This window comes from Halomonas sp. McD50-4 (assembly GCF_022348135.1).
Classification (GTDB): domain Bacteria; phylum Pseudomonadota; class Gammaproteobacteria; order Pseudomonadales; family Halomonadaceae; genus Vreelandella; species Vreelandella piezotolerans.
Genome location: NZ_JAKRFG010000002.1, coordinates 343,855 through 401,525, shown reverse-complemented (window position 1 = coordinate 401,525; position 57,671 = coordinate 343,855). Strand labels below are relative to the sequence as shown.

Sequence of the window (57,671 nt, the reverse complement as noted above, 5' to 3'; positions counted from 1 at the left end):
GCTTCGGTTCGCTCGTCGATAACCAGGCTCTTGTCGTAATCCTTACGGTTGTAGATGCGATCATCCACCAGTTGACCGCTCTTGTCGGTTTTGCCTGCCTCCGGACGCCAACCTTCCAGATCGACATTCAGACCGACCCGAAGCACCTTGTAGGGGGCAAGAAAACCGTCCTGTATACCCTGTTTGAGCGAGTAGGTATAAATAGGATCACCAAAGTATTCGGTGCTGGAAACCGTTTCGGTTTCCTTGGGCGTGGCGGTAAGGCCAATGTGGGTGGCAGTTTTAAAATATTCCAGAATCTCACGCCAGGCACTGTCTTCCGAGGCGCTACCACGGTGGCACTCATCGATAACGATCAGATCGAAGAAATCAGGACTGAATTCACGGTAGGCGTCCTTGTCTTCATCGTAGTTGGTCAGCCCTTGATACAGCGCCAGATAGATTTCGTAGGATTTGTCGATCTTCTTCTGTTTGATGACCGTCATTTTGTCTTTGAAATGACGAAAATCGCCGCGCCGGGTCTGGTCAATCAAGGCATTACGGTCAGCCAGAAACAGAATGCGTTTCTTGGCCCCAGCTTTCCAGAGGCGGTGGATGATCTGAAAAGCGGTATAGGTTTTACCGGTGCCCGTGGCCATAGTCAGCAGGATGCGCTGCTGGCCTTTGGCAATGGCCTCTACGGTGCGGTTGATGGCGATCTGCTGGTAGTAACGCGGGCTGCGGCTGGTGCCGTCGAAGAAGTAATCCTGGGCACTGATGCGCTCGGCTTCTGGCGTAGTGATGCCTTTGTACCGTTTGTACCGCTCCCAGAGCTGTTCTGGCGTTGGAAAGTCGTGCAGCGGAAGTTCGCGCTCGACACTGCCGCTTGCGGCAGTACGGTCATGCTCATAGAAGCCATCGCCGTTACTGCTGAACACGGTGGGTATGTCCAGGATGGTGGCGTAATCCAGCCCCTGCTGGATGCCTGCCATGACCGAATGCTTGTTGTCCTTGGCCTCAATGATGGCGACAGGGATATTGGGCTTGTAGTAAAGGATGTAATCCGCCCGCTTGCGCTTGCCACGGGTAGTGAGATTGCCCTTCACATAGATACGGCCATCGGTAAAACCGACTTCCTCGCGGACTTGTTTCTGCATGTCCCAACCTGCCTGTTCCAGCGCAGGCGTGATGAACTTGGTGCAGATGTCACGTTCTGATAGGTCTTTTTTATTCGTCATCCGATGGTCGGGTTCCCTGTGTCAATTCGAACTAGAATGAGCTTTTACAAAATATGATACACCTTATATCGTCTTAGGTTTTGATGCAGCACTCGGTCCGGTGTGTTTTCATCATGAATTGTGACCTCACCCCGTTATCGCAAATAGCAATCAATCACGATTATTAAGAAAACAGTACCCTACCAGAAAGGGGCATTATCTATCGTTAGCGCGCATCGACAAGGAGCGGTGAAATGCAACTTAATTTATAAAAAGCCAGATGCCTTGGAAAAGAGGATGTGTCTGAGGACGTACAGCATTATCTAGTGAAAGCCAAAACTGTAGTATGGGCTGAGGTATGGGCTGACTAAACCGCAGATACAAAAAAGCCGCTGAAATCAGCGGCTTAATTTATATTCTTGGCGGAGAGGGAGGGATTCGAACCCTCGAAGCCTTTCGACTTACACACTTTCCAGGCGTGCTCCTTCGACCACTCGGACACCTCTCCACATTGTTGCTCTGCCGTCGGGCGCTGCCTTTCTCAACAGAACGGCGCGTATTCTATGGCCTAAGCCGTGAAATAGCAAGCCTTTTCCTGATTAGGCATTGGGCAGCACGGCGTAGCGTCCGTGGGCTTCTAAACAGAGTGCATCACCGCAGTAGAGCTGATGGGTCAATTCGATACTGCCTTTGCCTCGCTCGTTGAGTTTGTCGGCAAGCTGGACAGGGCCCTCCGGATGGCTGGGCGTGCAGATGAGGCGATAGTCCCTTGTGACCGGAGCAAGAAACCGTTGGTCGGCCTCGGCGACCACCACGTCTTGCGCTCTGCCCTGCTGACGAAGCCACAGAGTGACCCAACACCAGCCTTGCAGCGTGGTTTGCGCGGTCAGTGCTCCGCCGAAGCCAGTGCCTTTGTCATTGAGATTAGGCGTAAGCGCCAGTTGCCACGTGAGCGCGCCATTGGCTTGACTCATATGGGTAATACCCAGCGCCTCTACCATAGGGATGGCGGCTTCTAGCCAACGTTGAAAAGCCCGCAGATCCTCCTCCCCGTCTGGTAACGGCAAACGAGGGTATGGCATACCCGGCTGACGCGTATGGCGCATGTTGCTCTCCTTCATCGCTAGGCGGCGTGCATTAGCGCCAGTGCTCGACGAAACTTGCCGCGTCGTGCTTTGGCACGGGTTTGTGACGTCCGCCCAGGCTGCCGAGGTAGATGAACGCCACGACCTCGTCCTCCTCATCGAGACCAAGACCTTTACGCACCACCGGATCAAAAGCGTACTTACCGCTGCGCCACATGGCTCCCAGGCCCAACGCGTGGGCGGCCAGCAGAATGCCGTGAGCCGCACAGCCAGCAGAGATCACCTGCTCCATTTTGGGTACTTTGGGAATATCCGGAGTGACCTTGGCAATCACGGCAATGATCATCGGCGCGCGTAACGGCTTTTTACGCGCGGCATCGAGCGTATCATCGCTGACGCTGGGGTCTTCCTGAAACTCCGCTTCGGCAAACAGCTCGCCTAGGCGCTCCCGGCCTTCGCCAGTAAACTCGATGAAGCGCCACGGGCGCAGTTCTTTGTGGTCAGGGGCACGCAGGGCCGCCTGATAAATGGCGCTGAGCTGATCGGCGTTAGGGGCAGGCTCGGCGAGCTTGCCCATGGAACTACGTTCGTGAAGCAGCGTGAGTGCGTCCATGGAAACTCCTATCCATTGAGGTGAGCGTTACTGGCGCGCCAAGCGCAGAGGGCTGGGAGGGGCAAGGCCCGGTGTGGCACGCCACGGACTGATGTCCAAGCCGCCGCGTCGCACGTAGCGCGCCAACACCAGCAACTCTTCCGGCTTCGCCTGCTGCATTAAATCAGTGAAGATATGCTCGACACAGTGCTCGTGAAAATCCTGGTGCTGCCGGTAGCCAATCAGGTAGCGCAGTAGCCCTTCTCGGTCGAGTTTGGGACCTTTATAGCGAATCAAGACGCTTCCCCAATCCGGCTGACCGGTCACCGGGCAATTGGATTTTAGCAGATGCGAATGCAGCGTCTCCTCGACGATCTCATCACTGATAGCAAGGTGCATGGCACTCGGGGTGTAATCGCTCACCTCGATATCCAGGTCGTCCAGGCACTCACCCGGCAGTCGCTTGGGCGCCAGCTCACTATCATCAACGCCCAACAGCTCGACGCTAACGCTGGCACCGGCAGCGCGGCTCAGGTCGTGTACCAACGTCTCCTCTACCTCGGTCTGGCTAGCAAAGCGCGTTTGGTTGAGACTGTTGAGATAGAGCTTCCAAGATTTGGACTCGATGAGATGCGGCGAGCTGGCGGGTAAGCGAAAACGCGCCACCGCGACGATGGGTTTACCGCGCGCGTTGAGCCAAGAGACCTCGAAAGCATGCCACTCGTCTTCACCGACGAACGGCAGCGTACGCTCGTCGATGCCCAGCGGCGCACGGTTGGCTGCGCGAGGAATGGGGTATAGAAGCCCCGCGTCGTACTGCTCCGGGTAAGTGGAGTCGCGCCCCAAGGGCGCGTGTTCTAAGGTATCGGGGCGATGTGCCATGGACACTCTCTCAGTCGTGCGATGTCAATGAAGGCATGTCGGTGGGCGGCCGTTACCACCCATTAGCTGCGAATGCCTTTGCCGCGCTCTAGCATGGTCAGCGCGACCATGAATAGCACGATGATAAAGGCAAAAATAGCGGCCAGTGCCCAGCCTACCGGAATATCGGAAACGCCCAAAAAGCCGTAGCGAAAGACGTTCACCATATACAAGATCGGGTTGAGCATCGATACGCCCTGCCAGAAATCCGGCAGCATCGAAATCGAGTAGAACACGCCACCCAAATAGGTCAATGGGGTCAGAATGAACGTCGGCACGATAGAGATATCGTCGAATTTATTCGCCAGCAGCGCGTTGATAAATCCGCCAATGGAGAACAGCGCCGAGGTCAGCACCACGACCAGTATCGTCAATAACGGATGTTCGACCGTCAAACGGGTGAAGAACAGCGATACCAGAGTAACGATCAACCCCACGCCCAACCCCCGCGCCATGCCGCCGAGTATGAACCCGGAGAGAATCACGCCGTTGGGCATGGGTGACACCATCATCTCTTCGATGGAGCGTTGAAACTTGTTGGAGAAGAAGCTGGACGCCACGTTGGAGTAACTGTTGGTGATCACCGACATCATGATCAGTCCTGGCACAATGAAGTCCATATAGCTGAAGCCGTCCATATCACCAATGCGCGACCCGATCAGGTTACCAAAAATGATGAAATACATGGCCATGGTAATCGACGGCGGCAGCAGGGTTTGCGGCCAGATACGGGTAAAACGCTTGATCTCTTTGAGCACCAACGTCCAAAGGGCCACCAGAGTTTGCATGATATTCATGCGCTGGCCTCCTGTTGCTCACGCTGATCAATGGCCTGCTGGCTGCTCTCTACCATGGAAACGAACATCTCCTCTAGGCGGTTGGCACGGTTACGCATGGAGACCACCTGAATCCCCTGCGCACTCAGCGCACTGAACACATCGTTCAGCTGCTGGCCACGGTGAATGACCAGCGCCAACTGGGACGGCTCGATCTGCTGTAGCTCGAATCCTTCGATGGCAGGCACGCGTGTCAACGGTTCGGCCAGGTCCAAGAGAAAAGTCTCGGTGTCCAGCTCCGCCAACAGCTCGCGCACGCTGGTATTCCGTACGATCTCACCGTGGTTGATGATGGCGATATTGCGACACAGGCTCTCGGCCTCTTCGAGATAGTGCGTCGTCAGGATGATCGTCGTGCCCTCATCGCGGTTGATGCGGCGCATGTACTCCCACATGCTGCGGCGGAGTTCGATATCGACGCCCGCCGTGGGCTCGTCGAGAATCAGCAGTTTGGGACGATGCATCAACGCGCGGGCAATCATTAGGCGGCGCTTCATGCCCCCCGAGAGCATCCGCGCGCTACCGTTGCGTTTTTCCCACAGCCCTAGATCGGTCAAGAGCTGCTTGGCGCGGGGCAGCGCTTCGCTGCGCTTCATACCGTAATAGCCTGCCTGAGCCAGCACGATATCCAGCACCTTCTCGAACTGGTTGAAGTTGAACTCTTGAGGCACCACGCCGAGCTGATACTTCGCCTTGGCGAAGTCCTTATCGATGTCGATCCCAAAAATCGACACCTTGCCCGCCGTTTTCTGCACCAGCGAACACACGACGCCTAGGGTGGTGGACTTTCCTGCGCCGTTGGGGCCCAACAGCGCAAAAAAATCGCCCTGCTGGACGTCTAGATCGATACCTTTTAACGCTTGAAAGCCGTTGCCATACGCTTTGGTAAGGCCACGGATCGACAATGCCGGTTCGGCCATGAACATGTCCTGTCAGCAAGTGGGGAAGCATAAAGCGATAAGAGTAAGATATCGGGGCACGCGTATATTTTTTCAAGTTAGCAGCATAAAGCGCGTCAAAGCCTTTTCCATGCTGCTGGTTGCCCTCTATTAAGCACTACATTAAGTGACACTTTGCCACTCGATTACTGCGGCAGCGCTCAAGTTAATACTTTAGTATTAGGCCAGTGCCTGCCTAGCTAGGCAGCAGCACCTCAAGGGAACATACTGATCATACAAGAGAGCCTATCGATAATGAGCACCGCCATTACCTCGCCCTCCGGCGCTAATACCCATCTCTCGCCATCAGAGTCGTCTGCCTCCACACAAAAAAAGCTATCCACACTGCCGCTGCGCCGCCAACGATGGCTGGGCGTCGTTGTTCTTTGGTTGATTCTGGCGATGATGATCACGATCAACGCTTGGCAAAGCCGCGCGTTGCTGTATGCCGAGCGCGAACAGCGCATGGTCACCGCCGTGGATATCGCCGTGTCTACGCTGGAGCATTACCATCAGCTTGCCGAACAGGGCCAGCTCTCCATGCCAGAAGCGCAGCGACAAGCCTTCAACACCCTACGCGACGTGCGCTTCGGCGAAGAGGACAACTACCTGTTCGCGTTCAACGGCAGCCTGCGCATGCTTGCTCACCCAAGCCGTGACGTAGGAGAGGACATTTCGCAAGTCAAAGACCCCGAGGGGACGCTGATCTTCCAAACCATTCTGGATAATACGCAGCAAGCCGGCAGTGGCTTTACCGAGTACTTCTCCAACTTTGCTCGTGGGGGCGACGCCAAGCCCAAAGTGCGCGCTTACTCAGCCGCCTTTACGCCGTGGGATGTCTACGTGGCTAGCGGCGTGTTCGTCGGTGACGTCAGTAGTACCATCATGCGCCAGCTCGTCAAAAGCATCTTGGTAGGCATCGTGGCAGGCGCGCTGGTCACGCTGGCCTTTTGGGGCATGATCTCTCTCATTCTACGCCGACTAGGCGGGGAACCGCGCTATGCCGCAGGCGTGGTATCACGCATCGCGCAAGGCGATTTGACGGCCCCTGTGGCGCTTCATCCCAACGACACGAGCAGCCTGCTGCATGACATTTGTCAGATGCGCGACAAACTACACGATGCCATGCAGGAGATTCATGCCACCAGCACGTCCGTAGACCATAACGCAGGCGATATCGCCGCAGGCAATCAAGAGCTTTCATCGCGCACCGAGCAGCAGGCCGCCGCGCTTCAACAGACGTCCTCCAGCATGGAAGAAGTGACCGCCACGGTTCGCCAAACCGCTGACAGCGTCGAGCAGGCGAAAGCACTGGTCAACAGTGCGAATGAAACGTCTCAGGCGGGCCAGAAAGCCATCGGTGATACAGTGGCGTCCATGAAGGAGATAACAGCCGAAGCGGATAAAATCACCGAGATCGTCACGCTGATCGACAGCATTGCTTTCCAGACCAATATTTTGGCGCTCAACGCTTCGGTCGAGGCCGCCCGCGCGGGTGAGCATGGCCGGGGGTTCGCAGTAGTGGCTGGTGAAGTTCGCCAGCTAGCCAACCGCTCGGCCAACGCGGCGCATGAGATCAAAGGCTTGATCAATACCTCCAACGCCCAGGTCAGCAACGGCGCCAACTTAGTGGATGCCGCCAAACAGCGCATGCAGGAGATCGATCAGCGCATCCAGCGCGTCAACGAGCTGTTTACCGACATCACTACCGCGACCCATGAACAGACGCGCGGCATCGAGCAGATCAACGTCGCCATTGCTCAGCTCGATCAAGCCACCCAGGACAACGCCGCCATGGTTCAGCAAACTGCTCTGTCTGCTCACGACTTGAAGCAGCGCTCCCAGTCGCTCAATAGCGTCGTCGGCCACTTCACCCTAGTGGATTGACCCACCCACTGCCCAGGCCCTGCGCCTGGGCACGCCCACCCTACGTATCGGTCAACGCAACACACGCGCACACGAAAGCGCCGCAACGAGGCGGTAGCAACATTTTTCGAAAGGGGATTAAAAAAAGGGAGTATGTAACGAAACAAGAAGGGGTTTGCATGGAGCGGGAAAAGAGATTCGAACTCTCGACCCTCGCCTTGGCAAGGCGATGCTCTACCACTGAGCTATTCCCGCAACGCAAACATGCAACGATGCTTTAGAGTGAGTGGCGTCCCATAGGGGGTTCGAACCCCTGTTCCCGCCGTGAAAGGGCGGTGTCCTAGACCACTAGACGAATGGGACGTGCTGGAGCGGGAAAAGAGATTCGAACTCTCGACCCTCGCCTTGGCAAGGCGATGCTCTACCACTGAGCTATTCCCGCTAAACAGGCTGTCTCACTATTAGCATTTCTGCTATCGGATTGGCGTCCCATAGGGGGTTCGAACCCCTGTTCCCGCCGTGAAAGGGCGGTGTCCTGGACCACTAGACGAATGGGACGTACTGGAGCGGGAAAAGAGATTCGAACTCTCGACCCTCGCCTTGGCAAGGCGATGCTCTACCACTGAGCTATTCCCGCAACTCCGATACCTGAACGACTTAATTGGCGTCCCATAGGGGGTTCGAACCCCTGTTCCCGCCGTGAAAGGGCGGTGTCCTAGACCACTAGACGAATGGGACGTTTCATTGCCTCGTCGAGGTGGCGCGTATATTACTCAGGACGAGGGTCGAGTGTCAAGCACTCTGATATCAAAACATTAATTGATGGTTCATGAGGCAGTAAGGTGGCTCAAAACAAACGCTGCGCAATTGTAGTGCCTAACAGAGTGTTTACAGCGCGCATACGCATCACATCGGTGCACTTGCCGCTACTGAGTTCATCGACCGTGTAGCCCTCCTGTTCTCTGACAGTAACGACAAACCGCTAAAAATCTTTCATTTACAATAAAATCGATTTTTTGGCACACCCCTTGCAGTCTCATTAACGATCCAACGACGTAACTGCTCCACGACTCTTCGCTTCCCGACTGCTTGAGGTGCCTTATGTCTTTTACTCGTCGCAAGTTTCTTACCACCGCTGCACTGACCTCCACGGCTGGCTTAGTGCTTGGCGCACCTAGTGTGGCAAGCGCTCAATCCTCCGAGCGCTTCAACTGGCGCATGACCAACGCTTACAGCCCCGGCTCGCCCTTCTATGTCGAAGGCCCCGGCAGCCCTACCGATGTGATTGCCAAGATCAACGCGATGTCCGGCGGGCGTTTGAACATCCAGCACTTCGCAGCGGGTGAATTGATTCCTGCACTGGAAGGGTTCGAAGCCGTGCAGAGCGGCACCATCCAAATGAACGCAGCCAACAGCTACTTCTGGTCGGGCACCACCTTTGCCGCTCAATACTTCACCACCGTGCCCTTCGGCATGAGCTTCATGGGGCATATGGCATGGCTCTACCACGGCGGCGGCTTAGAACTGTGGGAAGAGGTCTATGCTCCTTACGGCATGGTCGCCCTACCGCTCAACAACACTGGCGTGCAGATGACTGGCTGGTTCCGCGAGCCCATCGAGGATATCGGACAACTCAACGGTTTACGCATGCGCGTGCCCGGCCTTGCAGGCAAAGTCTACTCGGCACTGGGCGTCGATGCCCGTGTACTGCCCGGCGGTGAAATTTTCCCGGCGCTAGAGCGTGGCGTGATCGACGCCGCTGAGTTCGTTGGCCCGTATCAAGACCGCCGCATGGGGCTGCAAAACGCGGCCAAGTTCTATCACACCACGGGCTGGCATGAACCCTCTACTACCGGCGAGCTGCTCATTTCCAAGCAGCACTGGGACGAACTGCCGGAAGACCTGAAGATGATCGTGAAGAGCGCCTGCATGGCCGCATGTCTTGAGAGTGTCACCTGGTCCGAAGCGGTGAACGGCGAAGCGATGACCGACCTGGTCGATAACCACGGCGTCACCGCCAGCATGCTGCCCGACCCCGTAGTGAATGCCCTGCGCGAAGCCACCATGGATACGCTGGCCACCGAAGCCAACGCCGACCCAATGGTGCGCAAAGTCCACGACAGCTACATGGCCTTCAAGGCCAACCATGACCGCTGGGCAGGCGCCAGCGAACGCGCTTGGTTAAACGACATCATTGGGGTGTGATATGCAAACCGTGGAACGCGTTGTCCACGGGATCGAGGCGGTGGTCCGGCTATTTGGCTGGATCGCCGCTTGGATCTGCGTGGTACTGGTGGCCCTAGTCGCAGGCGATGTGGTGATGCGCTACCTGTTCAGCATTGGCGCCGTGTGGCTACAAGAGTTGCAGTGGCACTTGATCTCCCCCATTGCGCTATTCGGTATGTCGTACCTTTTGTTCATGGGCGAACAGGTGCGGGTCGATGTGTTTTACGAGCGCTTTCCGGAAGCCTTACAGCGGGTGATCGAAGTGATTGGCGGCTTGCTGCTGCTGGCCATGGGGCTCTATATCGCCTGGTTAACGCTGCCCTGGGTCGAGCAGTCCTATCTTCGGAACGAGGCCTCTCCCAACCCAGGCGGCCTGCCGCTGCGCTGGGTGCTCAAAGCTCTTATCCCCTTCGGGTTTCTTTTATTGGCGCTTCAGGGCTTGGCCCATGCGCTGCGCCAAGGGTTTGCTCTACCAAACCGAGGTGAATAACGCATGTCTCCTAATGAGTGGCTCGCGATCGGCATGATCGTCGCCTTTTTTGTACTGCTGTTAATCGGCATTCCGGTAGCGATCAGTATTGCCGTCACGGCTTTTGTATTTGGCTATCTCGGCTTTGGCCCTGTGCTATTTAACCTGCTGCCCTCGCGCATTTACGGCGTGGTGACCAACTACACCTTCATGGCGATACCCCTGTTCGTGTTCATGGGCGTCATGCTGGAGAAATCGAAGCTAGCCGAAGAGCTGATCGATGTGATTGGCCACTTGTTCGGCGGGCTTTCCGGCGGGATGGGCGTGGCGATTATTTTCGTTGGCGTGCTGTTAGGAGCCGCTACCGGTATCGTGGGCGCGACTATCGTCACCCTGGGCCTGCTGACACTGCCCACCCTGCTTCGCAGAGGCTACCCCAAAACCTTGGCCACCGGCATGATTTGCGCCTCAGGCACATTGGGCCAAATCATTCCGCCTAGCTTGGTACTCATTCTATTGGCCGAAATCCTGGGTGAATCGGTGGGCACGATGTTCGCCGCTGCCATGGTCCCCGGGTTAGCGCTAGCGGGTATCTACATCGTGGCGATTTTAGTGGTGGCACAGCTTTATCCCGGCATGATGCCCCCCATCCCGGCAGAAGAGCGCGCTGAGCTTAGCAAAAGGCAGTTACTGTACAAGGTGATGACGGTAGTGGGTCCACCCGTGGGTCTGGTGTTTGCAGTACTCGGCTCCATTATTGGCGGCATTGCGGCTCCCACGGAAGCCGCCGCCATGGGCGCGCTGGGGGCGTTGGTGTTCGTTGCCTGCTCGGGACGGTTGACCATATCGCTATTAAGCGACGTGGCCAAAGCCACGCTAGTGATCTCCGCCATGGTCTTTTTTATTTTAATCAGCGCGCAGGTCTTTGGCCTTGCCTTCCGCGGGCTGGGGGGCGAACACTTGGTAGAACGCATGTTTGACTGGGTGCCCGGTGGCGAGTTTGGCGCACTGCTGTTCATGCTACTACTGATGTTCGTGCTGGGTTTCTTCTTGGAATGGATCGAAATTAGCTATATTGCTCTACCGCTCTTTTTGCCCTTCTTTATACAGATGGGCGTGGATATGGTGTGGCTGGGTATTTTAGTGGGACTGGTGCTGCAAACATCGTTTCTTACCCCGCCCTTTGGCTGGTCGCTATTTTTCTTGAAAGGCGTCGCGCCCAAAGAGGTGACCACACTGGATATCTACAAAGGGGCGCTACCCTTTATCGGGCTGCAATTTTTAGCCGTGGCGCTAGTGTTTATGTTCCCAAGCATAGCCACGTGGCTACCCGATGCCATTGGCTGGTAACCACAACTAATAACAAAGGACTCTTCAATGCTCCACACCCAACGTAGTTACGGCGGCAGCTGTGTCGCGTCACACCACTTGGCCGCCAGCGCCGGTCGCGATGTTTTGAAACAGGGTGGCAACGCTGTCGAAGCCATGGTCGCAGCAGCAGCGGCCATCGCCGTGGTCTACCCACACATGAACGCCCTGGGGGGCGACGGTTTTTGGTTGATTCACGAGCCCGGCAAATCGCCAGTGGCCATCGACGCTTGCGGCCCCGCTGCACAACTCGCCAACGGCGATTTTTACGCCGGGGAATCGCACATCCCTGAACGCGGCCCAAAAGCCGCGCTTACCATGGCAGGCACGATTAGTGGCTGGCAGGAAGCGCTCAATGTGGCGGCGGGTTGGGGTAACGCGCTGCCGCTGACCACGCTGCTGGCCGACGCCATTCGTCACGCCGATGAAGGGGTGGCCGTTTCGCAAAGCCAGGAAACGCTCACCGCCAAACACCTGGAGCGCTTGCGCCAAAGCCCCGGCTTCAGCGATGCCCTGCTGCTTGACGGTCAAGTCCCCCGCGAAGGCGAGCGCCTGCGCCAGCCCCGCCTGGCGAAGACGTTGAAACGCCTCGCCAGCGCCGGGCTGGAAGACTTCTACCGGGGTGAACTCGCCGCCAGCATGGCGAAGGATCTGGAGGCACTCGGCAGCCCACTACGCTTAGCCGATTTTCACGCTTACCGCGCTCAGCAAGTCACACCGCTGCACGTGCGCCTCAACGACGCAACACTGTATAACCTGCCCGCGCCTACTCAAGGCATGGCATCGCTGATGATTTTGGGCATTTACGAGCGCGTTAAAGCCGCCGAGCCCAATGGCTTTGACCACCTGCACGGGTTAATTGAAGCCACCAAACGCGCCTTTATGCTGCGCGACCGCTACGTTACAGACCCACACCGAGTTCCCACGCCGCTACAGGAGCTTCTCAGCGAAGAGCGCATTGGTGCAGAAGCTGCCGAGATTAATCCTAACCAGGCGCTACCTTGGCCTCACGAACCTGCGCCCGGCGATACTATTTGGATGGGCACCGTCGACAGCGAAGGCCGCTCGGTGAGCTTTATTCAGAGCATCTACTGGGAGTTTGGCAGCGGCGTGGTACTGCCTGAGAGCGGCGTGCTGTGGCAAAACCGCGGCATTAGCTTCTCGCTCGACCCTGACGATTTACGCGGTTTAGCCCCTGGCCGCAAACCCTTCCACACGCTCAACCCCGCGCTGGCACTGTTCAACGATGGGCGCACGATGGTGTACGGCACCATGGGCGGCGAAGGCCAGCCGCAAACTCAAGCCGCCGTGTTCTCCCGCTACGCGCTGCACGGCATGCCACTGCAGCAAGCCGTCACCGCACCGCGCTGGCTATTGGGGCGCACCTGGGGAGAGTCCAGCACTAACCTGAAATTAGAAGAGCGCTTTGATGACCGCTTAGTGGCCGAACTTGCCACCGCAGGCCACGACGTAGAGGTACTGCCAGAGGCGTTCAGCGACACCATGGGCCACGCAGGCGGCATCGTGCGCCACCCGAATGGCCTGATCGAGAGCGCCCACGACCCGCGCAGCAACGGGGGAGCGGCTAGCGTGTAAGGAGCCTTCAGCGGGTGTTTAAGGAGCCTTCAGCGGTTTAGTGTGGAAAGCGACTGGCGGATTTTATCACTTTCGCACATGCTGAACTTGGACAGGCGGCCCATTGTCGTTAGCCTTGCCGCACTCGCTACGATGCGTGCTAACGCTAATAGGCTAGCCGCCTTAGACAGCCTCTGATAAACGGCAACCAGAGGGAGAGGAGATTCCCATGGCGAAAATTGAAAAATCCCCCGACGAGTGGCGCAAGCAGCTCACGCCCGAGCAGTACCGGGTTGCCCGGGAGAAAGGCACCGAACGACCGTTTACCGGAGATCACCAGGTAAGCGATGCTCAAGGTATTTACCACTGCGTTTGCTGCCACGCGCCACTGTTCGAGAATGAGCATAAGTTCGATGCGGGCTGCGGCTGGCCCAGCTTTGATCGCCCACTGGGGGCTCGTTGTGTCGAGGAGCACCGCGATACGTCCCACGGCATGACTCGCACCGAAGTGGTCTGCTCGCACTGCGACGCTCATCTGGGCCACGTCTTTCCGGATGGACCTCCTGACACCACCGGTTTGCGCTACTGTATCAACTCCGTCTCGTTGGAGTTCCACCCCGACGAGTAACCTTTGAAAGGAAGCACGGCAAGGCGGGCACCATCTGCTAGAATGGTCGCCCGCTTTTTTTGTGCTTGTAGGAGACCCCCATGCTCGGCTGGTTCCCCGGACATATGAATAAGGCCCGCCGCCAGATCAAGGACGCGCTGCCAGAAATCGATGTGGTCATCGAGGTGCTCGACGCGCGCCTGCCCTACTCCAGCGCCAACCCGATGCTGGCCGAGCTGACTCGCCATAAGCCGGTGCTGAAAATTCTTTCCCGCGCCGACTTGGCCGACCCCGTTCGTACCGACGAGTGGGTGGCCTTTTTTGATGCCCAGGCAGACACCCGCGCTCTGGCGATTACCACCACACAGACCCGCGAGCTCAAGAAGATTCCCAAACTGTGCCACGAGCTGGCCGGTGCGGTGCGTGCCGACCGCGATGTACGCGTGATGGTGATGGGCATCCCTAACGTCGGTAAATCGACGCTGATCAACGGCTTGGCCGGTCGCAAAATTGCCAAAACCGGTAACGAGCCGGCGGTCACCAAGCGCCAGCAAAAAGTGCGCATCGACGGGCGTGTCGCGCTGATCGACACCCCCGGAGTGCTGTGGCCGAAAATCGAAGACCAAGCGAGCGCCTACCGTTTGGCGGCTAGCGGTGCGATTCGCGATACTGCCATCGAGTATACCGACGTGGCCATCGTTGCCTGCGCAGAGCTCGCCAAACGCTACCCCGCCGAGCTCACCGCCCGTTACAAGCTCAAAGCGCTGCCCACCTACGCAGCCCCCGAGTCAGATGACGTAGATGCCGACGGGCCGAAAAGGCCCGACTTCCTGGCGCTGGCCGGGTTCGATGGTCACGCCATTCTCAAAGAGATTGCCGGTAAACGCGGTGGCCTGCGCCCCGGCGGCGAAGTGGATCTTCACCGTGGCGCCGAGGTGCTGCTGCATGAGCTACGCGATGGAAAGCTTGGCCGGGTAACGCTTGAAACCCCCGCAGACATTCCGCCGCCGCCCGAGCAAAACGACCAAGACAGCCCGGCCCTATCCGACGCATAATAAGCCAACAACAGACACTTCCACGGCACTGGACACTTTTGGATAACGCACCCCATGGACACGCCCCAGCCTAGAGAATCACACACGCTAAAAAAATCACACAAACTGCACAACGTTTGCTACGACATCCGCGGCCCGGTCCTCGACCACGCCAAGCGCCTGGAAGAGGAAGGCCAGCGGATTTTGAAGCTCAACATTGGCAACCCGGCACCGTTTGGCTTCGAGGCGCCGGAAGAGATTTTGCAGGACGTGATGCGCAACCTGCCCACCGCCCAGGGCTACTGTGATTCCAAAGGCCTCTACTCCGCCCGCAAGGCGATCATGCAGGAGTGTCAGCGTAAGCAGATTCCTGGGGTGGGTATCGAAGATATCTACATTGGTAACGGCGTGTCCGAGCTAATCGTCATGGCCATGCAGGCGCTATTGAATGATGGCGACGAGGTGCTGATTCCCGCGCCCGACTACCCGCTATGGACGGCAGCCGCTCATCTCTCCGGCGGCCATGGCGTGCATTATCTGTGCGACGAGCAGGCCGACTGGGCACCGGATATCGCCGATATTCGCGCCAAAGTCACCAGCCGCACCCGTGCTATCGTGGTCATCAACCCCAATAACCCCACCGGGGCGGTCTACCCCCCGGAAGTGGTCAGGGAAGTGCTCGATATCGCCCAAGAACACAACTTGGTGGTGTTCTCCGATGAGATCTACGACAAGATCCTCTACGACGGGGTCGAGCACACCGCCACTGGCGCACTAGCCGACGATGACCAGCTCGTGATCACCATGAATGGCCTGTCGAAAAGTTACCGCTGCGCCGGCTTTCGCTCTGGCTGGATGACGATCTCTGGAACCCTAGCGAAGCAGCGGGCGAAGGACTTCATTCAGGGCCTGACCATGCTGGCCTCGATGCGGCTATGCGCCAATGTACCGGCCCAACACGCTATTCAAACGGCGCTTGGCGGGTATCAGTCGATCAACGACCTGATTCTGCCGGGCGGGCGATTGCTGGCCCAACGCGACATTACCGTCGAGAAGCTCAACGCGATTCCCGGGGTCTCCTGCGTGACGCCCAAAGGCGCGCTCTACGCTTTTCCGCGCTTGGACCCCAAGGTGTTCAATATCAAAGATGACCAGCAGCTGGTGCTGGATTTGCTTCTGCAAGAGAAAATACTGCTGGTGCAAGGTACCGCCTTCAACTGGCCAGCCCCCGACCACGTGCGTATCGTGACGCTGCCCTGGGCCGACCAGCTCGGCGACGCGCTCGACCGCTTTGCCAATTTCTTGTCCCGCTATCGCCAAACGTGATCGACACGCTACCAGCGACTTGAAACTGACATGAAATGCACGTATCTAAGCCATCATTCCATTAACGCTTGTTATGACCTTGAGGGAGATCGTCACCCATGATGCGAATCGTGCTGTTTTTAGCCACCAACTTAGCGGTGTTGCTGGTCGCCAGCCTGACGCTAAGGCTGTTTGGCGTTGAGAGCTATCTCAACAGCCAGGGCATTAACTTTACCAGCCTGCTGATCTTCTGCTTTGTGTTCGGTATGGCCGGTTCACTGGTCTCGCTGTTCATCTCTAAATGGATGGCGAAACGCTCGACCGGCACGGTGATCATCGAAAATCCGTCGAACGCCACCGAGCAGTGGCTGGTGGATACCGTGGCCGAGCTTTCCCGTGAAGCGGGTATCAAAACCCCAGAGGTGGGCATTTTCCCCGCCCAACAGTCCAACGCCTTTGCCACTGGCTGGAATAAAAACGATGCCCTAGTGGCAGTATCGGCGGGCTTGCTCAACCGTATGCGCCCAGAGGAGGTGCGCGCGGTGCTTGCCCACGAAATTGGCCACGTTGCTAACGGCGACATGGTGACGCTAGCGCTGATTCAAGGCGTGGTGAATACCTTCGTCATGTTCTTCGCTCGTATCGTCGCCCACTTGGTCGATAGCTTCCTGAAAAGCCGCAGCGATGGCGAAGGTGGCCTGGGCTTTATGGGTTACTTCGCCGTGGTGATGGTGGCCGAAATCGTCTTTGGTATCGTCGCCTCCGCCATCGTGGCCTGGTTCTCCCGCTACCGTGAGTACCGTGCCGACGAAGCGGGTGCCCGCCTGGCAGGCACGGGGGCGATGGTCAACGCCCTGGCACGTTTGAAGGCCGAAACCGAAATGCCCGACCAAATGCCGGACACCCTGCGCGCCATGGCAATCACCAAAGGCCAGACCCGCTCGCTGGTCGAGCAGCTCTTCGCCAGCCACCCGCCGCTGGATGACCGTATTCGTGCCCTGAAAGAAGCGGCTTACCGTCAGTAAGCGACAAACCGCGCGATAAAAGATGCCAAGGCCCGCTAATGCGGGCCTTGTTAATTTAGGCAATCCAAAAACCCGCCGCCTGAAGCGATGGCTGCAATGACACCGCGTCGTTCTCCAAGTGAACGGTCAGCGTGCCAAATTCGCGACGTAGCGGATAGTTGGCGCGGCAGCTATCAAAGCCTTTGGCAATGCCCTGATGCACCACTTGACGCTGCAACGCATCGTGGTCGCGGCGTACGTCATACACGGCCCGCGCACATAGCCGAAGCGCCTCTTCCACCGGCAGTGCCTCCTGCAGCGTGAGCGTAGCGAGTGCTGGCGGTGGGCAGAGCGCGCTGAACGGCATGTCGCTGGGCAGGCCTAACTGCGCTGCCAACGCCTGCTGAATCATCCAGGTGCCGCGCAGCTTGCCATCCAGGCTATGCCCGGCAATATGCGGTGTCGCTAAAGCAACCAAGTCACGTAGCCCCGCATCGATACCAGGCTCGTCTTCCCAAACGTCCAGTATGGCCGTGATATCGCCCTTCCCTGCCATACGGCTGCGCAACGCTAAACCATCCAGGCAGTCACCGCGCCCAGCGTTCAACAGCAGCGTACCCGGGGCAAGCTCGTCGATACGCTGGGCACTCAGCATCTGATAAGTGGCATGAGGACCCGCCTTCACCAGCGGGGTGTGCAGGCAGATGACGTCGCACTCCTCGATGAGCGTATCGAGGGAGACGAAACCTCTCGCGCCCTCTTGTTCCGCCCTGGGGGGGTCACACACCCGTACCGCCACGCCAAGTGCCTGCAAGCGGCGCTGTAAGCGACTACCCACGTTGCCTGCGCCAACGATGCCCACGGTTCGTTTCAACAGCGGCCAGCCTTCTCGCTCGCTCACCGTCAGTAAGCTGCTCAGCACATAGTCCACCACCGCGTCCGCATTGCATCCCGGCGCGCTGGCAAAGCCAATTCCACGCTCTTTGAGATAGTCGAGATCGATATGGTCAGTACCAATGGTACAGGTACCCACAAAACGCACCGCGCTGTTGGCCAGTAGTGTGCGGTTCACCTGAGTGATCGAGCGCACGATCAGCGCATCGGCGTCCTGCACGTCTGCCGCACGGATCTCGCGGCCTGGCAGACGGTGCAGCGTCCCCATGCCTGCAAAACAGGCGTCGGCAGCGGGGATATTAGCGTCGATAACAAGTTTCATAGGCGTTTTGGTATCCGGGCTTTACAATACGCCCGCAATGGCTTGCTGTGCAGGCGTGATCAAGCAGTGGTTAAGGAGATGGGTGTGATCGTACGCTGGGAAACCGACCATGACTATGTGTTGGTGCATATTCACCAGGATATGTTCGGCGACTGGATTTTCAGCCGCGCCTGGGGGCAAATCGGCACCCAGTTTGGCGGATTGAAACACCAGTTAGCGGACACTCTGGAGCAAGCAGAAATGTGGCTGGAGGATGAAACGACGATTCAATCCTCACGCGGGTTCCGCAAAGTGCTTGAAGCCGCCGACCATACGCCAGAAGGCCAAGAAGCGATGCGTCAGCTGTCGCTTTTAGACGCGCTCTGACGCATCACCCTTTTAGACTGACTCTCCCCGCTTCATTAGCCTAAGAAGCGCCGCCCGTTGCGCTGATGGGCCCCCACGGGGGGCGCGTGTTCTGGCGGCGCGGTGAGTGCGGCCAGCGCCGTCTCATCCAGCCAGCCCCGCTCGCTCAACCAGTGGCTCAAACGCGCCACGTCGAAGCCGCGATCCAACTCGACCCCGTCGTCATCGACCAGCACCGGGATCCGCGTGCCGTAACGCTCCACTAGAGCGTCGTCGTCGCTGATCTCGATGTGGTGCAGCCTCACCTCTTGGTTGGCCAGGGTTGCCACCAGCACCTCCAATTGGGCGCATAGATGGCAGCCTAGCGTGGTGTAAATCGATAGTTCAATCATCGCCTTGCCCTTTATCGGCAAAGGGGGCGTGACGCAGCAAAAATACGTGATGCAAGTTGGTGCGCCGCTGAAAATCCGGATCGAAGGTGCGCGCAGTGATCTCCTCGACGGCGTAGCGCTCGCTCAGTGCTTCGTCGAGCTTGAAGCGGCGCTGATTGTTGGAGAACACCAGCGTACCGCCGGGGGCCAGGCGCGCCATGGCGAGCTCCACCAAGCGCGGGTGGTCGCGCTGCACATCGAGCGTGTCACGCATCTTTTTCGAATTCGAGAAGGTCGGCGGGTCCATGAAAATCAGATCGAACTGCGCGTTGGCGGTTTCCAGCCAGCGGAAGCAGTCATCCCGCACCACGCGGTGCAGCCTGGGCTCGAGCTGGTTGAGCGCAAAGTTGTCCCGGGCCCACTCCAGGTAGGTGTTGGACATGTCCACGCTAACGCTGTCGCTGGCCCCGCCTAGCGCGGCCTGCACGGTGGCCGTCGCGGTGTAACAGAACAGGTTGAGAAAGCGCTTGCCGCTGGCCATCTCGCCCAGCATTCGGCGTACCGGCCGGTGGTCCAGAAACAGACCGGTATCCAGGTAATCCCGCAGGTTGACCCATAGCCTTGCGCTGCCCTCCCGCACTTCAAAACGCTCGCCGCTGGCATCGCGCTTTTGGTACTGGGCCGCACCGGTTTGCCGCTCGCGGCGCTTGACGTAAATCTTGCTGGGATCGACCCCCAACGCCTCGGGCAGCACGTCCAGGGCATCAAACAGCCGTTTTTGTGCCTGAGAAGGGTTCACGGAACTCGGTGCCGCATACTCCTGAACGTGCACGCGGTCGCCGTAGCGATCCACTGCCAGCGCGTACTCTGGCATATCGGCATCGTAAAGGCGATAGCAGGTTTCACCACTCTGCTTCAGCCATTTTTTCAGACGTTTTTGATTTTTTGCCAGACGGTTGGCAAACATCTTTGCATTTTCCGACACCGTCGATGTTGTCGTACGGCTTGCCTGGGGCACTACGCCCGCGTCTGTCGGCTCACCGCTCTGCTTAGGCGCAGGGCGGGCGCTGGCAATCTCCATGAGCAGCAGCTTGGCATCCAGCGCGCCGTTTTTTAGCGCGTGCTGTTTATGAGCGCGCAGCCCAAGGCGGTGGCCGAGATCCGGATTACCGGTAAACAGCGCCAGCGTCCAGCCAGGAAACAGCGCCTTGGCTTTTTCACCGAGCTGAGCATAAAGCCGCACCAGTTCCGGCAGCTCGCCCAGGCGCTCGCCGTAGGGCGGGTTGGTGATCAATAGCCCCTGCTCGGCGGTCAGCGTCTCCGGCCGATGTAGTTGGGCGAGACTCTGGCCGTGGAGCGTGATCAGCGCAGGAATGCCCGCCCGCATGGCGTTAGATTTCGCGGCGGTCAGTGCTGCCGGGCTTTGATCAAAGCCTATCAGTTCGGTTTTGCAACGTTTGCGTCCAATCGAGGCGCGTGCTTCGGCTTCGCGTTTTAATTCACTCCACACAGCGTCTTGATGGCCTGCCCAGCCGTGAAAGCCAAACCGCTCGCGGTTCAAGTTAGGGGCTTGGTCAGATGCCATCAGCGCCGCTTCGATTAGCAGCGTTCCTGCCCCACATAGCGGATCGATCAATGGCTCGCCCGCTTTGGCCCGTTCCGTCCAGCCTGCGCGCACCAGCAGCGCTGCCGCCAAGTTCTCTTTGAGCGGCGCGTGCCCGACATCGCGGCGGTAGCCACGGCGGTGGAGACTATCACCGGAGAGATCGATTCCCAGGCTTAAGTTGGCCCGGTGCAGGTGGGCGTAAATGCGCAGGTCAGGCGCTTTGGTGTCCACGTTGGGCCGCTCTCGACCGCCTAACTGCAGCGCGTCCACCACACCATCTTTCACCGTCTGTGCGCCGAAGCGCGTGTGGCGAATATGGTCGCTGCGGCCATGAAAATCCACCGCCAAGGTCTTGCCGGGGGCAAGATGCTGGCTCCAGGCGATGCGTGCGACCACATTGCGTACCTGCTCGGCGGTCTCGACCAGAGACTCCCGCGCCAGTAGCAAAATCACACGGTTCGCTAGGCGAGACCATAAACAGACTCGGTAGGCCGTGGCTTGGTCGGCAGAAAAATAGACCCCCGCCACGGTGGTTTTACCCGGTTCGGCGCCCAGGGCCGTCAGTTCATCCGCCAGCAGGCCTTCGATGCCTTTGGGGCAGGTCGCTAGTAGGTTGAGAGGGGCAGTTTGGCTCAGCTCGGTCATGATGATCGCCGCGCGTCACCGCGCGATATTCCTGTATATGGCAAATGAATGTATGTCTTATGACAATTTGATGGTCGACAAGTGACCCCATCATGGTCTAACAATAAGAGGGTAGCTACTAAAAACGCATGCGTTGCTTGTCAGGGTCTTTATCGTGTCTGTTTCTAAACGCCGGTAACGATCCTTGGCTTGTCTGAGCTTGCCGCTTCTTCCGTTCAGCACGTGAGTGCTAGGCATTAGCGCTGAGGCAGCAGCTCACTCTTGAACTTGAAGTCACTTCTCGAAGTGGTGTTGGCAATCTGGGTAAAGCACGCCTATGGGCCTGTTATTACTACGTTGCCTTGTGACCTGCTTCTTATCAAAGGCTTTCATGCAAAGAGGTTAGCCAATGAAACGACAAAAACGTGATCGCTTCCAGCGGGCTTATGTTCACGGCTACAAAGCGGGCATCATGGGTCGCTCCCGTGATGATTGCCCCAGTCAAGATGTCAATTTACGCGAATATTGGATGAGCGGTTGGCGTGAAGGTCGTGGTGACCAATGGGACGGAATGATCGGCGTCTCCGGTATTCATAAAAACCCCATGGTCATGACCTAATTTATTTACCTTTTACTCAAACATTAGGAGACGGAGCCCGCTGCAAAGCGGGCTTTTTATCGTCTATCTGCGGCTTTTTCAACCGATTTGCTTGAGCGCCTCGGCACACTGCTTCACTAGCCCAGGCCCTTGGTAGATCAATCCCGAATAGAGCTGCACAAGATCCGCACCGGCCGCCATTTTCGCCCGGGCCGCTTCACCACTATCGATGCCACCCACGCCAATGATCGGCAGCGTCGGCAGGTGCTTGCGCAGTAGACGAATGACCGTATTGGACGCCTCGAACACCGGCTTACCGGAGAGCCCGCCGACTTCTTGTGCTTGCGGGTCGTTCTGCACGGCCTCCCGGGAGACGGTGGTATTGGTCGCAATCACGCCGTCCAGCTCGTTGCGTGCGATACTGCCAGCCACCAGCGCGACCTCCTCTTCGCTCATGTCTGGTGCGATTTTCACCAGCAGAGGCACCCTGCGACCTGCCTGAGCATCCAACTCGCGGCTTTTGGCGCGAATCGGCCCCAACAGGGCATCTAGCTGTTCGCCAAACTGCAGCGTGCGTAGCCCCGGTGTATTGGGCGACGAGATATTCACCGCTATGTAGTCCGCCGCGCCATGTACCGCATCGAGGCATAATAGGTAGTCATCCAGGGCGTTCTCAACCGACGTGGTCAAATTCTTACCGATATTGATGCCGACGATGCCGTTGTAGTGACGTTTTTTGACCTGCGCGACGAGATGCGCCACCCCTTTGTTGTTGAACCCGAAGCGGTTGATGATCGCCTCGTGGTCGGCCAATCGAAAGAGACGCGGTTTTGGATTTCCCGGCTGCGCCTTGGGTGTTACGGTGCCGACCTCCACAAAGCCAAATCCTAGCTCGCCCAGCGCATCCAAGTGGTCGGCGTTTTTATCCAGCCCGGCCGCCAGCCCAATACGGTTAGGGAAACGCAGCCCCATGAGTGCGACCGGGTCGCTCACCGGCTTGCCATACAGTCGCTGAATACCGCCCACTTTGTGCAACGCGTCGAGCGCGTTCAGCGCCATGCCATGGGTGGTTTCGGGATCCAAGCGAAACAGCAGCGAGCGTGCAATGGGGTACATCGGTAAGACTCTCCTAATCGGTGGGCGACGTGCGGGGCGGGCGCAGTATAGCGCACATCGCCCAGGCTTCGCAGGATGAAAAAAGCCGCGTCCTGATCCCCCAGGGCGCGGCTTCCTACCGAGCGTGCAGCGTGCCGTTGAGCACGCGCTTCGGTTTACGCTTCGCTGTCGCTTTCGGCCAGGTCGACCAGTTCACGCACGGCCACGGCAAACAGTGCAAACCCTCCTTCACTGCCACCGCGCACTTCGTCGATCAGGCGGCACCAGCGGCGGTGTAGCTCGGCATGCTGCTCTAGCCACTGGGCTACCCGCTCTTGGGTGTCACGGCTGCCGGCTTCTAGCTTCAGAACACTGGTAGTGAGCGCCAGCTGCTGACGGTCGATGTCGTCGCGGAAGGTTTCTCTCGCCTGGGCCTGCCAGGCATCGCGGACCTCCAGGTGGGTAACCTGCTGGATCATCCATGGTAGCTCTAAGCGGCTGCCGATTTCATAGAACACCTCGGCCACCCGTTGCGGCTTCTCGTTGGTGATCCGCGCGGCTTGAATGATGCCCAGGCCAGCGTAGAGACTCGGCGCGGCAGCCACGGTGGCGGCCAGTGCTTCCGGCACGCCAGCTTCCAGCAATTCATCACAGCGCTGGCGCCATACGGCCTGCTCTTCACCGCTGAGCAGCTCGCCAATGCCCTCCTGCAACTGCGCCAAGCGTGGGCCGAAGTACTCGATGGTGTCCTGGGTCGAGAGCCCCAGGTGCTGACGAAGGAACCAGCGCGTAGCGCGGCGGATCATGCGCATCAAATCCAGCATCATGGAGTACTGCACACGGCTGGGCACTTGGTTATCCAGCGCTTCGATCTGCGCCCACAGCGACGGCAGATTGAAGGCATCGCGGGCCACCACGTAGGCGCGGGCAATGTCCGCACGGCCAGCGCCGGTCGAATCCATCAGGCGACGCACGAAGACGATGCCCATGTGATCGACGAGATCGTTGGCCACCTGGGTGGCGACGATTTCACGCTTTAGACGGTGGTCGTACATCTCGTTCTGGTAGCGTTCGGTGAGCACGGCCGGGAACAGACGCTCCAGATGACGGTGGATATACAGATCGTCGGGCACGTCGGAGTTGATCAAGTCGCCCTTCAGGGTGCTCTTGGCGTAGGAGATCAGCACCGACAGTTCCGGTAAGCGCATGCCCTGATTGTTGCTGGCGCGCTCTTTGAGCACGTCATCGGCGGGCAGGAACTCCAGCTCGCGGTCGATTTGACCGGCGGACTCCAGCTCGCTGATGAAGCGACGGTACGGCCCCATGCCCTGGTGAGACAAGATCTCCGACAGGTCCAGTGCCTGGGTCTGGCGGTAGTTATCCAGAATCACCAGGTCGGCGACCTCTTCGGTCATGTCGGCCAGCAGCTGGTTACGCTGCTTGTCGGTCATATCGCCACGCTTGACCACTTCATCGATCAAGATTTTGATGTTGACCTCGTGATCCGAGCAGTTCACGCCGCCCGCGTTGTCGATAAAGTCGGTGTAGACGCGTACCCCGTTGGCGGCGGCTTCCATCCGGCCACGCTGGGTCAGGCCCAGGTTACCGCCCTCGCCGACCACGCGGCAGTTCAATTCTTTACCGTTGATACGCAGCGCATCGTTGGCTTTGTCGCCCACATCCGCATCGGTCTCTTCAGAACTCTTCACGTAAGTACCGATGCCGCCGTTCCAAATCAGATCGACCTTTGCTTTGAGCATGGCGCGAATCAGGTCGTTGGGCGACAGGCGAGCCTCTTCAATCCCAAACGCTTGCTGCATTTCCGGCGTGATGGTGATCGACTTGGCGCTGCGGCTGAACACCCCACCCCCTTGGGAGATCAGTTCGCTGCTGTAATCTTCCCAGCTGGAGCGCGGCAGATCGAACAGGCGTTTGCGCTCGGCAAAGGCCGCTGCGGAATCCGGGTTCGGGTCGACGAAGATGTGCAGGTGGTTGAAGGCGCCCACCAATTGGATCTTATCGGAAAGGAGCATACCGTTACCGAACACGTCCCCCGCCATGTCTCCGATACCCACCACGGTAAACAGGTCTTCCTGGGTATTGACGCCCAGGTTCTTGAAATGACGCTTCACGGATTCCCACGCGCCGCGAGCGGTGATTGCCATCTTCTTGTGGTCGTAGCCGTTGGCACCACCGGAAGCAAAGGCGTCACCCAACCAGTGGCCATACTCGATGGAAATCGCGTTGGCGATATCCGAGAAAGTAGCGGTGCCTTTATCGGCGGCTACCACCAAGTAGGTGTCGTCTTCATCGTGACGCACGACGCTTTGCGGCGGCACTACCTCGCCACCCACCAAGTTGTCGGTGACGTCCAATAGCGCACGAATGAAGATTTGGTAGCAGACGATCCCTTCCTTCTGTTGGGTTTCGCGGTCGGCGTTTTCCGGCATGCGCTTACATACGAAGCCGCCCTTCGCGCCGACAGGCACGATGACCGCGTTTTTCACCTGCTGCGCTTTGACGAGGCCCAGCACTTCGGTACGGAAATCCTCGAGACGATCCGACCAGCGCAGGCCACCACGGGCCACTTTACCACCGCGCAAGTGAACGCCTTCGACACGCGGCGAGCAGACAAAGATCTCGAACGCCGGGCGCGGCTTGGGCATTCCGGTGACTTTCGACGGCTCCAACTTGTAGGCGATGTAATCCTTGAAGCGGCCACCGTCGGTGGTCTGGTAGTAGTTGGTGCGCAGCGTGGCCTGAATCAGCTCCATGAAGCGGCGCAGCAGTTGGTCATCGTTGAGGCTGGCAACGCCTTCTAAGTGCTCGTTGAGTCGCGTAAGGCAGTCATCGACGTTGCTGGGCTGCTGGGCCGGGTCGAAACGCAGGCGGAACAACTCCACCAGGGTTTGGGTAATGGCCGGGTAGTTCGCCAGCGTTGCGGCAATGTAATCCTGAGACATACCGAAGCGAATCTGCTTCAAATAGCGTGCATAGCCGCGCAGCATAGCCACTTCGCGCCAGTCGAGCCCTGCGCCGATGATCAGGCGGTTGAAGGCGTCATTATCGGCCTCGCCTGCCCAAATACGCTTGAACGCTTCGCTGAAGGTGTCGCGCATTTCGCTCAGGTTGACGCCTTCACGGCTGTGTTCCAGTTCGAAATCGTGAATCCAGTAGCGCTGCTGTGGTGCGTTGATGTCGTAGGGGCGCTCGCCAATCACGCGCAGCCCCAGATTTTCCATCATCGGCAGCACGTCGGAGAGTGGAATTTGCGATTCGCGGTGGAACAGCTTCAGGTTCATGCCGCCCGCCTGCTCTTCCAAGGGGCGATAAAGCGACAGAGAGAGATCGTCGCCGTTATCCAGATTCAGCAGATGCTGGACATCGAACACGGCCGTGCGAGCGTTGAAATCTTCCCGGTAGCTGGCGGAGAACGCGTCGTGGAACTGATCGATCAGATGATTGGCACGCTCTTCCCCGAAGCCTTCGATCATCGCCGCCTGCAGATCGTCGCGCCAGCTGCGGGCTAGGCGAGCGACTTTACTCTCCAGACGTTTGAGATCGTATTGGCTCGGGGCGTCGCCGTTGAAGCGCAGGATCAATTGGATACGCGCCAGCACCGACTCGGATAAGTAGGTGTTGAAGTCGCCGAAGTGCGCGTCCAACTCGTCGCAGAGCATGCCCTGAATGCGCTGGCGTAGATCGGTCGAGAACACATCACGCGGCACGAACACCAGGCAGGAATAGAACTTACCGCTGACATCGGCGCGGATGAATAGCCGCACCTGACGGCGCTCACGGATGTTGAGAATACCCAGTGCGGTGCTAGCCAGGGATTCGGTACTGATCTGGAATAGGTCATCGCGTGGGTAGACTTCCAGCACCTGCAACAGCTGCTTGCCGTTGTGGCCCTGGGGGTTGAAGCCAGCGATATCCATCACGGCCTTGAGTTTGCGGCGTAGCAGCGGAATATTGCGCGGCGACTCGTTGTACACCGTGGCGGTGAACAAGCCAAAGAAGCGACGCTCACCGATCACGTTGCCGTCATCGTCGTAGCGGTCGACGGTGATGTAATCTGGATACGTGGGTCGGTGCACGCGGGAGTGGTGGGCGCTTTTAGCGAACGAGAGCAGCTGCGGCACCAGCACGTAGTCATTGTGTTCGTCGACACCCTCTTCGGTGCGGATTCGCTCGCGGTAGCGCGGCTGATCCAGCCGGAATACGCCCAGCACGCTGTTGGGATCACGCTGCAGCTCGTTGCCTTCTAACAGGTACTCATCGTAGCCCAGGAAGGTGAAGTTATCTTTCAGCAACCACTCCAGGAAAGCGATGGCCTCTTCATGGTCGTCCGGGTCGATTTGTGGCGGGCAATTTTTTTCCAACTCCTGTATCGCCGAGGTGATCTGGCCGCACATGGCATCGAAATCGCCCACGGCGGTACGCACGTCCCGCAGCACTTCGTGCAGATTACGCTCGATTTTTGCCAGGGATTCGGCATCGGTGTGACGATCGACTTCGATGACGATCAGCGATTCACGGGCGTCCGGTGCGTTCTCGTCTTTGGGAGAGGTCAGCGCCTTCAGCTGATGCTGGCTATCACGGGCCACGGCGAACACGGCGTTTTGAATGGCGTGTACCGTTAGGCCGCGACGGTTGAGTTCGATGCGCACGGAGTCGACCAAAAACGGCATGTCTTCATGCAGCACCGCCACGAAGGTGTGGGTAGACTGCCAGCCGTGCTCTTCGAAATCCGGGTTAAAAATGCGTACTTTAGGGCTTTTCGGATCATGGTGCTGGAGGAACTGCCAGATGGACAGCGTCGCACCGTACAGGTCGTCCAAGCGACGGTCGACCAAGTCTTCCACCGGCACCGTGGCATAAAAGTGGCGCGCAAAGGCTTCGATATCGGCCGCCCGCGCTGGCTCCAGTCGCGCTTCCAAACGCTCTTGTAGCTGCTTTAAAAGATCCCGCCGACTCTCTTCGATCGCAACGTAATGCATCCATCACCTCGACTGCCTGGGGCCACTACTTAGGCCAAAAAAACGAAGGACAATAGGCCTTTAGGCCACACTACCCATTAGCTTACGCTACCCATCATCGCCACCCTAACCATCTGACAGGTTATTCATGGTGTATGCCGCTTGTGCATCATAAGCACTATTGACAAGTTCCACGCGTCTCGTGTGAGTGCGCTCAAGGCTGACGACGGGTCAGCAGCACGCCACATTCACAGTGGTGGGTAAACGGAAACTGGTCAAATAGGGCGAATCGCTCGATGTCATGGGTCTTGGTCAGCAGCGCTAAATTTTCGGCCAGTGTGACCGGGTTGCATGAAATATAGACGATTTGAGCGTATTCGCTGACTTGATGGCAGCTCTGCTCATCAAGTCCCGCCCGAGGTGGGTCGACCAGCACGGTCGTGAAGTTGTACTCGTCGAGGGCCATGTCGGCCACGCGGCGGCCCGCCTTCTCGCCCTTTAGGGCCAACGAAAACTCTTCCGCCGACATACGCGCTACGTGAGCATTGGTCACACCGTTGGCATCGAGATTGACGTTGGCGCTGGCTACCGAGGTGCGCGAAATTTCAGTGGCCAGTACGCGGCGGAAATTGTCGGCCAGGGCAATCGTAAAGTTACCGTTGCCGCAGTAGAGCTCCACCAAATCCTCGTCCTGACGACCTTGTGTGACCTCTTTGGCCCAGCTCAGCATGGTTTGACAGATATGCGCGTTGGGCTGGGTAAAACTGTTTTCCACCTGCTGATAATGCAGCGTGCGGCCATCTACCGTGAGCTTCTCCCATACATGGTCCTGGGTGAGCACTAAGCGCTGCTTGCGAGAACGACCAATAATCATGATACCCAGCGCGCGCTCTAGCGCACGGGCCTCCGCTTCCCAGGCATCACCCAGCGGGCGGTGATAGATCAGCGTTACCAGCGCTTGACCAGAGAGTGTGGTCAGAAACTCCACCTGAAACAGTCGACGGCGCAGCTCATCGCTAGCTAAAAACGCCTCTCGCAGTTGGGGCATCAACGCGTTGATCTGGGCACTGGCCACAGGAAACTGGTCGAGGCGTACCACCCGTTTGTTTTTAGGATTCTCTGGGTCGACCTCGAACATGGCATAGAACAGATCGTCCGCTTCATGCCAGATACGAAACTCGCAGCGTTGACGATAGTGACTCGGCGGCGAGGGATACACCTCCAGTTCAGGCGTATCGAACGCGGCGAAGGTGGTGGCCACGTAGGCTTGCTTATCGGCCAGCTGCTCATCGTAACGTGCTGGGTCTACAGTCGGGATCGCCAAGGTGGCTCCTCTCTACTCATGGTGAACGTCTTGGAAGATGCGCTGCTCGTTGGCAGCCTAGCGGGCGTTGGGCAATTCGAGCGGTTGCGCTGGCTGAAAACCGTAACGGGCAAAGCCGTCGGTCAATGCGATCGCAGGGGCAGTCGTAAAGCAGCGGTCATCGACGGTGTGGCTAATGAGCGCGGTGGCAACCTGGCCGACCCGTCGCGCAATGGCATCGCCAGAATCGACCCAAGTGATAGGCACCGGTGCCAGCGATGCTAGCTGTGGCTGCAAAAGCGGAAAATGGGTGCAGCCTAACACCACGGTATCTAACGCCGGTTGGGTCTGGGTGGCTTGCCATAGCGGTGCCAGCACCTGACGCATGCGTTCAACGTCAAAGGGCGCTCCCCCCAGCCAGGCCTCGGCCGCGGTCACCAAATCACCCGCAGCGACCCGGGTAACCACACAGTCGCTGGCAAAGCTGTCGATCAATCCTTGCGTGTAGGGACGATTCACCGTGGCCGCCGTCGCCAACAAACCAATATGACGCGTGGCACTCAGCTTGGCCGCCGACTTGATCGCTGGCACGGTGCCCACGACCGGTATCGAAAGCGCTTGACGCAGCTTCTCAAGTGCCAGGGTGCTCGCGGTGTTACACGCCACGACCAGCACGCTAGCCTGACAGGCGCGCACCGCCGCTTGGCACACCGTCACGATACGCGCAGCAAGCGTTGCGTCGTCGCGCAGTCCGTAGGGTAACCAAGCGTTATCGCAAGCGTAACAGAGAGCCGCCGAAGGGTAGTGTTGACGCAGCGCATGGGCGACGGAAAGCCCGCCCACGCCAGAATCGAAAATCAGTATTGGCCCTGCCATTACCCCTCACCTGCCCATCCGCTCTATTGAAGTACCGCGTTGATCAACGCCGGTGACGTTTGTTATCACGCGTTAGCGTGACGTTTCAGCCGCCCATAAAAACGGGGCGCTAGTTTAACACGCCCCGTTCGGCACTGAAGGTGTCACATGCTGAGATTACAGAGCAGGTACGTCGGCGCCGCGCAGCTCGGCGTATAACTCTGGATAGGCAAGCTGAAGTCGCTCTAGCTCTTTTTCCGCCTCTTCGGGCAGGGCTTGGCGCAGCTCCTCCAGATCATCTGGGGTGAAATGTTTGTCAATCAACGGGAAAAGCCCCTCACGTTCATGACGCAGATAGCCGCGATGCGCCTCCAAGTACGCTTTGAGGTCGTCGGCGAAGCGATCCATTGGCAGGATGTTGTCCATGAGGATCATGTCAATATCATGGGAAAGGCGCATCAAGCGAGGCTTGAGCTCACGATAATCGCTGGCCATTTGCTCCATGAGTGGCAAGTGTTCAGGGGCCTGCACCTGCAACCGCTCGACACAAATACGCTCTAACGGCGTTGCGAACCCCTCCATGTAAGACAGGATATAGTCCACCACTTCGCGCATCAGCTGAAAGTCAGGCCGTTCTCCGCTAGCCAAGGTTTTTTGCTTGAGCTGCAGCACATGGAGCATTCGCGCCATGTTGGCATGATCTAGACGCAGTTGGTTTAACATCGTGCCGTCTCCTTAGTGAGTGTCATGCTGGCTGCTTTCTACTGCAGTCAGCACGCGATCATGAGCTGGGTTCTACTACACTAGCGTTAATCCTTGTCCTGCGCCTCCGCGATATTCAATAACATGGGCGCTTCTTTACGGTCATGCCAAAAGGTAGTCTGACGTAACCTCTTTTACCACAGACACTTGTTAAGCGTTGGTTGTTCAACGTCTCGATTTACAACGGAAGTTTATATGGATCTTTTTGACGCAACCCCGGGTGACGACGCGCCGCTGGCCTATCGTATGCGCCCGTTGACCCTGGACGACTATATCGGTCAACAAGCACTCGTCGGGCCTGACAAACCTCTACGTCGCATGGCCGAATCAGGCGTGGTGCGCTCGATGATTTTATGGGGACCACCCGGCGTTGGTAAGACCACGCTTGCTGAGCTCCTAGCACGTGCATCCAACGCGCAGCTCGAGCACCTGAGTGCAGTGATGGCTGGCGTCAAAGAGATACGAACGGTCGTAGAGCGCGCTCGCCAGCGCACCGCGCCAACGCTTCTCTTTCTAGATGAGATCCACCGCCTGAACAAGAGCCAGCAGGATGCGCTGCTGCCCCACGTGGAGTCTGGTCTTTTGACGCTGATCGGCGCTACCACCGAAAACCCCTCTTTCGAAGTCAACTCGGCCCTGCTCTCCCGAGCACGCGTGTATGTCCTGAAGTCATTGACCCAGCAAGAGCTGGTCGAGGTCATGGAGCAAGCGCTTGCCGATACCGAGCGGGGACTTGGCAAGCGTGCCATCGAGGTAGAGACCGGTGTATTGGACGCGTTGGCTCACGCCAGTGCCGGCGATGCTCGGCGAGCCTTGGGGCTACTGGAAACCGCCTGCGATTTCACAGAACAACAGAGTGGTCGTGAGGTGTTACGTCAGGCAGTACTGGCGGACGTGGTGGGTCATCACACCAGCGCGTTCGATAAACAGGGCGATGCGTATTACGACCTGCTTTCGGCGATTCACAAATCGATTCGCTCCTCTCGTCCCGATGCCGCGCTCCTCTACATGGCGCGCTTCATCCAAGGCGGCGGCGACCCGCTGGATATAGTAAGACGTTTGACCGCCATCGCTTCGGAGGACGTCGGCAATGCCGACCCTCGCGCGCTACCGCTAGTGATTGCTGCCTGGGATGCCTATTTGCGATTGGGCGATTACGAGGGCCAGCGCGCGATTGCTCATGCCGCGATCCATTTGGCTGTCGCTCCAAAAAGTAACCGTATAGACCGCGCCTGGAAGAGCGCCCAGCAGTTCGTTCAGCAGCAGCCTCAGGTGGAAGTGCCCACTTACCTACGTAACGCACCAACCAAGCTCATGGAGCAGCTCGGCCATGGTGAAGGCTATCGCTACGCTCACAACGAGCCAAACGGATATCCAGCAGGCAGCGACCACGACTGCTGGCCAGAAGACGTGCCCAAAACACGCTTCTATGAGCCGAGCCCGTTTGGCCAGGAGAAACGGTTCGGGGAAATCATGGCGTGGCGGGAAGAGCGCGACCAAGAAGCAGATCGGGCGCCTTAGAGCGCCCGATCGTAATCTACTGATTCACCCTCTACATCTCTTCGCGAATCACGTCCGTACCTTCGGGGATCTGGAAATCGAACAGATCGCGGTCGATAGTGCCATTGCGAGTGATGCCGCTAAAGGTGATGGCAGTGCGCTGACCGGTACTGTCCATCATCCAGAGCTCGGTGAGAGTATCGCCGTCGAAGACCATGCTGAGCTCCTCGAACAGCGTATCGGCCAGCGTCGGCATCAAGGTAAAGACATCGTCGCCATCCTGCTGCTCGTAGAACACATCGTAACTTGCCGTCAATTCATCGGCGCTGCCTGATAACAACAGCGCGGGCGTATGGGTCACACGGTCATCCATCGCCTGTACCGTGACCTGCTCCAGGTCAGGGTCGTAGAGATACACCTCCTCACCATCGGAGACCACGGTTTGCGAATAAGGCGCCTCGACTTCCCAGCGCAGCATGCCGGGCCGCGACAGCCACATTTCCCCACGTGCGCTCTGCAAACGATCACCGCTGCCATCGAGAATCTGCTGCTCGAAGGTGGCGTGGTAGTTTTCCAACGGATCCAAGCGCTCGGTGAGCCGCTCTGCCGCCTCATTGGCCCAGGCAGTCATAGGGGCAGCAAAAGTCAATCCCAGCGCACTGGCGGCCAGTGCCAATGCCGGTGAACGGCGGTTAGAGGGTTCGCGCATGTTCTTTCTCCCTAGGCATTCATTGCCGAATAGCGGACGAGGCAAAGAGCGTAAAAAGCTCCCTATGCCCCTCAGACGCGAAACGCGCCGCAGGGTTTCACCGGCGGCGCGACTTTCACGCTTATTGCATGGTTGACGTGTTAATGGCCCACCGGCGGCGGCGCCAGCACCTCGCGGGCACCGTTGGTACCCATGGAGGAGACCACCCCGGCCCCTTCCATGGCCTCGACCAGACGTGCGGCCCGGTTATAACCGATCTTGAAGCGCCGCTGTACGGCAGAAATCGACGCTTTTCGCGTTTCAGTAACGAACTGCACCGCTTCGTCATAGAGCGCGTCCTGTTCGGCATCATCGCCATCGACGCCTTCCGCTTCTAGCCCGGTTAGCGCATCGGCAGATACGCCGCCGGAAAGAATCTCTTCGATGTACTCCGGCTCGCCTCGACGCTTCCAGTCATCGACCACCCGGTGGACTTCATCGTCGTCCACGAAGGCACCATGGACACGATTCGGTGGACCGGAGCCCGCGGGCAAGTAGAGCATATCGCCATGACCCAACAGGCTTTCGGCACCGCCCTGGTCGAGAATGGTGCGCGAATCGATCCGCGAGGAGACCTGGAACGCCATCCGTGACGGAATGTTCGCCTTGATCAGGCCGGTCACCACATCCACCGACGGGCGCTGAGTAGCCAGAATCAGATGGATACCGGCAGCCCGCGCTTTCTGCGCCAGCCGCGCGATCAGCTCTTCGACCTTTTTGCCGACGATCATGAACATATCGGCAAACTCATCGATGACCACTACGATATAGGGCAGCTTTTCCAGCACTGGAGGCGTTTGATGCATTTCCCAGGGCTGGGGCTCCCATAGCGGGTCGGCCACCTGGGCACCGGCACGTTCGGCTTCATCGAGGCGCGCGTTAAACCCGGCGATGTTACGCACGCCCATGGCGGCCATCAGCTTGTAACGGCGCTCCATTTCAGCCACACACCAACGCAAGCTATTGGCCGCTTCCTTCATATCGGTGACGACAGGCGCCAGCAAATGCGGTATGCCGTCATACACCGACAGTTCCAGCATCTTGGGATCGACCATGATCAGCTTGAGTTCATCGGGTGTAGCCTTGAGCAGCATGGAGATCAGCATGGCGTTGACCCCCACCGACTTACCCGAACCGGTCGTACCGGCCACCAACAGGTGGGGCATTTTGCCCAAATTCGCCACTACCGGACCACCGCCAATATCTTGGCCAAGCGCCATCGTCAGCGGTGAATTCTCCTGCTGGTAGCGGTCCGAATCGATCACTTCACGCAAACGAATCATTGCGCGATGCGGGTTGGGAATTTCGATACCCACCGTGGGCCGACCAGGGATGACCTCGACCACACGCACGCTCTTGACCATCAGCGAACGAGCAAGGTCTTTGGCCAGGTTGCTGATTTTGGAAACCTTCACCCCGGCAGCAGGCTTGATCTCGAAACGTGTAATGACCGGCCCCGGCCACGTATCGACCACTTCAGCTTTTACACCGTATTCACGTAACCTGACTTCCAGGAGTTCCGCCATATCGGCCAGCTGCTCATCCGTGTAGTTCGGCTGATGCGGCTCCGGCGGTGTTAGCAGCTGCAGGCTGGGCACCTCGCCCTCGGGCTCTGGAAGCGTTTCAAACGTCGGACGCTGGCTCTGAAGATGCTCGACGGTCCAGAGCGTTGGCCCATTGTCTGACTCTTCTTCGACCGACTCGGTCGAGAACGTAGGTTCATGGCGCGCACTGGCTGGCGCCTGGATGGCGGGCTTGATCGGTTGCTCATCATCATCGTCACCCCACACCGGCTCGGGCACCACCTCGGGTACGCGCTCACGGCGCGACTCCGCAGACATGGGCGTAGGCCGATAAGCGGGATCGCTTTCGTCACTGCGCAGCGTCGTAGGAGCGGGGGCGGGTGCTGCCTCTGGTTCTGGTGCTGGCTCTGAACGGCGAGCCAGCTCAACGGGCGCAATGGATTCCGAGGTCTCTTCTGGCTCATTGCGTAACGCGCGTAGCGGCACGGTCGGGGCAACGTCCTCGCTCGTTTGCTCTTCGCCAGCGCTCAAAGGTGAGTACTCACTATCTTCCTGACGCACGGCAGGCTCTGGCTCATCCACGGGCTTGGTCGCAAACGCATGCGCGTTTGGCGAGGATGTCTCAAGCGCTTCGAGCGGTACCTCTGTATCGGTAATAGAGGGTGTCGGCTCAGGTTCTGGCTCCGGAGCAGGCTCTTGGACGTCCTCCGGAGCGTGCGCGGAGAGCGGCATGATCGGCTCTTCAGGCGCGTCTTTCTCTGGCGTCATCTTCGGAGAAGGCGATGTCTCCAACTCGGGGTCTTGAGATGCGGCAGCCGCGGGAGGGGCCGGTGCATGACGCTCGCTCAGCACAGCGGCCGCTTCCCAGGGAATCGACGTATCGGTGACCGACGACGCCTCATCCTCTGCGGGTGCCGAGAAGCTCGGCTCACGGCGCTCGCGACGACCGACAGGTGAGCGCTCACTGACGGTAGGACGCACGGGAGGCTCAATTGCTTCACTGGCCCGAGGCGTAGTCGTCGCCACTTCGTCATCGACGGGATCGGTACTCGTGTCACTCGGCTCAGCCCAGGAGCGCTGCTTCACTTTCTTGGACGCTGCCTTGGCCGCTGCGCGCACCGCGGCCCGTTCGGCACGCTTTTCACGCCGCTTGGCACGGCGCTCGCCAAACCAACCGCCGATACGACAAAGTTTACGACCGACTTCATCGGCCACTTGCAGCCAAGACATACCGCTAAACAGCGGGAAACCAATGAGAATGAGCGCTGCAGCGATCAACCCTACTCCGCCACTACTGACGAGCGGTTTTAAGGTGCCCACCAGCCCCTCTCCCAATATACCGCCAGAGGCATAGGGCAAAATGCTATCGGGATGGTAAAAGTGCAGTGCCCCCAACATGGTCGTGCCGAACATCAGCAGCACTAGCCCGCCCGCACGTACGGCGATGGCCACTGGGTCTAGCTCGAAGCGTACCTGGCGAGAGCGCATCAGCCACCAGGCGGCGTAACCAAACATACCCGGCCACCATAGGGCACTTGCACCCAGCAGTGAATAGAGCACATCGGCCAGCCAAGCACCCACGGGCCCCATCCAGTTGCGAACCTCGGTTTCGGGGCCTTGGTACGACCAGCCTGGGTCGGCAGGATGGTAACTAAACAGGGCCAACAGCAAGAAGACGCAGAGCGCCAGCATGACGACCACCACCCCTTCACGGGCAGAGCCTTGCAAGCGCAGACCAACGCGGCGCGCCTTATCCTTCGCGGCATTGACCCGCGCCGATGATTGAGAACTCGATGGTGACTGACGCGACTGCCGCTGCGTTCGCTTGTCTACCGCCTTATTTACTTTCAAGCGATTCTCCCTTTACACCACACGGTGTCTTTAATCCACTTGCGAGTTTGCATCATACCGAGCATCCTTCCGCCGTCACAGCGCTTCGACGGACGCCACTAGCAACAGGAGCAAGCGATGCTACCTTGGCTCTCATCGCCACACCCCACTTTTCCTTCTACCGAACAGGCGTTGGAGAACCCTAACGGCCTGTTGGCTGCCGGTGGAGAGCTTACACCAGCCTGGCTGGTAGACGCTTACCGAAAAGGGATATTTCCTTGGTATAGCGACGATGACCCCATTTTATGGTGGAGCCCAGATCCACGCATGATACTGCTGCCTGAACAGTTTAAACGACGCCGCAGCCTTGCTAAACGGCTGCGACATGGTGGCTTTAGCGTGACGCTGAATCAACACTTTGCCCAGGTAATCGAAGCGTGCGCTGCGCCACGTAAAGACGAGCTGGGCACCTGGATCAATCCTTCCATGCGCGACGCTTACCAGAGGCTGCATGCATTGGGCATTGCCCACAGTGTCGAGGTCCACCATGGGGGCCAGCTGGTAGGCGGACTCTATGGCTTGGCGATGGGGCCGGTATTTTTCGGCGAGTCGATGTTTTCACGCCAGCCAGACGCCTCTAAAATTGCCCTCGCCCACTTGGCAAGCGCCATGCACACTTACGGCGGCAAGCTCATCGACTGCCAGGTGCATACACCGCATCTGGCCAGCCTCGGCGCAACAACGGTCGCCCGGCGAACGTTCATCAACTATCTTGAGAAGTGGCTGCCAGAAAAGGCGTTTTGCTTATCCAGCACTGAGACTCAAGCGCCCCAGGTGCCAGAATCTCCGTGGCTTGCAGCCATTGCTTCAAACGCAACAGCACAGTGACCGCCGTTCATGATCAAGGAGGCAAGCCGTGAGTAGTAACGCTCCTCGCCGACCCGTGCGGGATTTGCGCTTCTTCCTAACCGTTCCTCATGCCTGCAGCTACTTGCCAGGCAAAGAGGCTACTACGCTGTTTCTTGCCCCCCAGGAGTCACCCGTGCCAGGGGTGTACGACTCACTGTCGCTGCTGGGTTTCCGACGCAGCGGGCGCCACTTATACCGCCCCCACTGCGAGGGATGCAACGCTTGTCGATCGGTGCGGATTCCGGTGGATCACTTTAGCGCCAACCGCACCCAGCGAAAAGTCTGGCGGCGCAATGCCGATATCGAAACGCGTGTCATCCCAGCGCGCTTCGATGCTTCGCACTACGCGCTCTACGCTGACTACATTCGACAGCGACACGCTGACGGCGATATGTTCCCACCCAGCCGCGACCAATATCGCACCTTTTTGACGCTGGAAGAACCTTACGCCCATTTGCTGGAAATGTATCTCGACGACGAACTGGTGGCCGTGGCAGCGTTCGACCAGCTCGAACATGGACTATCGGCCATCTATACGTTTTTCAAAGTGGATGATGCGTTAGAGAAACGATCCTTGGGCACGTTTGCCATTTTAAAGCTAATCGAGCTTTGCCAAGAGAAACGGCTTCCCCACCTTTACCTTGGCTACTGGATCGAGGAGTGCCGAAAAATGCGATACAAGCAGGCGTTTTCGCCTATCGAGCTGCTCGATGGTCGCCACTGGCGCCCCTTAATTCGCTAATCTGAGCAGCTTTTTTGCCTTGACGGCAGGCTTACGGCACAATATAGCGCTGTTTCTTAGGCGTGCAGGTCTGTGCCAACGCCGTCGGAAACACTCATTCGACTATCCACGATATCTAAAAGTGAGGATCTGCCTATATGGCACGCGAAGATCATATTGAAATGGAAGGCGTGATCGTTGACACCCTTCCCAATACCATGTTCCGGGTTGAGCTTGAAAACGGCCATGTCGTGACCGCTCACATCTCTGGCAAAATGCGTAAAAACTACATCCGCATTCTGACTGGCGACAAGGTCAAGGTAGAACTAACGCCCTACGACTTGTCCAAAGGCCGTATCGTTTATCGCTCGCGCTAAGCCTTGAGTGTGCCCTCAAGCAACGTCTGCTCACAGATCGCGTCCCACGGCTATTAGTAGCACCGCGTAACGACGGCGCCGCTCCCTGGAAACGACAACGCCCCGTCGAAGACAGGGCGCTGTGCGTGCTAGCGAATATGCATTACTGCTTGTCGGTCATCTTAGCGCCCTTTTCAGGGCGCATCTGCCATTTCCGACTCTGTCGAAAGATGAAGCTCTCCCTCCTCCAGGCTAACATGTACGATACCACCGTGCTCGGCCAGCTCTCCAAACAGAATCATCTCTGCGAGTGGCTTCTTGAGCTTCTCTTGGATCAAGCGAGCCATCGGCCTTGCCCCCATATCCGGGTCGTAGCCTTTCTCTGCTAGCCAATCTCGGGCGACGTCGTCTACATCCAGCTGCACGCGCTTCTCGTCTAGTTGCGCTTGAAGCTCGATCAGGAACTTGTCGACCACGTTGCGCACTACCGTCGTGGGCAGCGCATGGAATTGAATGATGCCGTCCAGGCGGTTACGGAATTCCGGCGAGAAGGTCCGACGAATCACTTCCATCGCATCCGTCGAGTGATCCTGGCTCTGGAAACCGATAGAGCGACGCGACGCCTGCTCCGCCCCAGCGTTCGAGGTCATGATCAAAATCACATGGCGGAAGTCTGCCTCGCGGCCGTTGTTGTCCGTCAAACGACCGTGATCCATGACCTGCAATAGCAGATTGAAGACTTCTGGATGCGCTTTTTCGATTTCGTCGAGAAGCAGCACGCAGTGCGGCTGTTTGGTGACGGCCTCGGTCAGTAGCCCACCCTGGTCATACCCCACATAGCCTGGAGGCGCACCGATCAAACGCGACACGGTGTGACGCTCCATGTACTCCGACATATCGAAACGCACCAGCTCGATGCCCATGATATGCGCCAGTTGCTTGGCTACTTCCGTTTTACCGACCCCAGTCGGGCCTGCGAACAGGAAACTGCCCACGGGCTTATCGGGAGATTTCAGGCCCGCACGGGAGAGCTTGATGGCCGCCGACAGTGAATCGATCGCTTCGTCTTGACCAAACACCAACATTTTCAGGTCGCGGTCCAACTTCTCGAGCTGTTTACGATCCGAACTCGAGACGCTCTTCGGCGGAATGCGCGCAATGGAGGCCACCACGGCTTCCACCTGCTCCACGTCGATCGTCGTAGCGCGTACCTCAGGGGGTAGCATCCGCTGATGCGCACCCGCTTCGTCGATCACGTCGATCGCTTTATCGGGCAGGAATCGATCGTTGATGTAGCGATCCGCCAATCGGGCCGCACTTTCCAACGCACCGTCGGTGTATTTCAGTTCGTGGTGCTCTTCGAAGCGCGAACGCAGCCCTTTGAGAATCTTGATGGTGTCCTCAACGGACGGTGCCAGCACGTCGACCTTTTGGAAGCGGCGTGCCAAGGCGCGGTCTTTCTCGAAAATTCCGCGGAACTCCTGGAACGTGGTCGAACCAATGCAGCGCAGCTCACCTGAAGAGAGCAGCGGTTTCAACAGATTGGAGGCGTCCATTACGCCGCCCGAGGCAGCGCCCGCGCCAATGACCGTGTGAATCTCATCGATGAACAAGATGGCATTGGGCTGTTTGCGCAGCTCGCTCAGCAAGCTCTTGAGGCGCTTTTCGAAATCGCCACGGTATTTGGTGCCTGCCAATAGTGCGCCCATGTCCAATGAGTAGACCACCGCATCGGCGATCACTTCGGGCACGTCTTCTTCGACGATGCGTTTGGCCAGGCCTTCAGCAATGGCGGTTTTGCCCACGCCCGCCTCACCCACCAGCAGGGGGTTGTTCTTACGACGACGGGCCAGGATTTGCACGACACGCTCGAGCTCGTGATCACGACCAATTAGCGGGTCGATTTTACCCTGGCGCGCCTGCTCGTTCAGGTTGGTGGCATAGCCCGTCAGCGGGTGAGCGGCACCTTCGGCACTGCCCTCTTCTGCATCGTCGTTCTCTTGAGAAGAGGGAGAGGGTGAAGGGCCATGACCAGACACTTTCGAGATGCCGTGAGCAATGTAATTTACTGCATCGACCCGTGCCACGCTCTGTTGCTTCAAGAAATAGACTGCCTGACTCTCTTGCTCAGAGAAGATCGCTACTAGCACGTTAGCGCCTGTTACTTCACTCTTGCCAGACGATTGAACATGGAATACCGCACGCTGAAGCACGCGTTGGAAGCCCAGCGTTGGCTGTGTTTCACGGTCACCCTGCCCCTCGGGGATCAGCGGTGTGGTCGAATTGATGAAATCCTGCAGATCGGACCGCAGCTTGTCGAGGTTTGCCCCGCACGCCTTCAGCACATCCACCGCAGAAGCATTGTCTAGCAGCGCCAGAAGCAGATGCTCGACGGTCATAAACTCGTGGCGCTTCGAGCGAGCCACGGTGAAGGCCGTGTTCAGGGTCAGTTCAAGTTCTTTGCTCAGCATGGCAGTCCCCTTTTCGCTACTACCTAGGGCATATCGCCACCTAGGGCTTGCGTCGGATCAGTTTAATCGACCGGCACTTTCAACATCGGGTACAAATGGCATGGTTGCAAGCCCCTGCGCTACTTTTTTTCAACGCAGGTTACGTCAACGGGGTCAATCGGCCGCTTCGATATCGCTCATTAATGGGTGCTCGCACTCACGGGCGTACTCATTCACTTGATAGCTCTTTGTTTCAGCAATATCCCGGGTAAAAATGCCGCACGTGGCTTTTCCCTGAGTGTGTACGGCCAGCATGACCTGTACGGCTTTTTCGCTATCCATATTGAAAAAACCCTGCAGCACTTCGACGACAAACTCCATGGGGGTATAGTCGTCGTTGTGCAACACCACTTTATATAAAGGCGGCTGTGCCAGCGCGGGCTCGGCCGACTGCACCGCTAAGTCATCATCGTGCTCGGGCATGCCTGGACGCGTCATGCCTGCCTGTAGCGTCGCTACCACGATTGGGCTTTCTGTAATACGCATAAGCTGCAAGGATCATCTCTAGGCTGACGGACGGTGTCTGACAAGCAGTTCTAGGGAGGATGCTGAGAGCAGCCTCGGTTGTACACACTATAATCTGCTGTATAAGACGCACGCCATCAACAAGGGTTCACGAAAAACTCGAAATTATCACACTGGGCAAAACAAAAAACCCCTGCCTGCTAAGCAGGCAGGGGGCGAGCCGCACACAGGGTGCGACTGTCACCAGGCGATTTAGCCTTTGGCAACCATTGCCAGGGCGTCGTTTAGCGTCTTGCTTGGACGCATGGCTTGGCTGGCCAGTTCACCGTTCGGGTGGAAGTAGCCTTGAATATCGACCGGCTGACCTTGAACGCTATTGAGTTCGTCAACGATCGCGGCTTCGTTGGCTTTGAGCGCTTCGGCCAAACGGGCGAACAGCGTTTTCATATCGCCATCCTGATCCTGAGCTGCCAATGCTTCTGCCCAGTAGAGGGCCAGGTAAAAGTGGCTGCCACGGTTATCCAGCTCGCCGACTTTACGCGATGGCGACTTGTTGCTGTCGAGGAATTTGCCATTGGCTTCATCCAGCGCTTTTGCCAACAGCGTCGCGCGGGCATTACCGAAGGTGCTGCCTAGGTGTTCGAGCGACGCTGCCAGCGCCAGGAACTCACCCAGCGAATCCCAGCGCAGATGGTTCTCTTCCAGGAACTGCTGAACGTGCTTCGGTGCCGAGCCGCCAGCGCCGGTTTCGAACAGACCACCGCCGTTCATCAGCGGCACGATGGAAAGCATCTTGGCGCTAGTGCCGAGCTCCATGATCGGGAACAGGTCGGTGAGATAGTCGCGCAGCACGTTACCGGTGACGGAGATGGTGTCTTCACCCTTGCGAATGCGTTCCAGGGAGAGTTTCATCGCGTCGACGGGCGCTAGTATACGGATATCCAGGCCGGACGTGTCGTGGTCTTTCAGGTACGTTTCGACCTTCTTGATCAGTTGGGCGTCATGGGCACGGTTGGCGTCGAGCCAGAACAGCGCTGGAGCACCGCTGTCGCGGGCACGAGTGACCGCCAGCTTCACCCAGTCTTGAATCGGCGCATCTTTGGTTTGGCACATCCGCCAAATGTCGCCCGCTTCTACCGTGTGGCTGAATAGCGTTTCGCCCGAGTCGTCGGTCACCACGACGGTACCGTCGGCGGGCATTTGGAAGGTTTTATCATGGGAGCCGTACTCTTCGGCTTTCTGCGCCATGAGGCCCACGTTAGGAACGCTACCCATCGTGGTCGGATCGAACGCACCGTTCTGCTTGCAGTCTTCGATGACGGCTTGATAGATGGTGGCGTAGCAACGATCCGGGATGACCGCTTTGGCATCCTGCAACTCATCGTTGGCATTCCACATCTTGCCGGAATCACGAATCATCGCCGGCATGGAGGCGTCGATGATCACGTCGCTGGGCACGTGGAGGTTGGTGATGCCTTTGTGGGAATTCACCATCGCCATGGCCGGGCGTGTTTGATACAGCGCCTCGACATCGCCTTTGATGGCGTCTTGCTGGTCGCTGGGCAGCTTCTCGATGGCGCTGTACAGGTCGCCGATACCGCTGTTGGCGTTGAAGCCCGCGCTCTTCAGTGCGTCAGCGTGCTTCTCCAGCACCTCTTTGTAGAACTCTTCAACTACGATGCCGAACATGATCGGGTCGGAGACCTTCATCATGGTAGCTTTCAGGTGCAGCGAAAACAGCACGCCGCTCTCTTTAGCATCGTTGATCTGGCTGTCGATGAAGCTACGCAGACGACGGCTGCTCATGCACGCCGCATCGATCACTTCACCCGCCTGTACCGCAAGCCCCTCTTTTAGCACTACCTGGGTGCCATCGGCTTGCTGCAGCGCGATCTTCAGCGTGCCCGCTTTTTCCATGACCGCTGACTGCTCGCTGCCGTAGAAATCGCCTTCGCTCATGTGCGCGACATGAGACTTGGAGTCAGCGCTCCACTCGCCCATACGGTGCGGGTATTTACGCGCGTAGTTCTTGACCGATTTCGGCGCACGACGGTCAGAATTACCCTCACGCAGCACCGGGTTTACCGCACTGCCTTTGGCTTTGTCATAGCGCGCTTTGATGGAGGCCTCTTCATCGTTCTTAGGCTCTTCCGGATACGCCGGCAGCGGATAACCCTGACTCTGTAACTCTTTGATGGTCGCTTTGAGCTGGGGGCCAGAGGCGCTGATGTTAGGCAGCTTGATGATATTGGCTTCCGGCGTCTTCGCCAGCTGACCCAGCTCAGCCAAGTCGTCGCTGACGCGCTGCTCGTCGTTCAGAATGTCGGGAAACTGTGCCAGCACACGGGCAGCCAGCGAAATGTCGCGGGTCTCTACTTCGACACCGGCAGAGTCGGTAAAAGCATCAATGATGGGTAACAGAGAGTAGGTAGCGAGCGCAGGAGCTTCATCGGTGAGCGTATAAATGATCTTCGGCGTTTTAGACATTTTTGCGTTAACCTCTTTTTCGGTCGCTGTGATTATAAAATCCTGAGCTACGCGGCCCATTACAACGATTGGCCATGCCGCGAAGCGTGTGGAGCATCCTGTATGCGCTGCCCCTTTAGTCAGTCGGTGGTACTACTGGTCACTCGGTGGTTACTGCGGTAACGGCGACGGCGCGGCAAGCACCGTTCTGCTTTCGGCCCTTTCAAACTCCAACAGCCGGGCCAGATTATACCAGCGCTGCACTTTAACCGCATGAGCGATTGTCGACAAATCCTCTGCCTACAGTCTGCAAGACAGTTCGAGAGACGATGAGCACCCTATATCTACTGCACAAACCCTACCGCATGCTCTCCCAGTTCACCGACAGCCAAGGCCGCTCTACGCTGGCCGACGTGCTCGATGCGCCGGGTGTTTATGCGGCCGGACGCCTCGATTACGACTCGGAAGGACTGCTCTTGCTGAGTGATGATGGCAACCTGATCCACCGTATCGCCCACCCCCGTCACAAACAGCCAAAAACCTACTGGGTGCAGCTCGAAGGTCACATTACCGACGAGGCCATTCGCGCACTCGTATCCGGCGTTACCTTGAAAGATGGGCCCACTTTGCCCGCCAAAGCTCGGCGTATGTCGCCCCCTGACGTGGCTGAGCGCGCCCCGGCCATCGATCCCAAACGCCATCCCGTGACCAGCTGGTTGGAACTCACCATTAGCGAGGGGCGCAATCGCCAAGTGCGCCGCATGACCGCCCACGTTGGCTTTCCCACTCTGCGCCTGATACGTGCCGCGATTGGCCCCTGGCAACTGGGCGATCTCGCACCCGGCCAGTGGCGCAAAGAGACGCTACACGCGCCACGGACGACCCAAGCGACCAAGCCGCGCAGCGGACAACACAAACCACTCAACACCTACAAGGACGCTGAAAGGGGCGCCAAACGCGGCTCGAAAAGCAGTGCAAAACCAAGAGGAAGACGCAAATGAGCGGCGTTGTCCAAACGGACGTTGCCCGCCCCATCATTCACAGCACCGTTGCCTGTGTGATCGAGCAGCAGGGGCGTTTTCTAATGGTGGAAGAGAATAAAGGTGGCCCACACACGCTGTTCAATCAGCCTGCCGGACACGTCGAGCACGGGGAAGGGCCGATGGCAGCCGTTCACCGTGAAGTCATGGAAGAGACCGCTTGGCAGATCGCTTTGACCGGCTATCTGGGGCTGTACGTATTTCATACGCCTGCCGGTACGACCTTCCATAGTCACGGTTTCGTTGCCACGCCCAGCCAGTACGTTAGCTCTGCTATCGACCCGGCCATCGTCGCGACTCACTGGCTGACCCGAGAGGAGATTGCCATGTTGGACGGCGACCGACGGTTGCGCAGCCCGCTGGTTCTTCAACGCATCGACGATGCGCTGGGCGGCCGCCTTTACCCGCTTGGTGTGATCAAGGAGTGAAGCACTCGAAGCATCGAGCCCCCATCGTGTATAATCGCCGCCCAATTGCACACCACTTCAATCGAGGATGCTCATGACATCCACCCATGGCTCAGCCACCCAGGACACGGCGGACATCCGCACTGCGGCCACCGGCAAGGTGATCGTCGGCATGTCTGGCGGCGTCGACTCCTCCGTTTCGGCACTCCTTCTGCTCCAGCAGGGTTACGATGTCGAAGGCTTGTTTATGAAGAACTGGGACGAGGACGACGGCACCGAATACTGCACGGCCAAAGAAGACCTAGCGGATGCAGAAGCCGTGTGCGCTAAACTGGGCATCAAACTGCATACTGCCAACTTCGCCGCCGAATACTGGGACAACGTTTTCGAGCACTTCTTAGCGGAGTACAAAGCGGGCCGTACGCCGAACCCTGACATCCTCTGCAACCGCGAGATCAAGTTCAAAGTCTTTCTAGAGTATGCCGAGATGCTAGGTGCCGATAAAATCGCTACCGGCCACTATGTGCGGCAAGGCATTCGCGACGGCCACCCGCGCCTGCTGAAAGGCCTGGATGGCAATAAAGACCAAAGCTACTTCCTGCACGCCGTGCCGGAAGCGGCCATCGCCCGCACCCTGTTCCCGGTGGGCGAGCTGGAGAAACCCGAGGTGCGCGCGCTGGCGGAGCAGCACGATCTGATCACCGCCAAGAAGAAAGACTCTACCGGCATTTGCTTCATCGGTGAACGTCGTTTCCGCGACTTTCTGCAACAGTACCTGCCCGCCCAGCCCGGGACCATCGAGACCCCCGAAGGCGATGAGATCGGCCAGCACATGGGCTTGATGTATTACACCTTAGGCCAGCGTCAGGGACTGGGAATCGGCGGCTTGGCCAACTACTCCGAAGAGCCCTGGTACGTGGCGGCTAAGGATCTCGATCGCAACGTACTGATCGTGGTTCAGGGCAAGTATCATCCGCTGCTGTACACCGATGCGCTGGCCACCGAGCCCATGGATTGGGTCGCGGGTCATCCTCCCGTGCAGCGGGGCCGCTTTACCGCCAAGACGCGCTACCGCCAAAGTGACTGTCCCTGCGAGATCATTGCCCAGCCGGACGGCAGTGTCGAGGTCGTGTTCGACGATCCACAGTGGGCGGTCACGCCCGGCCAGTCGCTAGTGCTTTACGATAACGATATCTGTCTGGGCGGCGGCGTCATCCGCGCCACCTGGAAAATGGCGGAGGCCGCCGCATGAGCGCCACCCCGATACACCGCGCGCCCGACTCCCCCGCTGCCCGCCAGGCCCTTGCGCTGGCGGGCGTATTCCAAGCCGCCAGTCTGGTCGACGAGCTGGCACGTACCGGGCAGGTCGATACCCGCGCCTGGGAAACGCTGATCAACGCGACGGTCGACACGAATCCCGAAAGCTTCGAGGCGATTTACGGCGGCCATCCCAATAATCTGCGCCGCGGTCTAGAAACGCTGGAAGCACTGGTGGGGCGCAAGCAAGCTAACCCGGTCGTGCTTCGCTACGGTTTCTCGCTGCTTTTGTTGATGAACAAGCTGCGCACCGACCGCCAGATGATGGACCTGCTAGGCCAGAAACTCGCTCATATCCAAGGACAAGCGGAGCACTTTGGCACGACCCACGAAAACGTCATCGCCAGCCTCGGTGAAGCTTACCAAGAGACTATCTCGACGTTTAAAACACGCATCGTGGTGCAGGGCGACCCCTCGTTACTGCAAACCCGTATGATGCCGGAGCGGGTGCGCGCTTGCCTGATGGCCGGCATCCGCTTCGCCCTGCTATGGCATCAGCAGGGTGGGCGCCGCTGGAAACTGGTTTTCCAGCGCAAGGCAATGCGCCGAGCACTGGATGACCTCGGCTAGCCTCTGCGCCACCTCACTTTCGATCCCTGACTTTGACTACTCTGGAAACCAAGCCATGCAACTCTCTGCTCTGACCGCCCTCTCCCCCGTCGACGGCCGCTACGGCGCCAAAGCCGCCGCGCTACGTGAACACTTCAGCGAATTCGGCCTGATACGCGCGCGGGTCATTGTGGAAGTGCGCTGGCTGCAACGCTTGGCTGACCACGGCCAAATCGTGGAAGTGCCCCCGCTCTCCGCAGAAGCTACCGCTTTTCTAGAGCAGTTGATTCGCGACTTTTCCGTGGACGACGCCGAGCGCATCAAAGAGATCGAGCGCACCACCAACCATGACGTCAAAGCGGTCGAGTACTTCTTGAAAGAAAAGATCGCAGGACAAGCAGAGTTGAACGCGGTCACCGAGTTCATCCACTTCGCCTGCACCTCTGAGGACATCAACAACCTTTCCTATGGCGTGATGCTGGCAGACGGCCTTAAAGCCTTGCTGCCGACCATGCATCAAGTCGCCGATGAAGTTGCCAAGCTGGCGATTGCCCATGCCGGTCAGCCGATGCTGTCGCGCACCCACGGCCAAACCGCTAGCCCCACCACGCTGGGCAAAGAGATGGCCAACGTGGCGTATCGCCTCAAGCGACAGCTCAAGCAGATCGAAAGTGTCGAGATTCTGGGCAAAATCAACGGCGCGGTGGGCAACTACAACGCCCACCTGACCACCTACCCGGACATCGACTGGGAAGCCAACGCGCGCACCTTCGTCGAAGGTTTAGGGTTGAGCTTCAACCCCTACACCACACAGATCGAACCCCACGACTACATTGCCGAGCTGTTCGATGCGATCTGCCGCTTTCACACGATTTTGATCGATTTCGATCGCGATGTCTGGGGCTATATCTCGCTGGGCTATTTCAAGCAGCGTACCGTAGAAGGCGAAATTGGCTCGTCGACTATGCCGCACAAGGTCAATCCGATCGACTTCGAAAACTCAGAGGGTAACTTGGGGTTGGCCAATGCAGTGATGAGCCACCTGGCACAGAAGCTGCCGATTTCGCGCTGGCAGCGCGACCTGACCGACTCCACCGTGCTGCGCAACCTTGGCGTTGGTCTGGCCTACGGCCTGATTGGCTACCACGCCAGCCTGAAAGGCATCAGCAAACTGGAAGCCAACCCTGAGCGTCTTGCAGAAGACCTGGACAACAGCTGGGAAGTGCTGGCCGAGCCCATTCAAACCGTGATGCGTCGCTACGGCATTGAAAAACCCTACGAGAAGCTCAAAGAACTGACCCGCGGCAAGCGGATCGATCAGGCAGGCTTTGCTGCCTTCATTGACACACTCGAGCTACCTGAGACGGTCAAAAAGGAGCTGAAGGATCTCTCGCCTGCCAGCTATATTGGTAATGCGAAGGCCCAGGCCGAAGCTCTCAATCAGCGGCTTGCTGCACTCTAAACGACGCTCTGCGGCACTGACGTAGTGCTCACTTGAACTAGGATAACGCCATGAGTCATCACGATAAGCCACTCACCCTGTTGGGCGATTTAACGCCCGCAGACTTCTTGGCCAATTACTGGCAGCAGAAGCCACTGCTGATTCGTGGCGCTATCCCCGATTTCGTCAGCCCCATCGATCCCGACGAACTGGCAGGCCTTGCCTGCGAACCGGGCGTCGAAGCGCGGCTGGTCGAAGAGAATGGCCCCGACGGCCCCTGGCAGGTCTCGCACGGGCCGTTCGACGACGCCACTTTCGAGCGGCTGCCCGAAGGTCACTGGAGCCTGCTGGTACAAGCGGTCGACCACTACGTGCCCTCCATTGCGGCGCTGATGGACGAGTTCGACTTCCTACCTCGCTGGCGGCTGGACGACATCATGGTCAGCTACGCCCCTCCCGGTGGCAGCGTTGGGCCACACATCGACCAGTACGACGTCTTCCTCCTGCAGGCTAGCGGCCACCGCCGCTGGCAGTTGGGTGGCAAGCAGCTCGACAATGCGCCGATCATCCAAGGGATCGATCTGCGCATCCTCGAGTCGTTCGAGATCGAAGCAGACTCCGACTGGACCCTGGCACCCGGCGACATGTTGTATTTGCCGCCAGGCTGGGCACACCACGGCGTCAGCCAAAGCGATGACTGTATGACCATTTCGGTGGGTTTTCGCGCGCCCTCGGCCGACGAAGCCATCACCTCGTATGCCGATTATGTCGGCGAACAAATGTCGGACTCCCAGCGTTATAGCGATGCGGGCATGGCCCCTGCCGAGGAGGTAGGCGAGCTGGACGATGCCGCCGTCGAACGCATGCGTCAGTTCATGCTGAGCGCGCTGGATAACCCTGAGCAAGTGGCCCAGTGGTTTGGCCGCGTGATGACCCAGCCCAAATATATCGATCAAGTCGTGCCTCTCGAAGAGTCGATGAGCGAAGCCGACCTTGTTGCTCAACTACAAGACGGCGAACCTTTGTTCCATATGCCGGGGTCTCGCTTCGCTTGGCGCAGCGATGCCTCTGGCACCACGCTGTTCGTCGATGGCGACGGGCACGCCTGCTCAGAACCCCTCGCCAAACGCCTTGCCGACGCTACACCGATGTACGCAGACGTGCTGGAACTCGAGGGCGCCGCCGCTCTGGTGACTCGACTGATCAATAGCGGCAGCCTGGGCTTCATGGGCGACGACGAGGAGTAACGCTTGGAACAAAACGCCACCGTGACAAGCGGCCACTGGGAAATACTGGAAGAGCACGCTTCGCGGATCCGCCGAGTCGTCTTCATCGATGAACAGCAGGTAGCTCAAGAGGAAGAGTGGGATGGCCTCGATTCGCAGTGCCTGCATTTTCTGGCCATGCTCAAAGGCGAGCCGGTCGGCACGGCCCGCCTTCTTCCCGATGGCCACATTGGCCGAGTGGCAGTGCTCGAACATGCCCGGGGGCTGGGCATTGGCTATCAACTCATGGAGGCCGCCATCCAAGCGGCACGCGATGCCGGGCACGCCCGGGCGGTGCTCAGCGCCCAGCTACATGCTCTCGCTTTTTACGAGCAGCTAGGGTTCGTTGCCCACGGCGACGTGTTTATGGATGCAGGCATTCCCCATCGTGAGATGACGCTGTTTTTGTAGTGATTCAGCGCCAATGTCGCCAAGCGCCACCCCGTGTGGCGCTTTTTTTGTGTTCCTAGTCAAAGCCATGACGAAAAACGACTACACAAACAGGGCGTTTGGCGTAGTCGCTGTCGTCGGACTACAACGCCGCGTGCCCCCAAGTGACAATTGTTGGATCTCCTTGCCTAGTCGATAGTTATTGCACTGCAGCGTTAAGGACTCTCCTCTTCGGAGACACCGACGCTGTGAAACGCAAAGCGCCACACCGCGACGTTTTATTAAGAGACGATGGGTGTAGAGACAGCGCCGCGAATTTGAATAATGCTGGAATCTATCTCGCAGGTGCAGCATAAGAACAAGCTAACGTGCGAACGACGATAACTCTGGAGGAAACAGCTCATGACAGGACTGCTCGACGATATCAAAGCCATGGCCCACCTTCGCGAAGCCCAAGGCGGCAAGTGGTCAGCCATCAAACCTGAATATGCTGCCCGTATGCGCGCTCAAAACCGTTTCCATACCGGTTTGGACATCGCTCGCTACACGGCCAAGATCATGCGCGACGACATGGCCGCCTACGATGCCGACACCTCCCAGTACACTCAGTCGTTGGGCTGCTGGCACGGTTTCATCGGTCAGCAAAAGCTCATCTCGATCAAGAAACACTTCGGCACCACCAAACGCCGCTACCTCTACCTCTCTGGATGGATGGTGGCCGCGCTGCGCTCCGAGTTCGGCCCGCTACCCGACCAATCCATGCACGAGAAAACCTCGGTCGCCAACCTGATCGAGGAACTCTACACCTTCCTCAAGCAAGCGGATGCCTGGGAACTCAACCACCTGTTCCGCGCCCTGGACGACGCCAAGGCGGCAGGCGATAGCGCTAAAGAGAAAGAGCTGATCAGCAAGATCGACAACTACGAAACGCATATCGTGCCGATCATTGCCGATATCGACGCCGGTTTCGGTAACGCCGAAGCCACCTACCTACTGGCCAAAAAATTCATTCAAGCGGGCGCTTGCTGTATCCAGCTCGAAAACCAGGTCTCCGACGAGAAGCAGTGCGGCCACCAGGATGGCAAGGTCACCGTTCCCCACGAAGACTTCCTAGCGAAGATCAACGCCGTGCGCTACGCCTTCTTGGAGCTGGGCGTCGAAGATGGCGTCATCGTGGCGCGCACCGACTCCCTTGGCGCGGGGCTCACCCAAAAGATTGCCGTCACCCATGAGCCGGGCGACCTGGGCGACCAGTACAACAGCTTCTTGGACGGAGACGTCATCGAGAACGCGGCAGACATCAACAACGGTGACGTCGTCATCAAGCAAAACGGCAAGCTGGTCAAGCCCAAGCGTTTAGCCTCGGGTCTCTACCAGTTCAAGCCGGGCACGGGGGAAGATCGCGTGGTGCTGGACTGCATCACCAGCCTGCAAAACGGTGCCGACCTGTTGTGGATCGAGACCGAAAAGCCCCACGTTGGCCAAATTGCCAGCATGGTGAACCGTATCCGCGAGGTGGTGCCGGATGCGAAGCTAGTCTACAACAACTCGCCCTCCTTCAACTGGACGCTCAACTTCCGTCAGCAGGTCTTCGATGCCTGGGAGAAAGAGGGCAAGGACGTGTCGGCTTACCAGCGCGACAAGCTGATGAGCGTCGAGTACGACGACACCGAACTGGGTCAACTCGCCGACGAGTGGACGCGCAACTTCCAGCGCGACGGTGCTCGCGAAGCCGGTATCTTCCACCACCTGATCACGCTACCCACCTACCATACGGCAGCGCTGTCTACCGACAACCTCGCCAAGGGTTACTTCGGTGACGAAGGCATGCTGGCCTACGTCGCAGGCGTTCAACGCCAGGAGATTCGCCAAGGTATCGCCACGGTCAAACACCAGGACATGGCAGGCTCCAATATCGGCGACGACCACAAAGAGTTCTTTCATGGCGACGCCGCGCTCAAGGCGGGCGGTAAAGACAACACCATGAACCAGTTTGGTTAATCCGCTCTTCGCATGACCCACAGGAGGCGCCGGCCTCCTGTTTTTTTGCACACTGCTTTCTTAATGCCTGTCTACACTATCATTGTGACCTTTTTTTGGGATGGCTGGTCAAAGCGCCACACTTCCGTTATCTTTTAACGAACGCTGTTCTAAAACGAAATAGACGCGATGTTTGGCAATTGATGAAACGCCATTGACGCGGATAGATACCCACTGGAGGTTTTAATGAAACGTTTATTACCCGTTGCCGCATTGAGCATTTTGACACTGGCTGGCTGCGCCAATACCGCGCCCTACTCCGGCGATGTTTACCGTGGTAACCAAGCGCAAACGGGGCAGAGCGTTAGCTATGGCACCATCGTGGCCGTTCGCCCCGTGCAAATTCAGGCCGATAGCCGCACCGGCAATTTGCTGGGTGGTGGCGGCGGCGCCGTGATTGGTGGCCTGCTGGGTAGCCAAATTGGCGGCGGTTCTGGCCGTCAGCTTGCCACCGTTGCCGGTGCCTTGGGCGGTGCCGTTGCCGGTACGGCCGCAGAAGATCGCGCCAACCGGATCAACGCACTGGAAATGGAAATTCGTCGTGATGATGGGACGGATGTGGTCGTCGTGCAAAGCGCCGATCGTCAGTACCAAGCAGGCCAACGGGTTCGTTTGATTGGCAGCGGTGCCAACCTGAGCGTTGCGCCTTACTAGCACCAGAGGTGCCCACTATTCGCCCGACGCTATACGCGTCGCGGCTCGTCAAAACAACAGCCCGGCCGACTTGGCCGGGCTGTTGTTTATTCAGCTATTTGACGATTCGAACCCAGGAGTGGACTCGATGGCTCGACTTAGTGGGCCATGCTGCTTGCCCAATTGGCGAGCTTCACGATGATCAAGCCAATCACGGCTAGCAAGATCGCCACCAGCAGCACGTCTACCGGGCGAATCAGTGTCGTTGCGCCCAGTACGGCCAACGCCGCTACCCACAGGTAGCGGTTGTCACCATGGCTTTTCAGCACCTCGGGCAGCACTTTGTCCAACCCTTGGCTAACGCCGCTTTCCCAACGTTTATTAGCAAAATATGCAATCAGCGCGAAGGCGACAACCCAAATAAAGAAGATGGTCATAACGGACTCCAGCGAGTGTATGGCAGGTTAAAAATGGGTGGATGTAGGGTATCCCTGCACACCCCTAGGCGCAATAGCGCTAAAGGCGTGTGGGTGGAAAAACCCCGCCGCCCCCCTGACAAGCCGCTCCACACGCGTTACCATGTTGGGACATGCACTCACCGAAAGGTTATTCAATGCAAATTGCGCAAAACTCGGTTGTCGCGTTCCACTATACCCTGACCAACGATGCAGGTGAGGTGCTAGACAGTTCCGAAGGCCGCGAGCCGCTCACCTATCTCCACGGCGCTGGCAACATCATCCCAGGCCTGGAAAAAGAGCTCGAAGGCCGCGCTGCTGGCGACAAACTGAACGTCCAAGTCGCTCCGGAAGAGGGCTACGGTGAAGTTCAAGAACAGCTGATGCAAGAAGTGCCGCGCGATGCATTCCAAGGCGTCGAGAGCGTCGAGCCCGGCATGCAGTTCCAAGCCCAGACCCAGGGTGGCCCGCTGATGGTGACCGTCAAGAAAGTCGAAGGCGATACCGTCGTCGTCGATGGCAACCATCCGCTAGCAGGCCAGCACCTCAACTTCGACGTTGAGATTGCGACCGTTCGCGAAGCTAGCCAGGAAGAAGTCGAGCACGGCCACGTGCACGGCGAAGGTGGTGTCGAGCACTGAGCGACTCGACGCGATCAAGGGGCGGCCACTGGGCCGCCCTTTTTTATGGATATCAGGTTTTCAAGTGGGCATTAGCGCCCTATTCGTCAGGAATCAGTACGAGCTGGCCGTAGCGCACGCTGCGCGATGACGTCACCTCATCGGAGAACTGCTTCAGTGCGCTCCCCTGCCCCTTCAATAGCGCCACCTCCAGACAACTATCGTGATTGATGTGCACGTGCAGCGTCGAGAGCGTCAAGTCGTGATGATCATGGGAGTGGCGAGTCAGCCGCTTGGAAAGATCTCGCGCCGCGTGATCATACACGTACACCAGCGCTCCCATGCACGGCGCATCCGGTGCAACCTGCTCTTTAGCCTGCGTCAGCCCGCTGCGGGTGAGATCACGAATCGCCTCCGAGCGATTTTGATAGCCGCGCAGCGCCATCAGCGCGTCGACGTCGCTTAACAGCTCTTCATCCAGCGTTACCGTTACCCGCTGCATACCCTCTCCTTCGCCGATCTCTCATTGTGCATCGCCGCAACTTCCAGCGTTGATAGTATGATGTTATTGTAAAAACATCATATCAGCAGCCTTAAAAGGTGTCTTATGCGTCGCTCTATCATACTGGCTCTAGCAGCCACATGCGTAGCGCTAAGCGCGCCTGCGTTGGCCAAAGAGCAGCTAGTGCTAGCCATTGGCGGCGAGCCGGAACAAGGCTTTAACCCACTGCTGGGCTGGGGGCAGTACGGCAACCCGTTGTTTCAATCCACGCTACTCACCCGTGGCCAAGATTTGACGCCGCAACCGGGGCTGGCGACCGAGTGGTCGCTGTCTGACGATCGCCTCACCTGGACGCTCACTTTACGTACGGATGTGCGTTTTTCCGATAACACCCCGCTCACCGCTGACGATGTGGCCTTCACCTTCAATGCCGCCGCAGAGGCGGGTGGCCGTGCCGATCTCAGTGCACTGGAGAGCGCCCGAGCCATCGACGGCAACACGGTTGAACTGACGCTAAAGGCACCGCGCATTACCTTTATCGATCAACTCATGACGCTGGGCATCGTGCCTGATGCTGACCGGGACAATGGCTATCGCGAGGGTTACGGCAGACAGCCGTTAGGATCCGGGCCTTACCAGTTGGTTGAATGGCAAGAGGGCGAGCAGCTGATTGTTGAGCGCAACCCCTACTTCTATGGCCCCACGCCCATCTTTGAGCGCCTGGTGTTTTTATTTACCGATGAGGCCGCCACGCTCAGTGCCGCCCACGCCGGTGAGGTGGATCTCGCCGCGGTGCCACAAGCACTGGCGAACAACCTCCCCAGCCAAATGCAGCGGGTCATCATGAAGAGTGTGGACAACCGCGGCATTCTGTTTCCTATGCAGCCCGATGAAGGCGAACAGGCTGCCAACGGCGCTCCGATCGGCAATGACGTCACGTCTGATCTCGCCATCCGTCAGGCGGTGAATCTTGCCCTCGACCGCGAAACACTGGTGGACGTAGCGCTCAACGGTTTTGGACGTCCGGCCTTTGGCCCGGCGGACGGCCTGCCCTGGAGCCAAGAAGGCGAGAAAGTGGCGGCGCCCAATTTAGCACGCGCTAATGCCCTACTCGATGAAGCAGGCTGGGTTCGCCAGGACGAAGACGGGCTGCGTTTTAAAGATGGCCAGCCAGCACGTTTTCGACTGACGTACCCATCGAGCGACACCACGCGTCAACAGCTCGCCCAAGTGAGCGCTGAGATGGTGCGACCGCTTGGCATCGAGATGCAGCCCACCGGCCGCCACTGGGACGAGATTCAACAGGAAGCCCTCCATCAAGATGCCATTGTGTTTGGTTTTGGCAGCCATAGTCCGCAGGAGGTGTACTACCTGTTTCATAGCGAGCATGCCGGATTTGGTTTCTACAACAGCGGCTATTACGCCAACGAGACCGTGGATAAACACTTCGAGGCCGCCCAGGCCGCAGCAACGCCGGAAGCGGCCAACTCACACTGGCAAGCGGCGCAGTGGGATGGCGACACCGGCTATGGGTTGCAGGGTGATACCAGTTGGGCCTGGATGGTCAACCTTGCCCATGTGTATGCCACCCACCGCTGCCTCGATCTGGGTGAGCTGGGCGTGGCCCCCCACGGCCACGGCTGGCCGATAACAGCTAACCTGCTGGAGTGGCGCTGGTCGTGCGACTAGCCGCCTGGTTCACGGCACGCCTACTGCGGTTGGTGCTGGTACTACTATGTGTCGCGGCCGTCTCGTTTGGGCTGATGATGCTCTCGCCCATCGACCCTGTCGATGCCTATCTTGGCCCGCAGATGGCCCAGGTAAGCCCGGAACAGCGGGCCTTGATCGCAGAGCAGTGGGGGTTTGATGCGCCTGCTATGGTCCAATTTAGCCACTGGCTGCGCCAGCTGCTCAGCGGAGAGCTGGGCTGGAGCCATATCTACAACCAGCCGGTCAGCGAGGTCATTGGCCAGCGCTTCCAGCGCTCGTTCTTCCTGCTGTTTGGCGCCTGGCTACTCTCACTCGCCCTGGGGATGCTCCTGGGCATCGCGGCAGGCAGCAAAGAGGGCGCTTGGCTTGACCGTCTGATTAGCGGCTATGCCTATATCACCGCCTCGACGCCCACCTTTTGGCTGGCCATGCTGGCGCTGCTGCTCTTTTCGGTCACCCTCGGCTGGACACCCACCTGCTGCGCCGGCCCCATGGGCGTTCTCAGGCAAGAGGTGGGCCCACTGACGCGTCTACATCACTTGATCTTGCCGATGGCGACACTGGCGCTGCTGGGTATGGCGACGATCACACTGCACACGCGTGCCAAGATGGTGGCGTTTATGCGCTCGGAGACGGCGCTGCACGCCTTTGCACAAGGCGCAAGCCGCTTCGATATCGCTTGGCGTCATGGCCTTCGCCATGCCAGCCTGCCCGCCATCACCCTGGCGTTTGCCTCTCTCGGCGAGCTGTTTGGCGGTTCCCTACTAATTGAGCAAGTCTTTGCTTATCCCGGGCTTGGTCAGGCCACTGTAGCGGCGGGTTTAAGAAGCGATGTGCCGCTGCTGCTCGCGATTGCGCTGTTCACCGCGCTGTTTGTCAGCATGGGCAATCTTATCGCCGATGGCCTTTACCAGTTAGCCGACCCGCGCATAGCGCAGGGGCAGCGATGAACCGCCAACCGCGCCTACTGGCAGCAGGCTACGCAGCAATGCTCTGCCTACTGGTGGCACTGCTGCTCAGCCACCATGTCTGGCTAGGTGATACGCCTTTTCACATGCAATTTGAGGCGCGCTTGATGCCTCCTAGCGCCACCCACTGGCTGGGAACGGATGCGCTGGGCCGGGAGCTATGGGCACGCACGCTGGCCGGTCTTGCTCTGAGTTTTTGGGTAGGTCTTAGCGCCGCACTACTAGGCACGCTGATTGCCGTAAGCCTGGCGAGCCTAGCGATGCTGTCATCAACGCTAGATGCCCTGGTCAGCCTGCTGATTGATACGCTGCTAAGCGTACCGCACCTGATTTTACTGCTGCTAATTGCCTTTGCCCTCGGCGGCGGAACCCAGGCAGTGATTATAGCGGTCGCACTGACCCACTGGCCCAGTCTTGCCAGGGTGCTGCGCGCAGAGCTATTGAGTGTACGCCATGCCCCGTACGTAGCCATGTCGAAAGCATTCGGCAAACCCCACGGGTTTATTGTGTGGCACCACCTGCTGCCCCAT

At 58.4% G+C, this 57,671-nt stretch carries 49 protein-coding genes and 7 tRNA genes (2 of these 56 only partly in view); 28 read left to right on the top strand and 28 right to left on the bottom strand.

Features of this window, described 5'->3' with window-relative positions:
• The 7 genes from MHM85_RS04485 to MHM85_RS04455 all read right to left on the bottom strand — a co-directional run.
• Window positions 1–1,217, bottom strand: partial view of a DEAD/DEAH box helicase family protein gene (locus MHM85_RS04485; RefSeq protein WP_239285130.1) — the 5' portion only. It extends 1,171 nt beyond the left edge of the window; only the first 1,217 of its 2,388 coding nucleotides appear in the window; the start codon lies at window positions 1,215–1,217; the stop codon falls past the left edge of the window.
• Between the two features lie 399 nt (window positions 1,218–1,616).
• Window positions 1,617–1,704 (bottom strand) — tRNA-Ser (locus MHM85_RS04480).
• A 91-nt stretch (window positions 1,705–1,795) separates the two neighbouring features.
• Complete coding sequence (locus MHM85_RS04475; RefSeq protein WP_153842347.1) at window positions 1,796–2,302, bottom strand: YiiD C-terminal domain-containing protein; 507 nt, start codon at window positions 2,300–2,302, stop codon at window positions 1,796–1,798.
• A 31-nt stretch (window positions 2,303–2,333) separates the two neighbouring features.
• The gene (locus tag MHM85_RS04470; RefSeq protein WP_139525501.1) at window positions 2,334–2,894 is read right to left on the bottom strand and encodes a nitroreductase family protein; all 561 of its coding nucleotides are present in this window, start codon (window positions 2,892–2,894) and stop codon (window positions 2,334–2,336) included.
• 27 nt (window positions 2,895–2,921) lie between these two features.
• Entirely contained in the window at window positions 2,922–3,755 is an 834-nt protein-coding gene (gene queF / locus MHM85_RS04465) for an NADPH-dependent 7-cyano-7-deazaguanine reductase QueF (protein WP_153842346.1), read from the bottom strand.
• Between the two features lie 62 nt (window positions 3,756–3,817).
• Window positions 3,818–4,591: an ABC transporter permease gene (locus tag MHM85_RS04460; RefSeq protein WP_139525499.1), complete on the bottom strand. Its 774-nt coding sequence runs from the start codon at window positions 4,589–4,591 to the stop codon at window positions 3,818–3,820.
• Window positions 4,588–5,550, bottom strand: a complete 963-nt coding sequence (locus MHM85_RS04455; RefSeq protein ID WP_139525498.1) for an ABC transporter ATP-binding protein — start codon at window positions 5,548–5,550, stop codon at window positions 4,588–4,590. The genes MHM85_RS04460 and MHM85_RS04455 overlap by 4 nt, the downstream gene beginning before the upstream one ends.
• A 273-nt stretch (window positions 5,551–5,823) precedes the next feature.
• Between MHM85_RS04455 and MHM85_RS04450 the strand changes: the two genes are divergently transcribed.
• Window positions 5,824–7,455, top strand: coding sequence for a methyl-accepting chemotaxis protein (locus tag MHM85_RS04450; RefSeq protein ID WP_153842345.1), 1,632 nt, complete (start codon window positions 5,824–5,826; stop codon window positions 7,453–7,455).
• Between the two features lie 159 nt (window positions 7,456–7,614).
• On the opposite strand, the gene MHM85_RS04445 is transcribed toward MHM85_RS04450, so the two are convergent.
• The 6 genes from MHM85_RS04445 to MHM85_RS04420 form a co-directional block, all read right to left on the bottom strand.
• A tRNA-Gly gene (locus tag MHM85_RS04445) sits at window positions 7,615–7,689 on the bottom strand.
• Window positions 7,690–7,721: 32 nt separating this feature from the next.
• Window positions 7,722–7,797, bottom strand: a tRNA-Glu gene (locus MHM85_RS04440).
• Window positions 7,798–7,801: 4 nt separating this feature from the next.
• Window positions 7,802–7,876, bottom strand: a tRNA-Gly gene (locus tag MHM85_RS04435).
• Window positions 7,877–7,916: 40 nt separating this feature from the next.
• Window positions 7,917–7,992: transfer RNA gene (locus MHM85_RS04430), tRNA-Glu, on the bottom strand.
• 4 nt (window positions 7,993–7,996) lie between these two features.
• A tRNA-Gly gene (locus tag MHM85_RS04425) sits at window positions 7,997–8,071 on the bottom strand.
• A 25-nt stretch (window positions 8,072–8,096) separates the two neighbouring features.
• Window positions 8,097–8,172, bottom strand: a tRNA-Glu gene (locus MHM85_RS04420).
• A 363-nt stretch (window positions 8,173–8,535) separates the two neighbouring features.
• Between MHM85_RS04420 and dctP the strand changes: the two genes are divergently transcribed.
• The 8 genes from dctP (at window position 8,536) to htpX (ending at window position 17,043) form a co-directional block, all read left to right on the top strand.
• Complete coding sequence (gene dctP / locus MHM85_RS04415; RefSeq protein WP_139525496.1) at window positions 8,536–9,639, top strand: TRAP transporter substrate-binding protein DctP; 1,104 nt, start codon at window positions 8,536–8,538, stop codon at window positions 9,637–9,639.
• A 1-nt stretch (window position 9,640) separates the two neighbouring features.
• Window positions 9,641–10,150: a TRAP transporter small permease subunit gene (locus tag MHM85_RS04410; protein ID WP_153842344.1), complete on the top strand. Its 510-nt coding sequence runs from the start codon at window positions 9,641–9,643 to the stop codon at window positions 10,148–10,150.
• 3 nt (window positions 10,151–10,153) lie between these two features.
• Window positions 10,154–11,479 carry a TRAP transporter large permease subunit gene (locus tag MHM85_RS04405; protein ID WP_153842343.1) on the top strand — a complete coding sequence of 442 codons (1,326 nt, stop codon included), beginning with the start codon at window positions 10,154–10,156 and terminating at the stop codon, window positions 11,477–11,479.
• A gap of 27 nt (window positions 11,480–11,506) precedes the next feature.
• Window positions 11,507–13,093 (top strand): gamma-glutamyltransferase family protein, encoded by a 1,587-nt coding sequence (locus tag MHM85_RS04400; RefSeq protein ID WP_153842342.1) that lies wholly within the window; start codon window positions 11,507–11,509, stop codon window positions 13,091–13,093.
• 208 nt (window positions 13,094–13,301) lie between these two features.
• The gene (gene msrB / locus MHM85_RS04395; protein ID WP_153842341.1) at window positions 13,302–13,700 is read left to right on the top strand and encodes a peptide-methionine (R)-S-oxide reductase MsrB; all 399 of its coding nucleotides are present in this window, start codon (window positions 13,302–13,304) and stop codon (window positions 13,698–13,700) included.
• An 80-nt stretch (window positions 13,701–13,780) separates the two neighbouring features.
• A complete protein-coding gene (gene ylqF, locus MHM85_RS04390) occupies window positions 13,781–14,734 on the top strand; it encodes a ribosome biogenesis GTPase YlqF (protein ID WP_153842340.1) in 954 nt (317 codons plus the stop codon).
• A 54-nt stretch (window positions 14,735–14,788) separates the two neighbouring features.
• Window positions 14,789–16,039, top strand: coding sequence for a pyridoxal phosphate-dependent aminotransferase (locus tag MHM85_RS04385; RefSeq protein WP_153842339.1), 1,251 nt, complete (start codon window positions 14,789–14,791; stop codon window positions 16,037–16,039).
• 98 nt (window positions 16,040–16,137) lie between these two features.
• A complete protein-coding gene (htpX, locus tag MHM85_RS04380) occupies window positions 16,138–17,043 on the top strand; it encodes a protease HtpX (protein ID WP_139525489.1) in 906 nt (301 codons plus the stop codon).
• A 55-nt stretch (window positions 17,044–17,098) separates the two neighbouring features.
• Here htpX and pdxB read toward each other — a convergent pair whose 3' ends face one another.
• Window positions 17,099–18,238 carry a 4-phosphoerythronate dehydrogenase PdxB gene (pdxB, locus tag MHM85_RS04375; protein WP_153842338.1) on the bottom strand — a complete coding sequence of 380 codons (1,140 nt, stop codon included), beginning with the start codon at window positions 18,236–18,238 and terminating at the stop codon, window positions 17,099–17,101.
• 84 nt (window positions 18,239–18,322) lie between these two features.
• On the opposite strand from pdxB, the gene MHM85_RS04370 reads away from it, so the two are divergent.
• Window positions 18,323–18,604 (top strand): hypothetical protein, encoded by a 282-nt coding sequence (locus MHM85_RS04370; RefSeq protein WP_139525487.1) that lies wholly within the window; start codon window positions 18,323–18,325, stop codon window positions 18,602–18,604.
• A 35-nt stretch (window positions 18,605–18,639) separates the two neighbouring features.
• Here MHM85_RS04370 and MHM85_RS04365 read toward each other — a convergent pair whose 3' ends face one another.
• Window positions 18,640–18,975, bottom strand: coding sequence for a glutaredoxin family protein (locus tag MHM85_RS04365; protein ID WP_139525486.1), 336 nt, complete (start codon window positions 18,973–18,975; stop codon window positions 18,640–18,642).
• Window positions 18,968–21,205 carry a bifunctional 23S rRNA (guanine(2069)-N(7))-methyltransferase RlmK/23S rRNA (guanine(2445)-N(2))-methyltransferase RlmL gene (gene rlmKL / locus MHM85_RS04360; RefSeq protein WP_153842337.1) on the bottom strand — a complete coding sequence of 746 codons (2,238 nt, stop codon included), beginning with the start codon at window positions 21,203–21,205 and terminating at the stop codon, window positions 18,968–18,970. Before rlmKL ends, MHM85_RS04365 begins: the two co-directional genes overlap by 8 nt.
• A gap of 388 nt (window positions 21,206–21,593) precedes the next feature.
• On the opposite strand from rlmKL, the gene rmf reads away from it, so the two are divergent.
• Entirely contained in the window at window positions 21,594–21,803 is a 210-nt protein-coding gene (gene rmf / locus MHM85_RS04355; RefSeq protein WP_139525484.1) for a ribosome modulation factor, read from the top strand.
• 78 nt (window positions 21,804–21,881) lie between these two features.
• Here the strand turns inward: rmf and MHM85_RS04350 are convergent, their stop codons facing one another.
• The 5 genes from MHM85_RS04350 to MHM85_RS04330 all read right to left on the bottom strand — a co-directional run bounded on the left by MHM85_RS04350 (window position 21,882) and on the right by MHM85_RS04330 (window position 30,737).
• Window positions 21,882–22,898 carry a quinone-dependent dihydroorotate dehydrogenase gene (locus MHM85_RS04350; protein ID WP_153842336.1) on the bottom strand — a complete coding sequence of 339 codons (1,017 nt, stop codon included), beginning with the start codon at window positions 22,896–22,898 and terminating at the stop codon, window positions 21,882–21,884.
• Between the two features lie 155 nt (window positions 22,899–23,053).
• A complete protein-coding gene (locus MHM85_RS04345) occupies window positions 23,054–27,877 on the bottom strand; it encodes an NAD-glutamate dehydrogenase (protein WP_153842335.1) in 4,824 nt (1,607 codons plus the stop codon).
• 193 nt (window positions 27,878–28,070) lie between these two features.
• Complete coding sequence (gene trmA, locus MHM85_RS04340) at window positions 28,071–29,180, bottom strand: tRNA (uridine(54)-C5)-methyltransferase TrmA (protein WP_239285128.1); 1,110 nt, start codon at window positions 29,178–29,180, stop codon at window positions 28,071–28,073.
• A 57-nt stretch (window positions 29,181–29,237) separates the two neighbouring features.
• A complete protein-coding gene (gene murI, locus MHM85_RS04335; protein ID WP_153842333.1) occupies window positions 29,238–30,035 on the bottom strand; it encodes a glutamate racemase in 798 nt (265 codons plus the stop codon).
• 156 nt (window positions 30,036–30,191) lie between these two features.
• Complete coding sequence (locus tag MHM85_RS04330; protein ID WP_139525479.1) at window positions 30,192–30,737, bottom strand: hemerythrin domain-containing protein; 546 nt, start codon at window positions 30,735–30,737, stop codon at window positions 30,192–30,194.
• A 234-nt stretch (window positions 30,738–30,971) separates the two neighbouring features.
• Here MHM85_RS04330 and MHM85_RS04325 point away from each other — a divergent pair, with 234 nt between their 5' ends.
• Complete coding sequence (locus MHM85_RS04325; protein WP_153842332.1) at window positions 30,972–32,297, top strand: replication-associated recombination protein A; 1,326 nt, start codon at window positions 30,972–30,974, stop codon at window positions 32,295–32,297.
• A 31-nt stretch (window positions 32,298–32,328) separates the two neighbouring features.
• On the opposite strand, the gene lolA is transcribed toward MHM85_RS04325, so the two are convergent.
• Both lolA and MHM85_RS04315 read right to left on the bottom strand, forming a co-directional pair.
• Window positions 32,329–32,985, bottom strand: coding sequence for an outer membrane lipoprotein chaperone LolA (gene lolA / locus MHM85_RS04320; RefSeq protein ID WP_139525477.1), 657 nt, complete (start codon window positions 32,983–32,985; stop codon window positions 32,329–32,331).
• A gap of 140 nt (window positions 32,986–33,125) precedes the next feature.
• Window positions 33,126–36,398, bottom strand: a complete 3,273-nt coding sequence (locus MHM85_RS04315; RefSeq protein WP_153842331.1) for a DNA translocase FtsK — start codon at window positions 36,396–36,398, stop codon at window positions 33,126–33,128.
• Between the two features lie 117 nt (window positions 36,399–36,515).
• Here MHM85_RS04315 and aat point away from each other — a divergent pair, with 117 nt between their 5' ends.
• The 3 genes from aat (at window position 36,516) to infA (ending at window position 38,384) form a co-directional block, all read left to right on the top strand.
• Window positions 36,516–37,265 (top strand): leucyl/phenylalanyl-tRNA--protein transferase, encoded by a 750-nt coding sequence (aat, locus tag MHM85_RS04310; protein ID WP_153842330.1) that lies wholly within the window; start codon window positions 36,516–36,518, stop codon window positions 37,263–37,265.
• Between the two features lie 28 nt (window positions 37,266–37,293).
• On the top strand, window positions 37,294–38,028 hold the full coding sequence (locus tag MHM85_RS04305) for an arginyltransferase (RefSeq protein ID WP_239285126.1): 735 nt from the start codon (window positions 37,294–37,296) through the stop codon (window positions 38,026–38,028).
• A 137-nt stretch (window positions 38,029–38,165) separates the two neighbouring features.
• Window positions 38,166–38,384, top strand: coding sequence for a translation initiation factor IF-1 (gene infA / locus MHM85_RS04300; protein WP_007111068.1), 219 nt, complete (start codon window positions 38,166–38,168; stop codon window positions 38,382–38,384).
• A 173-nt stretch (window positions 38,385–38,557) separates the two neighbouring features.
• Here the strand turns inward: infA and clpA are convergent, their stop codons facing one another.
• From clpA to MHM85_RS04285, 3 genes are all read right to left on the bottom strand, one after another.
• Entirely contained in the window at window positions 38,558–40,834 is a 2,277-nt protein-coding gene (gene clpA, locus MHM85_RS04295; protein WP_139525473.1) for an ATP-dependent Clp protease ATP-binding subunit ClpA, read from the bottom strand.
• Between the two features lie 153 nt (window positions 40,835–40,987).
• Window positions 40,988–41,296: an ATP-dependent Clp protease adapter ClpS gene (gene clpS, locus MHM85_RS04290; RefSeq protein ID WP_044627932.1), complete on the bottom strand. Its 309-nt coding sequence runs from the start codon at window positions 41,294–41,296 to the stop codon at window positions 40,988–40,990.
• Window positions 41,297–41,590: 294 nt separating this feature from the next.
• A complete protein-coding gene (locus MHM85_RS04285) occupies window positions 41,591–43,825 on the bottom strand; it encodes an NADP-dependent isocitrate dehydrogenase (protein WP_139525472.1) in 2,235 nt (744 codons plus the stop codon).
• Between the two features lie 308 nt (window positions 43,826–44,133).
• On the opposite strand from MHM85_RS04285, the gene MHM85_RS04280 reads away from it, so the two are divergent.
• The 9 genes from MHM85_RS04280 (at window position 44,134) to MHM85_RS04240 (ending at window position 52,907) form a co-directional block, all read left to right on the top strand.
• Complete coding sequence (locus tag MHM85_RS04280) at window positions 44,134–44,805, top strand: pseudouridine synthase (RefSeq protein ID WP_153842329.1); 672 nt, start codon at window positions 44,134–44,136, stop codon at window positions 44,803–44,805.
• A complete protein-coding gene (locus MHM85_RS04275; RefSeq protein ID WP_153842328.1) occupies window positions 44,802–45,272 on the top strand; it encodes an NUDIX hydrolase in 471 nt (156 codons plus the stop codon). The genes MHM85_RS04280 and MHM85_RS04275 overlap by 4 nt, the downstream gene beginning before the upstream one ends.
• A 73-nt stretch (window positions 45,273–45,345) precedes the next feature.
• Window positions 45,346–46,503, top strand: a complete 1,158-nt coding sequence (mnmA, locus tag MHM85_RS04270) for a tRNA 2-thiouridine(34) synthase MnmA (protein WP_153842327.1) — start codon at window positions 45,346–45,348, stop codon at window positions 46,501–46,503.
• Window positions 46,500–47,138 carry a high frequency lysogenization protein HflD gene (gene hflD, locus MHM85_RS04265; RefSeq protein ID WP_153842326.1) on the top strand — a complete coding sequence of 213 codons (639 nt, stop codon included), beginning with the start codon at window positions 46,500–46,502 and terminating at the stop codon, window positions 47,136–47,138. Before mnmA ends, hflD begins: the two co-directional genes overlap by 4 nt.
• Before the next feature lie 55 nt (window positions 47,139–47,193).
• Complete coding sequence (purB, locus tag MHM85_RS04260) at window positions 47,194–48,579, top strand: adenylosuccinate lyase (RefSeq protein WP_139525467.1); 1,386 nt, start codon at window positions 47,194–47,196, stop codon at window positions 48,577–48,579.
• A 50-nt stretch (window positions 48,580–48,629) separates the two neighbouring features.
• Window positions 48,630–49,805, top strand: a complete 1,176-nt coding sequence (locus tag MHM85_RS04255; protein WP_153842325.1) for a cupin domain-containing protein — start codon at window positions 48,630–48,632, stop codon at window positions 49,803–49,805.
• A 3-nt stretch (window positions 49,806–49,808) separates the two neighbouring features.
• Window positions 49,809–50,234, top strand: coding sequence for a GNAT family N-acetyltransferase (locus MHM85_RS04250; RefSeq protein ID WP_153842324.1), 426 nt, complete (start codon window positions 49,809–49,811; stop codon window positions 50,232–50,234).
• Window positions 50,235–50,615: 381 nt separating this feature from the next.
• Window positions 50,616–52,214 carry an isocitrate lyase gene (locus MHM85_RS04245; protein ID WP_239285124.1) on the top strand — a complete coding sequence of 533 codons (1,599 nt, stop codon included), beginning with the start codon at window positions 50,616–50,618 and terminating at the stop codon, window positions 52,212–52,214.
• 225 nt (window positions 52,215–52,439) lie between these two features.
• Window positions 52,440–52,907, top strand: a complete 468-nt coding sequence (locus MHM85_RS04240) for a glycine zipper 2TM domain-containing protein (protein WP_054641192.1) — start codon at window positions 52,440–52,442, stop codon at window positions 52,905–52,907.
• A gap of 137 nt (window positions 52,908–53,044) precedes the next feature.
• On the opposite strand, the gene MHM85_RS04235 is transcribed toward MHM85_RS04240, so the two are convergent.
• Complete coding sequence (locus MHM85_RS04235; protein WP_139525463.1) at window positions 53,045–53,323, bottom strand: hypothetical protein; 279 nt, start codon at window positions 53,321–53,323, stop codon at window positions 53,045–53,047.
• 176 nt (window positions 53,324–53,499) lie between these two features.
• Between MHM85_RS04235 and MHM85_RS04230 the strand changes: the two genes are divergently transcribed.
• Window positions 53,500–53,982 carry a peptidylprolyl isomerase gene (locus MHM85_RS04230; RefSeq protein WP_139525462.1) on the top strand — a complete coding sequence of 161 codons (483 nt, stop codon included), beginning with the start codon at window positions 53,500–53,502 and terminating at the stop codon, window positions 53,980–53,982.
• A gap of 79 nt (window positions 53,983–54,061) precedes the next feature.
• Here MHM85_RS04230 and nikR read toward each other — a convergent pair whose 3' ends face one another.
• The gene (nikR, locus tag MHM85_RS04225; protein ID WP_139525461.1) at window positions 54,062–54,463 is read right to left on the bottom strand and encodes a nickel-responsive transcriptional regulator NikR; all 402 of its coding nucleotides are present in this window, start codon (window positions 54,461–54,463) and stop codon (window positions 54,062–54,064) included.
• Window positions 54,464–54,568: 105 nt separating this feature from the next.
• On the opposite strand from nikR, the gene MHM85_RS04220 reads away from it, so the two are divergent.
• The 3 genes in view from MHM85_RS04220 to MHM85_RS04210 are tightly spaced (each overlapping or abutting the next) and all read left to right on the top strand, a layout consistent with a single transcriptional unit that may run on beyond the window.
• Window positions 54,569–56,152, top strand: coding sequence for an ABC transporter substrate-binding protein (locus MHM85_RS04220; protein ID WP_239285122.1), 1,584 nt, complete (start codon window positions 54,569–54,571; stop codon window positions 56,150–56,152).
• Window positions 56,143–57,123 carry an ABC transporter permease gene (locus MHM85_RS04215; protein WP_239285120.1) on the top strand — a complete coding sequence of 327 codons (981 nt, stop codon included), beginning with the start codon at window positions 56,143–56,145 and terminating at the stop codon, window positions 57,121–57,123. The genes MHM85_RS04220 and MHM85_RS04215 overlap by 10 nt, the downstream gene beginning before the upstream one ends.
• Window positions 57,120–57,671 carry the 5' portion of an ABC transporter permease gene (locus tag MHM85_RS04210; RefSeq protein ID WP_239285118.1) on the top strand. It continues 246 nt past the right edge of the window, so 552 of the gene's 798 nt are visible here — the first part of the coding sequence; it begins with the start codon at window positions 57,120–57,122; its stop codon lies off the right edge, out of view. Before MHM85_RS04215 ends, MHM85_RS04210 begins: the two co-directional genes overlap by 4 nt.

Excerpts from the sequence above, each read along its gene's own strand:
- MHM85_RS04400 (WP_153842342.1), top strand. The coding sequence starts at position 11,507 with ATGCTCCACACCCAACGTAGTTACGGCGGCAGCTGTGTCGCGTCACAC.
- MHM85_RS04385 (WP_153842339.1), top strand. The coding sequence starts at position 14,789 with ATGGACACGCCCCAGCCTAGAGAATCACACACGCTAAAAAAATCACAC.
- mnmA (WP_153842327.1), top strand. The coding sequence starts at position 45,346 with ATGACATCCACCCATGGCTCAGCCACCCAGGACACGGCGGACATCCGC.
- MHM85_RS04475 (WP_153842347.1), bottom strand. The coding sequence starts at position 2,302 with ATGCGCCATACGCGTCAGCCGGGTATGCCATACCCTCGTTTGCCGTTA.
- MHM85_RS04245 (WP_239285124.1), top strand. The coding sequence starts at position 50,616 with ATGACAGGACTGCTCGACGATATCAAAGCCATGGCCCACCTTCGCGAA.
- purB (WP_139525467.1), top strand. The coding sequence starts at position 47,194 with ATGCAACTCTCTGCTCTGACCGCCCTCTCCCCCGTCGACGGCCGCTAC.
- clpS (WP_044627932.1), bottom strand. The coding sequence starts at position 41,296 with ATGCCCGAGCACGATGATGACTTAGCGGTGCAGTCGGCCGAGCCCGCG.
- htpX (WP_139525489.1), top strand. The coding sequence starts at position 16,138 with ATGATGCGAATCGTGCTGTTTTTAGCCACCAACTTAGCGGTGTTGCTG.
- MHM85_RS04325 (WP_153842332.1), top strand. The coding sequence starts at position 30,972 with ATGGATCTTTTTGACGCAACCCCGGGTGACGACGCGCCGCTGGCCTAT.
- nikR (WP_139525461.1), bottom strand. The coding sequence starts at position 54,463 with ATGCAGCGGGTAACGGTAACGCTGGATGAAGAGCTGTTAAGCGACGTC.
- MHM85_RS04470 (WP_139525501.1), bottom strand. The coding sequence starts at position 2,894 with ATGGACGCACTCACGCTGCTTCACGAACGTAGTTCCATGGGCAAGCTC.
- MHM85_RS04410 (WP_153842344.1), top strand. The coding sequence starts at position 9,641 with ATGCAAACCGTGGAACGCGTTGTCCACGGGATCGAGGCGGTGGTCCGG.
- infA (WP_007111068.1), top strand. The coding sequence starts at position 38,166 with ATGGCACGCGAAGATCATATTGAAATGGAAGGCGTGATCGTTGACACC.
- rmf (WP_139525484.1), top strand. The coding sequence starts at position 21,594 with ATGAAACGACAAAAACGTGATCGCTTCCAGCGGGCTTATGTTCACGGC.
- rlmKL (WP_153842337.1), bottom strand. The coding sequence starts at position 21,205 with ATGACCGAGCTGAGCCAAACTGCCCCTCTCAACCTACTAGCGACCTGC.
- MHM85_RS04240 (WP_054641192.1), top strand. The coding sequence starts at position 52,440 with ATGAAACGTTTATTACCCGTTGCCGCATTGAGCATTTTGACACTGGCT.
- MHM85_RS04460 (WP_139525499.1), bottom strand. The coding sequence starts at position 4,591 with ATGAATATCATGCAAACTCTGGTGGCCCTTTGGACGTTGGTGCTCAAA.
- MHM85_RS04330 (WP_139525479.1), bottom strand. The coding sequence starts at position 30,737 with ATGTTAAACCAACTGCGTCTAGATCATGCCAACATGGCGCGAATGCTC.
- murI (WP_153842333.1), bottom strand. The coding sequence starts at position 30,035 with ATGGCAGGGCCAATACTGATTTTCGATTCTGGCGTGGGCGGGCTTTCC.
- MHM85_RS04235 (WP_139525463.1), bottom strand. The coding sequence starts at position 53,323 with ATGACCATCTTCTTTATTTGGGTTGTCGCCTTCGCGCTGATTGCATAT.
- queF (WP_153842346.1), bottom strand. The coding sequence starts at position 3,755 with ATGGCACATCGCCCCGATACCTTAGAACACGCGCCCTTGGGGCGCGAC.
- pdxB (WP_153842338.1), bottom strand. The coding sequence starts at position 18,238 with ATGAAACTTGTTATCGACGCTAATATCCCCGCTGCCGACGCCTGTTTT.
- MHM85_RS04365 (WP_139525486.1), bottom strand. The coding sequence starts at position 18,975 with ATGATTGAACTATCGATTTACACCACGCTAGGCTGCCATCTATGCGCC.
- MHM85_RS04230 (WP_139525462.1), top strand. The coding sequence starts at position 53,500 with ATGCAAATTGCGCAAAACTCGGTTGTCGCGTTCCACTATACCCTGACC.
- MHM85_RS04350 (WP_153842336.1), bottom strand. The coding sequence starts at position 22,898 with ATGTACCCCATTGCACGCTCGCTGCTGTTTCGCTTGGATCCCGAAACC.
- MHM85_RS04345 (WP_153842335.1), bottom strand. The coding sequence starts at position 27,877 with ATGCATTACGTTGCGATCGAAGAGAGTCGGCGGGATCTTTTAAAGCAG.
- aat (WP_153842330.1), top strand. The coding sequence starts at position 36,516 with ATGCTACCTTGGCTCTCATCGCCACACCCCACTTTTCCTTCTACCGAA.
- clpA (WP_139525473.1), bottom strand. The coding sequence starts at position 40,834 with ATGCTGAGCAAAGAACTTGAACTGACCCTGAACACGGCCTTCACCGTG.
- msrB (WP_153842341.1), top strand. The coding sequence starts at position 13,302 with ATGGCGAAAATTGAAAAATCCCCCGACGAGTGGCGCAAGCAGCTCACG.
- MHM85_RS04455 (WP_139525498.1), bottom strand. The coding sequence starts at position 5,550 with ATGGCCGAACCGGCATTGTCGATCCGTGGCCTTACCAAAGCGTATGGC.
- MHM85_RS04280 (WP_153842329.1), top strand. The coding sequence starts at position 44,134 with ATGAGCACCCTATATCTACTGCACAAACCCTACCGCATGCTCTCCCAG.
- lolA (WP_139525477.1), bottom strand. The coding sequence starts at position 32,985 with ATGCGCGAACCCTCTAACCGCCGTTCACCGGCATTGGCACTGGCCGCC.
- MHM85_RS04220 (WP_239285122.1), top strand. The coding sequence starts at position 54,569 with ATGCGTCGCTCTATCATACTGGCTCTAGCAGCCACATGCGTAGCGCTA.
- hflD (WP_153842326.1), top strand. The coding sequence starts at position 46,500 with ATGAGCGCCACCCCGATACACCGCGCGCCCGACTCCCCCGCTGCCCGC.
- MHM85_RS04285 (WP_139525472.1), bottom strand. The coding sequence starts at position 43,825 with ATGTCTAAAACGCCGAAGATCATTTATACGCTCACCGATGAAGCTCCT.
- MHM85_RS04255 (WP_153842325.1), top strand. The coding sequence starts at position 48,630 with ATGAGTCATCACGATAAGCCACTCACCCTGTTGGGCGATTTAACGCCC.
- dctP (WP_139525496.1), top strand. The coding sequence starts at position 8,536 with ATGTCTTTTACTCGTCGCAAGTTTCTTACCACCGCTGCACTGACCTCC.
- MHM85_RS04405 (WP_153842343.1), top strand. The coding sequence starts at position 10,154 with ATGTCTCCTAATGAGTGGCTCGCGATCGGCATGATCGTCGCCTTTTTT.
- MHM85_RS04275 (WP_153842328.1), top strand. The coding sequence starts at position 44,802 with ATGAGCGGCGTTGTCCAAACGGACGTTGCCCGCCCCATCATTCACAGC.
- MHM85_RS04450 (WP_153842345.1), top strand. The coding sequence starts at position 5,824 with ATGAGCACCGCCATTACCTCGCCCTCCGGCGCTAATACCCATCTCTCG.
- ylqF (WP_153842340.1), top strand. The coding sequence starts at position 13,781 with ATGCTCGGCTGGTTCCCCGGACATATGAATAAGGCCCGCCGCCAGATC.